The sequence below is a fragment of the Candidatus Methylomirabilota bacterium genome, assembly GCA_035764725.1.
Classification (GTDB): domain Bacteria; phylum Methylomirabilota; class Methylomirabilia; order Rokubacteriales; family CSP1-6; genus DASRWT01.
In genome coordinates, this window is record DASTYT010000057.1 from 1 (window position 1) to 56,698 (window position 56,698).

The 56,698-nt window shown below is 68.4% G+C and carries 55 protein-coding genes; 14 read left to right on the top strand and 41 right to left on the bottom strand.

Going from position 1 to position 56,698, the window contains the following annotated elements; genetic code table 11:
• The 4 genes from ppsA to VFX14_10410 all read right to left on the bottom strand — a co-directional run.
• On the bottom strand, nt 1–2,425 hold a 2,425-nt coding region (ppsA, locus tag VFX14_10395), incomplete at its 3' end, for a phosphoenolpyruvate synthase (protein HEU5190087.1).
• Nucleotides 2,422–2,625, bottom strand: a complete 204-nt coding sequence (locus VFX14_10400) for a hypothetical protein (GenBank protein HEU5190088.1) — start codon at nt 2,623–2,625, stop codon at nt 2,422–2,424. The genes ppsA and VFX14_10400, both read right to left, overlap by 4 nt.
• A 3-nt stretch (nt 2,626–2,628) precedes the next feature.
• Nucleotides 2,629–3,282: a protein-L-isoaspartate(D-aspartate) O-methyltransferase gene (locus tag VFX14_10405; protein HEU5190089.1), complete on the bottom strand. Its 654-nt coding sequence runs from the start codon at nt 3,280–3,282 to the stop codon at nt 2,629–2,631.
• A 30-nt stretch (nt 3,283–3,312) separates the two neighbouring features.
• A complete protein-coding gene (locus VFX14_10410) occupies nt 3,313–3,738 on the bottom strand; it encodes an Hsp20/alpha crystallin family protein (protein ID HEU5190090.1) in 426 nt (141 codons plus the stop codon).
• Between the two features lie 277 nt (nt 3,739–4,015).
• Between VFX14_10410 and VFX14_10415 the strand changes: the two genes are divergently transcribed.
• Nucleotides 4,016–4,438 carry a CBS domain-containing protein gene (locus VFX14_10415; protein HEU5190091.1) on the top strand — a complete coding sequence of 141 codons (423 nt, stop codon included), beginning with the start codon at nt 4,016–4,018 and terminating at the stop codon, nt 4,436–4,438.
• Nucleotides 4,439–4,518: 80 nt separating this feature from the next.
• Nucleotides 4,519–7,320 carry an AMP-binding protein gene (locus VFX14_10420; protein HEU5190092.1) on the top strand — a complete coding sequence of 934 codons (2,802 nt, stop codon included), beginning with the start codon at nt 4,519–4,521 and terminating at the stop codon, nt 7,318–7,320.
• Between the two features lie 110 nt (nt 7,321–7,430).
• Here VFX14_10420 and VFX14_10425 read toward each other — a convergent pair whose 3' ends face one another.
• From VFX14_10425 to VFX14_10450, 6 genes are all read right to left on the bottom strand, one after another.
• On the bottom strand, nt 7,431–7,772 hold the full coding sequence (locus VFX14_10425; protein ID HEU5190093.1) for a hypothetical protein: 342 nt from the start codon (nt 7,770–7,772) through the stop codon (nt 7,431–7,433).
• Nucleotides 7,769–8,857, bottom strand: a complete 1,089-nt coding sequence (locus VFX14_10430; GenBank protein HEU5190094.1) for an efflux RND transporter periplasmic adaptor subunit — start codon at nt 8,855–8,857, stop codon at nt 7,769–7,771. Before VFX14_10430 ends, VFX14_10425 begins: the two co-directional genes overlap by 4 nt.
• Entirely contained in the window at nt 8,850–10,082 is a 1,233-nt protein-coding gene (locus VFX14_10435; protein ID HEU5190095.1) for an ABC transporter permease, read from the bottom strand. The genes VFX14_10430 and VFX14_10435 overlap by 8 nt, the downstream gene beginning before the upstream one ends.
• Nucleotides 10,079–10,819 (bottom strand): ABC transporter ATP-binding protein, encoded by a 741-nt coding sequence (locus tag VFX14_10440; protein ID HEU5190096.1) that lies wholly within the window; start codon nt 10,817–10,819, stop codon nt 10,079–10,081. The genes VFX14_10435 and VFX14_10440 overlap by 4 nt, the downstream gene beginning before the upstream one ends.
• Before the next feature lie 176 nt (nt 10,820–10,995).
• The gene (locus tag VFX14_10445; protein HEU5190097.1) at nt 10,996–12,195 is read right to left on the bottom strand and encodes a phosphoglycerate kinase; all 1,200 of its coding nucleotides are present in this window, start codon (nt 12,193–12,195) and stop codon (nt 10,996–10,998) included.
• A gap of 327 nt (nt 12,196–12,522) precedes the next feature.
• On the bottom strand, nt 12,523–12,720 hold the full coding sequence (locus VFX14_10450) for a CBS domain-containing protein (GenBank protein HEU5190098.1): 198 nt from the start codon (nt 12,718–12,720) through the stop codon (nt 12,523–12,525).
• 395 nt (nt 12,721–13,115) lie between these two features.
• Here VFX14_10450 and VFX14_10455 point away from each other — a divergent pair, with 395 nt between their 5' ends.
• Nucleotides 13,116–13,418 carry a hypothetical protein gene (locus VFX14_10455; GenBank protein ID HEU5190099.1) on the top strand — a complete coding sequence of 101 codons (303 nt, stop codon included), beginning with the start codon at nt 13,116–13,118 and terminating at the stop codon, nt 13,416–13,418.
• Here VFX14_10455 and VFX14_10460 read toward each other — a convergent pair.
• The 3 genes from VFX14_10460 to VFX14_10470 form a co-directional block, all read right to left on the bottom strand.
• A complete protein-coding gene (locus tag VFX14_10460) occupies nt 13,405–14,736 on the bottom strand; it encodes a cyclic 2,3-diphosphoglycerate synthase (GenBank protein HEU5190100.1) in 1,332 nt (443 codons plus the stop codon). The two genes, VFX14_10455 and VFX14_10460, sit on opposite strands and share 14 nt — an antisense overlap.
• Nucleotides 14,737–14,741: 5 nt before the next feature.
• Entirely contained in the window at nt 14,742–15,182 is a 441-nt protein-coding gene (locus VFX14_10465) for a CBS domain-containing protein (GenBank protein HEU5190101.1), read from the bottom strand.
• A gap of 97 nt (nt 15,183–15,279) precedes the next feature.
• Nucleotides 15,280–16,296, bottom strand: coding sequence for an AIR synthase family protein (locus tag VFX14_10470; GenBank protein ID HEU5190102.1), 1,017 nt, complete (start codon nt 16,294–16,296; stop codon nt 15,280–15,282).
• 19 nt (nt 16,297–16,315) lie between these two features.
• Here VFX14_10470 and VFX14_10475 point away from each other — a divergent pair, with 19 nt between their 5' ends.
• The gene (locus tag VFX14_10475) at nt 16,316–17,422 is read left to right on the top strand and encodes a CapA family protein (protein HEU5190103.1); all 1,107 of its coding nucleotides are present in this window, start codon (nt 16,316–16,318) and stop codon (nt 17,420–17,422) included.
• A 5-nt stretch (nt 17,423–17,427) separates the two neighbouring features.
• On the opposite strand, the gene VFX14_10480 is transcribed toward VFX14_10475, so the two are convergent.
• From VFX14_10480 to VFX14_10490, 3 genes are all read right to left on the bottom strand, one after another.
• The gene (locus VFX14_10480) at nt 17,428–17,721 is read right to left on the bottom strand and encodes a GYD domain-containing protein (GenBank protein HEU5190104.1); all 294 of its coding nucleotides are present in this window, start codon (nt 17,719–17,721) and stop codon (nt 17,428–17,430) included.
• A gap of 19 nt (nt 17,722–17,740) precedes the next feature.
• Nucleotides 17,741–18,676 carry a sugar phosphate nucleotidyltransferase gene (locus VFX14_10485; GenBank protein ID HEU5190105.1) on the bottom strand — a complete coding sequence of 312 codons (936 nt, stop codon included), beginning with the start codon at nt 18,674–18,676 and terminating at the stop codon, nt 17,741–17,743.
• A 218-nt stretch (nt 18,677–18,894) separates the two neighbouring features.
• Entirely contained in the window at nt 18,895–20,010 is a 1,116-nt protein-coding gene (locus VFX14_10490; GenBank protein ID HEU5190106.1) for a site-2 protease family protein, read from the bottom strand.
• A 453-nt stretch (nt 20,011–20,463) separates the two neighbouring features.
• Between VFX14_10490 and VFX14_10495 the strand changes: the two genes are divergently transcribed.
• Complete coding sequence (locus VFX14_10495; GenBank protein ID HEU5190107.1) at nt 20,464–21,486, top strand: NAD-dependent epimerase/dehydratase family protein; 1,023 nt, start codon at nt 20,464–20,466, stop codon at nt 21,484–21,486.
• Nucleotides 21,487–21,521: 35 nt separating this feature from the next.
• Nucleotides 21,522–22,706, top strand: a complete 1,185-nt coding sequence (gene kbl, locus VFX14_10500) for a glycine C-acetyltransferase (GenBank protein HEU5190108.1) — start codon at nt 21,522–21,524, stop codon at nt 22,704–22,706.
• A 165-nt stretch (nt 22,707–22,871) separates the two neighbouring features.
• On the opposite strand, the gene VFX14_10505 is transcribed toward kbl, so the two are convergent.
• The gene (locus VFX14_10505) at nt 22,872–23,093 is read right to left on the bottom strand and encodes an SHOCT domain-containing protein (protein HEU5190109.1); all 222 of its coding nucleotides are present in this window, start codon (nt 23,091–23,093) and stop codon (nt 22,872–22,874) included.
• A gap of 184 nt (nt 23,094–23,277) precedes the next feature.
• Here VFX14_10505 and VFX14_10510 point away from each other — a divergent pair, with 184 nt between their 5' ends.
• Nucleotides 23,278–23,796 carry a CDP-archaeol synthase gene (locus VFX14_10510; protein HEU5190110.1) on the top strand — a complete coding sequence of 173 codons (519 nt, stop codon included), beginning with the start codon at nt 23,278–23,280 and terminating at the stop codon, nt 23,794–23,796.
• Nucleotides 23,797–23,837: 41 nt separating this feature from the next.
• Here VFX14_10510 and glgP read toward each other — a convergent pair whose 3' ends face one another.
• The 15 genes from glgP to VFX14_10585 all read right to left on the bottom strand — a co-directional run bounded on the left by glgP (nt 23,838) and on the right by VFX14_10585 (nt 37,822).
• The gene (gene glgP / locus VFX14_10515) at nt 23,838–25,508 is read right to left on the bottom strand and encodes an alpha-glucan family phosphorylase (protein HEU5190111.1); all 1,671 of its coding nucleotides are present in this window, start codon (nt 25,506–25,508) and stop codon (nt 23,838–23,840) included.
• A complete protein-coding gene (locus VFX14_10520; GenBank protein HEU5190112.1) occupies nt 25,505–25,843 on the bottom strand; it encodes a P-II family nitrogen regulator in 339 nt (112 codons plus the stop codon). Before VFX14_10520 ends, glgP begins: the two co-directional genes overlap by 4 nt.
• A gap of 53 nt (nt 25,844–25,896) precedes the next feature.
• The gene (locus VFX14_10525) at nt 25,897–26,805 is read right to left on the bottom strand and encodes a helix-hairpin-helix domain-containing protein (GenBank protein HEU5190113.1); all 909 of its coding nucleotides are present in this window, start codon (nt 26,803–26,805) and stop codon (nt 25,897–25,899) included.
• The gene (locus VFX14_10530; protein HEU5190114.1) at nt 26,802–27,458 is read right to left on the bottom strand and encodes a CBS and ACT domain-containing protein; all 657 of its coding nucleotides are present in this window, start codon (nt 27,456–27,458) and stop codon (nt 26,802–26,804) included. The genes VFX14_10525 and VFX14_10530 overlap by 4 nt, the downstream gene beginning before the upstream one ends.
• 3 nt (nt 27,459–27,461) lie before the next feature.
• Nucleotides 27,462–29,087 carry a chaperonin GroEL gene (gene groL / locus VFX14_10535; GenBank protein HEU5190115.1) on the bottom strand — a complete coding sequence of 542 codons (1,626 nt, stop codon included), beginning with the start codon at nt 29,085–29,087 and terminating at the stop codon, nt 27,462–27,464.
• A 189-nt stretch (nt 29,088–29,276) separates the two neighbouring features.
• On the bottom strand, nt 29,277–30,473 hold the full coding sequence (locus VFX14_10540; protein ID HEU5190116.1) for a methionine adenosyltransferase: 1,197 nt from the start codon (nt 30,471–30,473) through the stop codon (nt 29,277–29,279).
• Between the two features lie 155 nt (nt 30,474–30,628).
• Complete coding sequence (locus VFX14_10545) at nt 30,629–31,756, bottom strand: Vms1/Ankzf1 family peptidyl-tRNA hydrolase (GenBank protein HEU5190117.1); 1,128 nt, start codon at nt 31,754–31,756, stop codon at nt 30,629–30,631.
• A gap of 9 nt (nt 31,757–31,765) precedes the next feature.
• On the bottom strand, nt 31,766–32,167 hold the full coding sequence (locus VFX14_10550) for an HPF/RaiA family ribosome-associated protein (GenBank protein ID HEU5190118.1): 402 nt from the start codon (nt 32,165–32,167) through the stop codon (nt 31,766–31,768).
• A gap of 19 nt (nt 32,168–32,186) precedes the next feature.
• The gene (locus VFX14_10555; protein HEU5190119.1) at nt 32,187–32,390 is read right to left on the bottom strand and encodes a CBS domain-containing protein; all 204 of its coding nucleotides are present in this window, start codon (nt 32,388–32,390) and stop codon (nt 32,187–32,189) included.
• Between the two features lie 279 nt (nt 32,391–32,669).
• A complete protein-coding gene (locus VFX14_10560; GenBank protein HEU5190120.1) occupies nt 32,670–33,092 on the bottom strand; it encodes a response regulator in 423 nt (140 codons plus the stop codon).
• Nucleotides 33,089–34,219 (bottom strand): adenylyl-sulfate kinase, encoded by a 1,131-nt coding sequence (locus VFX14_10565; GenBank protein HEU5190121.1) that lies wholly within the window; start codon nt 34,217–34,219, stop codon nt 33,089–33,091. The genes VFX14_10560 and VFX14_10565 overlap by 4 nt, the downstream gene beginning before the upstream one ends.
• Complete coding sequence (locus VFX14_10570; protein ID HEU5190122.1) at nt 34,216–35,193, bottom strand: phosphotransferase; 978 nt, start codon at nt 35,191–35,193, stop codon at nt 34,216–34,218. Before VFX14_10570 ends, VFX14_10565 begins: the two co-directional genes overlap by 4 nt.
• 135 nt (nt 35,194–35,328) lie before the next feature.
• Nucleotides 35,329–35,781, bottom strand: coding sequence for a universal stress protein (locus tag VFX14_10575; GenBank protein HEU5190123.1), 453 nt, complete (start codon nt 35,779–35,781; stop codon nt 35,329–35,331).
• Nucleotides 35,778–36,257: a universal stress protein gene (locus tag VFX14_10580; protein HEU5190124.1), complete on the bottom strand. Its 480-nt coding sequence runs from the start codon at nt 36,255–36,257 to the stop codon at nt 35,778–35,780. The genes VFX14_10575 and VFX14_10580 overlap by 4 nt, the downstream gene beginning before the upstream one ends.
• Nucleotides 36,258–36,412: 155 nt before the next feature.
• Nucleotides 36,413–37,822: a sigma-54 dependent transcriptional regulator gene (locus VFX14_10585; GenBank protein HEU5190125.1), complete on the bottom strand. Its 1,410-nt coding sequence runs from the start codon at nt 37,820–37,822 to the stop codon at nt 36,413–36,415.
• A 113-nt stretch (nt 37,823–37,935) separates the two neighbouring features.
• On the opposite strand from VFX14_10585, the gene VFX14_10590 reads away from it, so the two are divergent.
• Nucleotides 37,936–40,065, top strand: a complete 2,130-nt coding sequence (locus VFX14_10590; protein ID HEU5190126.1) for a PAS domain S-box protein — start codon at nt 37,936–37,938, stop codon at nt 40,063–40,065.
• A 56-nt stretch (nt 40,066–40,121) separates the two neighbouring features.
• Here VFX14_10590 and VFX14_10595 read toward each other — a convergent pair whose 3' ends face one another.
• From VFX14_10595 to VFX14_10625, 7 genes are all read right to left on the bottom strand, one after another.
• Nucleotides 40,122–40,781, bottom strand: a complete 660-nt coding sequence (locus VFX14_10595; protein HEU5190127.1) for a peroxiredoxin — start codon at nt 40,779–40,781, stop codon at nt 40,122–40,124.
• A gap of 155 nt (nt 40,782–40,936) precedes the next feature.
• Entirely contained in the window at nt 40,937–42,022 is a 1,086-nt protein-coding gene (locus tag VFX14_10600) for an ABC transporter ATP-binding protein (protein ID HEU5190128.1), read from the bottom strand.
• 2 nt (nt 42,023–42,024) lie between these two features.
• Entirely contained in the window at nt 42,025–43,740 is a 1,716-nt protein-coding gene (locus VFX14_10605) for an iron ABC transporter permease (GenBank protein ID HEU5190129.1), read from the bottom strand.
• The gene (locus VFX14_10610) at nt 43,737–44,828 is read right to left on the bottom strand and encodes an extracellular solute-binding protein (protein ID HEU5190130.1); all 1,092 of its coding nucleotides are present in this window, start codon (nt 44,826–44,828) and stop codon (nt 43,737–43,739) included. Before VFX14_10610 ends, VFX14_10605 begins: the two co-directional genes overlap by 4 nt.
• 121 nt (nt 44,829–44,949) lie before the next feature.
• Nucleotides 44,950–45,843: an ABC transporter permease gene (locus tag VFX14_10615; protein HEU5190131.1), complete on the bottom strand. Its 894-nt coding sequence runs from the start codon at nt 45,841–45,843 to the stop codon at nt 44,950–44,952.
• Nucleotides 45,843–46,799: an ABC transporter permease gene (locus VFX14_10620; protein ID HEU5190132.1), complete on the bottom strand. Its 957-nt coding sequence runs from the start codon at nt 46,797–46,799 to the stop codon at nt 45,843–45,845. Before VFX14_10620 ends, VFX14_10615 begins: the two co-directional genes overlap by 1 nt.
• An 18-nt stretch (nt 46,800–46,817) precedes the next feature.
• Nucleotides 46,818–48,422 carry an ABC transporter substrate-binding protein gene (locus VFX14_10625; protein ID HEU5190133.1) on the bottom strand — a complete coding sequence of 535 codons (1,605 nt, stop codon included), beginning with the start codon at nt 48,420–48,422 and terminating at the stop codon, nt 46,818–46,820.
• Nucleotides 48,423–48,629: 207 nt separating this feature from the next.
• Here VFX14_10625 and VFX14_10630 point away from each other — a divergent pair, with 207 nt between their 5' ends.
• From VFX14_10630 to VFX14_10655, 6 genes are all read left to right on the top strand, one after another.
• The gene (locus VFX14_10630; GenBank protein HEU5190134.1) at nt 48,630–49,760 is read left to right on the top strand and encodes a TRAP transporter substrate-binding protein; all 1,131 of its coding nucleotides are present in this window, start codon (nt 48,630–48,632) and stop codon (nt 49,758–49,760) included.
• 147 nt (nt 49,761–49,907) lie between these two features.
• A complete protein-coding gene (locus VFX14_10635; GenBank protein HEU5190135.1) occupies nt 49,908–50,492 on the top strand; it encodes a TRAP transporter small permease subunit in 585 nt (194 codons plus the stop codon).
• The gene (locus tag VFX14_10640; GenBank protein ID HEU5190136.1) at nt 50,489–51,808 is read left to right on the top strand and encodes a TRAP transporter large permease subunit; all 1,320 of its coding nucleotides are present in this window, start codon (nt 50,489–50,491) and stop codon (nt 51,806–51,808) included. Before VFX14_10635 ends, VFX14_10640 begins: the two co-directional genes overlap by 4 nt.
• A gap of 37 nt (nt 51,809–51,845) precedes the next feature.
• Entirely contained in the window at nt 51,846–52,973 is a 1,128-nt protein-coding gene (locus VFX14_10645; protein ID HEU5190137.1) for a TRAP transporter substrate-binding protein, read from the top strand.
• Between the two features lie 137 nt (nt 52,974–53,110).
• Nucleotides 53,111–54,475, top strand: a complete 1,365-nt coding sequence (mgtE, locus tag VFX14_10650) for a magnesium transporter (GenBank protein HEU5190138.1) — start codon at nt 53,111–53,113, stop codon at nt 54,473–54,475.
• A 95-nt stretch (nt 54,476–54,570) separates the two neighbouring features.
• Nucleotides 54,571–55,551 carry a peptidyl-alpha-hydroxyglycine alpha-amidating lyase family protein gene (locus tag VFX14_10655; protein ID HEU5190139.1) on the top strand — a complete coding sequence of 327 codons (981 nt, stop codon included), beginning with the start codon at nt 54,571–54,573 and terminating at the stop codon, nt 55,549–55,551.
• 17 nt (nt 55,552–55,568) lie between these two features.
• On the opposite strand, the gene VFX14_10660 is transcribed toward VFX14_10655, so the two are convergent.
• Together VFX14_10660 and VFX14_10665 are read right to left on the bottom strand one after the other, a co-directional pair.
• A complete protein-coding gene (locus VFX14_10660; GenBank protein HEU5190140.1) occupies nt 55,569–55,808 on the bottom strand; it encodes a glutaredoxin domain-containing protein in 240 nt (79 codons plus the stop codon).
• Entirely contained in the window at nt 55,805–56,647 is an 843-nt protein-coding gene (locus tag VFX14_10665; protein HEU5190141.1) for a hypothetical protein, read from the bottom strand. The genes VFX14_10660 and VFX14_10665 overlap by 4 nt, the downstream gene beginning before the upstream one ends.
• Nucleotides 56,648–56,698: the final 51 nt, after the last annotated feature.

A 56,698-nucleotide genomic window follows, 5' to 3' on the forward strand; every position in this document is an offset into this window, starting at 1 on the left:
CGTGGGCCGCTCCGTCGGGCGTTGCCAGGCGCTTCTCGAGGTCGAGGACCACCTGTGTCGTGCGGACGACGCTGTCGGGGTTGAGGCTGATCGAGTCGATACCGATCTCGACGAGGAACTCCGCCATGTCGGGATAGTCCGAAGGCGCCTGGCCGCAGAGACCCGAGTGGACGCCGTTCCTGCGGCAGCCTTCCACGGCGAGCCGGATCATCTCCTTGACCCCCGGATCGCGCTCGTCGTAGTCGAACGCCACCAGCGCGCTGTCGCGGTCGACACCGAGCGTCAGCTGGGTGAGGTCGTTGGAACCGATCGAGAAGCCGTCGAAGATGGCGGCGAACTCGTCGGCGAGGATCGCGTTGGACGGGATCTCGGCCATCACGTAGACCTCGAGGCCGTTGACGCCTCGCGCGAGCCCATTGGCCGTGAGGAGATCGAGGACACGCCGACCCTCGGCCGGGGTCCGGCAGAAGGGGATCATGAGCTTCACGTTCGTGAGGCCCATCTCCTCGCGCACCCGCCGCAGGGCGCGGCATTCCAGGGCGAAGGCTTCCCGGTAGCGCGGGTGGGCGTACCGGAACGCCCCGCGGAACCCGAGCATCGGGTTGCCTTCCTCGGGCTCGAAGTCACGCCCGCCCACGAGCCCCGCGTACTCGCTGGACTTGAAGTCGGAGAGGCGCACGATCACGTCCTTGGGATAGAAGGCCGCCGCGATCGTCCCGACGCCCTCGGCCAGACGCCCGACGAAGTAGTCGCCGGGGTCCGGGTAGCCCTGGGTCAGCGCATGGATCTCGGCCCGGGTCGCCTGGTCCGCGATTCGTTCGGGGTGGAGCAAGGCGAGTGGGTGGACGCGAACGAAGCTCGCGATGATGAACTCGATGCGGGCCAGGCCGACGCCATCGTTGGGCAGCGCGGCCAGCCGGAAGGCCTCGCCGGGGTTGCCGACATTGAGCTGCACCTTCGTCGTCGTCTTCGGCAACGCCCCCAGCTCGACCTGCCGACGCTCGAAGGCGAGCGCGCCCCGGTACACCGATCCCGTCTCGCCTTCGGCGCACGAGACCGTGACCACCTGCTCGTCCGCCAGTATCTCGGTCGCGTTGCCGGTTCCGACCACGCAGGGGACGCCGAGCTCCCGGCTCACGATCGCGGCGTGGCAGGTCCGGCCGCCTCGGTCGGTCACGATCGCGGCGGCCCGCTTCATGATCGGCTCCCAGTCGGGATCGGTCATGGCGGCGACGAGCACGTCGCCGGGCTGGAACGTCGCAAGGTCCTGCACGTCGCGGAGACGCCGGGTCGGTCCGACGCCGATCCGCTGGCCGATCGCCGCACCACTGACCAGGCGCTGCCGCGGCGCATCCGCGGGCAGCGAGAAGACTTCGAGCCGGGACCGATGCTCCGCGCGGTGCACTGTCTCGGGCCGCGCCTGGAGAATGTAGAGGCGGCCGTCGGCGGAATCCTTCGCCCACTCGATGTCCATGGGAACCGGGCTACCGGCGCGACGCGAGTAGTGCTCCTCGATGGCGACGGCGAAGCGGCCGAGCTCCAGCGCCTCGCCTTCCGTGAGACTGGCCGCGGCCTGCGCTTCGCGCGGCACTGCGACCCGCTCGGGCTTCCCGTCGGCCCCCAGGGCGAGCTTCCATGTCTTCAAGGCGATCTTGCGCTTGAGGAGAGCCCGGTGACCGGTCCGCAGCGTCGGCTTGAAGATCCAGAATTCGTCCGGATCGAGCTGGCCCTGGACCACCGCCTCGCCCAGGCCGAACGCGCCGTTGACGAGGATGACCTCTCGGAAGCCGCTGTCGGGATCGAGCGTGAACACGACCCCGGAGCTGGCTCGATCGGACGCCACCATCTTCTGGACCACGACCGAGAGAAACACACCGAGATGATCGAATCCGTTCTGGATGCGGTAGACGATCGCGCGATCGGTGAAGATCGAAGCGAAGCAGCGACGGCACGCGCTCAGGAGCGGGGCTTCACCCTGGATCCCCAGGAAGCTCTCGTGCTGGCCGGCAAAGCTCGCCTGGGGCAGGTCCTCGGCGGTGGCGCTCGAGCGGACCGCCACCGTCGGCTCCCCGGGCCCGTATTCCCGCCCGAGGGCTCGGTAGGCGGAGGCGATCTCGTCCTCGAGTCCGGCAGGGAGCGGCGCCGACTCCACGAGTCGGCGCAACTCGGCGCCGGCCACAGCCAGCGCGGCCACGTCTTCGCCGGTCACGCCCTTCAGGATCACCGCGAGCCGATCACGGAGTCCATCATGGTCGAGCAGCGCGCGATACGCGGTCGCCGTGATCGCAAAGCCGTCCGGAACGCGTACGCCGGCCGCGCGGAGCTCGCCGTACAGCTCGCCCAGTGAGGCGGTCTTGCCACCGACGAGCGCGATGTCCGCGAGCCGGATGTCCCGGAGCCACCTGATGAAGGGCGAGGGGCTCAGTCGAGCTCCTCCTCGGGGCGGCCGCACCGGTCACATCGCGTCAGCGGCCAGTCCGTCCCGGCTTCGTCTTGCTCCCCGGCGGCGGCGTGGATCAGCCCACCGCATGGGCAGGGCTCTGGATACTCCTCCAGGCACTCCGGGCACTGGGCATCGCCCTTGATGTGCGTGGTCTCGTCACCGATCACGAAGGGCTCGTGCATCTCTCACTCCCCCGATTCATCGGGCCAGCCCTCGGCTCCGATCAAGGGCACGAAGGCGACGTTCTCGAGATCTTCGGACTCGTATTCGTGACCCTCGGTCCGCGTTACCCGGACGAGGCGCTGTGAGTCTGCCGCGCCCACCGGCATCACCAGCCGGCCACCCACCACTAGCTGTTGCAGAAGCGCGCCGGGCGTCTGCGGAGCCGCGGCGGTCACCAGGATCGCGTCGTAGGGCGCATACTCCGGCCACCCGAGGCTGCCGTCGCCCTCCCGCACGTGGACGGTAGCGTACCCGAGCTGCTCGAGGCGCGCCCGCGCCGCGCTGGCCAACGCGCCGATCCGCTCGACCGTGTACACATCCGCCGCGATCCTGGAAAGCACCGCCGCGCCGTAACCAGAGCCGGTGCCGATTTCGAGCACACGGGCTCCCGGTTTGAGGCGGGCGGCCGCGGTCATGGCGGCCACGATGTACGGCTGCGAGATGGTCTGGCCCTCCCCGATGGGGAGCGGGGAATCGTCGTAGGCCAGGTGTACCAGCGAGGCCGGGACGAACCGATCGCGCGGCACGTCTCGCATGGCCTGCAGCACGAGCGGATCGGTGATGCCCCGCGCCTCGATCTGAGTGGACACCATGCGGGTCCGCTCGGCGTTCGGCATCGGGGCACCACCGTTCTGCATCGGCGTCCTCTACTCGGCCTTGATCGGGATCGTGGTGCCCTTGGCTGCGGGTGTCTTGGGCAGGGTGATGGTCAGCACCCCCTTCTTGACGGCCGCCGTGACCTTGTCGGCATCCACCGCTATCGGTAGCCGGAGGCTCCGAGTGAAGACGCCGTAGGATCGCTCGATGCGGTGGCGGTGCTCGTCCTTCTCCTCCTTCTCCTGCTTCTTCTCGCCCTTGATCGTCAGCAGGTTCTCCTGGAGCTGGATCTGAATATCCTTCTGCTCCATCCCCGGAACCTCGACCGTGCAGACCAAGCTGTCCTTGGTCTCCGAGACGTCCATGCTCGGCGCCCAGTCACCGAGTGCGGGAAGCTCGCTCCACCTGAGCTCCGCCATACGGTCGAACAGCCGATCCATCTCGCTCTTCAGGCTCGTCATCCCCGTCCACGGCATCAACCCACGTATCATGGCGCTTCTCCTCCCTGTAGCAAAGGGGTGTCAGGTCGGACAATCCTCCGCGGGGCTGCATCGGAGGTGCCAGGATGGAAATTGCGGCGATTCGGCCACTTGCAATCGCCGGTCGGCGCCACTCCGAGGCGTTCTCGCCCCGGTTGGGGCCGCGGCACCCCAGGAAGCCTGTGCCCGCCCTTGGCGCCACGCGAGTTTGTCGGCGGCACTTGACTTGCAATCTGATACGGCGATCGAGTTTTCAACGCGAAGGAGGTTCGTCATGCTCGGGAAGATCTGCACCAAACCGGTAGTCACCGCGTCCGCCCAGATGACCGTGGAGCAGGCCGCGAGAGCCATGCGGTCGAAGAACGTCGGGGCCCTCATCGTGGTCAACGCCGGACGACCGGTCGGCATGCTGACGGACCGGGACATCGCGATCGAAGTCGTCGCCAAGGGACTGGACCCCGATACGGCCCGGGTCGGCGACGTTATGCACCGGAAGCCAGTCACAATCCTCCAGGAACAGGGCATCCTGGACGCGGTCAAGACATTCGCGCGGACCGGGATCCGACGACTTCCGGTCGTCACCAAGAACGGGGTCCTGGTCGGCGTCATCGCGGTGGATGACGTCATCGTGCTGCTCGGCAACGAGATGGGCCACTTGGCCGGCGCCCTTTCCGCCGGCCTTCGGCGCGCCTCGTAGATCCGGCGCGCCACGGTCGGGGCAGCCGCGTGCTGAGCACCCGAGCAGTCCGGCCCGACGGGCGAAGCATCGAGGCCGCCGTGCTGGACGTCATCGCGGCGCTCGTTGACGAGCTCGGCGGCCGGACTGGGGACCAGGCCGTCGGGCTCGATGAGGCGTTGGATCGGGAGCTCGGGATCGGCAGTCTCGAGCGCGTCGAGCTGCTCTTGCGCCTGGAGCAACGGTTCGGGGTGCGGCTCGCCGACGCGGTGATGGCCGAGGCGGTCAGCCCGCGCGACCTCGTGACGGCCATCCTGGCGGCCGCGCCTGGACCGGTCGAGGCGGCGCCGACGCCCGTGTCGCCGCTCGGCGAGGCGGCGCCCGCGCCGACGGGAGCCCGGTCTTTGATCGAGGCGCTCGCGTGGCACGCGGAGGCCAGTCCGGGGCGAGTACACATCTTCCTGCGCGAGGAGGACGGACGCGAGCGCCCGATCACGTATGGCGACCTCTGGCGCGGGGCTGGCGCGGTGGCCGCATCCCTGCGGGACCGCAAGCTCGGTCGGGGCGACACCGTGGCGATCATGCTCAGGACCGAGGAGACTTTCTTTCGGGCCTTCTTCGGTGTGCTGTTGGCGGGGGCGATCCCGGTACCCATCTATCCACCGCTGCGCCGCGACCTGATCGAGGACTATGCCCGTCGCCAGGTCGGGATCCTCCAGAATGCGGGCGTGCGGGCCATCCTGACCTTCGCCGAGGCCCAGCGCGTCGCCGCGCTCCTGAGGTCGCGCGTCCCCTCGGTTCGTCACGTCGTCTCCGCGGCGAGCCTCATGGAGCCGCCCCGCTCGGGGCCGGTTGCCGCGGCGGGCTCGGGCGATGCCGCATTGATCCAGTACACATCCGGCAGTACGGGCGAGCCCAAGGGTGTCCTTCTCTCGCATGCCAACCTGCTCGCCAACATCAGAGCCATCGGCGAGGCGATCCGGATTCGCCCCGACGATGTCGCGGTGAGCTGGCTGCCGCTCTACCACGACATGGGGCTGATCGGATCCTGGCTCGGTGCGCTCTATTTCGGGATCCCGATTGCCATCCTCTCCCCCCTGGCATTTCTCTCCCGCCCGGCACGATGGTTACGCGCCATCCATACGCACCAGGCGACCCTCTCCGCCGCGCCCAACTTCGCCTTCGACCTCTGCGCCCGCCGGATCGACGACGAGGAGCTGGCCGGGCTGGATCTGTCCTCGTGGCGCCTCGCCATGAACGGCTCGGAAACGGTGAGCCCCGCGACCATCGATCGATTCACCAGGCGCTTTGCCCCTTGCGGCTTCCGCGCCCATGTAATGTGTCCGGTCTACGGCCTCGCCGAGGCCTCCGTGGCCCTGACGATGCCGCCGCCCGCGACCGGCCCGCGCGTCGACACGGTTGCGCGGCGGGCCTTCCAGGAATCCGGCCGGGCGGATCCCGCCGCCCCAGACGAGCCGAACCCCCTTCTGTTCGTGTCGTGCGGTCGGCCCCTGAGTGGACACGCGGTGCGCATCGTCGATCGCGCTGGCCAGCCGGTTGCCGAGCGCGTCGAGGGAAGGATCGAGTTCCGCGGCCCTTCCGTCACACTCGGGTACTGGCGGAACCCTGCCGCCACCGCGGCGGTCCAACAAGATGGATGGATGGACTCCGGGGACCTCGGCTACTGGGCCGACGGGGAACTATTCATCACCGGTCGGCAAAAGGACCTCATCAAGAAGGCTGGACGGAACCTCTATCCCCAGGAGGTCGAGGAGATCGTGGGCGCGCTCCCTGGCATCCGCAAGGGCTGCGTGGCCGCCTTCGGCGTTCAAGACCCGAGTGTAGGCACCGAACGACTCGTGGTCGTCGCCGAGACGCGGACGGTTGACCACGCGGAGCGCGCACGGCTCCAGGCGGCGGTGATGGACCGGGTGGTCGCAGCGCTCGGGGTGCCGGCCGACGTGGTGGTGATCGCCGACCCCCATGCCGTCCTCAAGACTTCCAGCGGCAAGATCCGGCGAAGTGCCACGCGCGCGGCCTACCTGGCGGGCACGATGGGTCGACCGGCACGCTCCCCCGCCGCCCAGTGGACCCACCTCGTCCTGGGAGCCCTCGGTGCGCGAGTACGGCAGACGATCGGTCGCGTCCCCGCCCTCGGCCGGGCGATCTATCTGGGGGCCATTCTGCTGCCGGCTGTCGCGGCACTCTGGATCCTGGTGCTGCTGGCTCCGAGCGGATCGGCCACCGACCGCCTGGTGCGGCGCTGGTGTCGGCTCATCCTCACGCTCTCTGGCTGTGCCTTACGCCTGGAAGGGACTGAGCATCTCGCGAGGAGCGATGGCCCCATCGTCCTGGCTGCCAACCACGCCAGCTACCTGGACGTCGTGGTCCTCCTGGCCGTGCTGCCGCCGATCTTCCGGTTCGTCGCCAAGCGCGAACTCGGCCGCGCTCCGCTCGTAGGAGCGGTGATCCGCAAGGTCGGACACCTGACAGTGGAGCGTGGCCAGACCTCTCGCAGCGTAGCCGATGCGGAGCGGATCACCCGGGCTTTGCGCGATGGCCAGTCGGTGCTGGTCTTTCCCGAGGGGACGTTCTTTCGACCGCCCGGCATCCTGCCGTTCCGGCTCGGGGCCTTCAAGGCGGCGATTGAGACACGGGCTGCGATCGTCCCGATCACGATACGAGGCACCCGCGAGATCCTGCCGGCGGACAGCTGGCTACCCGTCCCCGGACCGATCACCGTCGCCGTCGGTGCGCCGATCCTGCCCGACGACGAGGGATGGCCCGCGATGATCCGCCTACGCGATCGTACGCGGGCGGAGATCGTCCGGCGGTCGGGAGAGCCACCAGTGGATCATCACGCGACGTTCGCGGCCGGAGCCGGAGGCTCTGATGGCCAGTGACGGGCCGAACTACTCGCGCTTTGGAACCAGCTCGAGCTGACGAAGCCAGACCGCGGCCTCACCATCGCTCGGGGCGTAGTGACCCGATCAAGGCCGGGCCCGAGCCTCGTCTAGAACCGAAGGCGCAGCCCCCCACCCGGCCCCGTGGGTTGCGGGACCGCCGTGGGCACGCCAACCACGACCTCCTGCAGCTCGCCGAGCTCGCCCTCCAGCACCTCGGTCATGCCGCCGTCGCTGAGGCCGAGTCGGAGCGGGACCGCACGGAGTTTCCCGCCGGGGCCGAGCACCCAGGCCTCGCCTGAGACGCCGCGAAGCGTATCGGACCGGGATTCCACAGCGGAGGGAGACGACACCTCGACCGCCGCCCCGGACGGTCGAAAGCGGAGCGCCGCATTGGGGACCTTGAGCACGCCGTCCTTCTGGTCGGTGATGATGCGCACGTTCGCGGTCATTCCCGGCAACAGCCTGAGCTCGGGGTTCGGGGCCGACACCACGACGTCGTAGGTGACGACGTTCTGGACGACCTGGGGCGCCTTCCGCACCTGCACGACCCCCCCCTGAAGGTCAATCCGGGGAACGAATCCACCGTGAACGTTACGAGCTGCCCCACGCGCACGCGACCTACGTCGGCCTCGTCGACGTTGGTGTCCACTTGCATCTTGGTTAGATCCTGGGCGATCTGGAACAATGTCGGAGCCTGCAGGCTGGCCGCCACCGTCTGGCCCACATCCACGTTGCGCGAGACCACGACGCCGTCCACGGGCGCCCTGATGATGGTGTGGTCCAGGTTGACCTGGGCTTGACGCAGGGCCGCCTCGTGCTGGCCGACCTGTGCCAGCGCGTTCTGGAGCTGGGCCTCGGCGACCTCCAGCTGGGCCTTGGCCGACTCCACCGCGGACGCCTGCGCCTGCTCCTGGGCAAGACTCGCCTCATGCTGTGCCACCGCCGAGTCGTAGGCAACCTGCGCGGCGTCGACGTCGGCCTGGGCGATCAGCCCGCTCCGCCCGAGCTCCTGCTGCCGGCCGAGATTCCGGAGACTGTCCGTCACGGCCACCAGGGCCTTGACGGTCTGGGCGTGGGCCGACGCGAGGGCTGCGCGACTGCTGTCCAGGTCCGCCCGGGTCTTCGCGAGCAGCGCTCGCTGGTTGAGCACCGTGGCCCGCGCGGCCGCCACCTCCGCTCGTGCCTGGTTCACCTGGGCATGGAAGATGTCGGGGTCAATCCGTGCGATCACCTGTCCCTTGGTGACCTGCGAATTGAAGTCGGCGTGGAGCTCTTTGATCTGACCCGAGATCTGCGAGCCCACCTGCACGGTGATCACCGCGTTCAACGTGCCGGTGGCCGAGATGCTGGCGAGCAGCGGCCCCCGTGTTACGCGCGCCGTCTGATACGGCGCCGGCCGGCCCGGAAGGCGAAGATAGAGATACGTGCCGGCTCCGGCGGCCAGGAGAAGCGCAATCAGCGCCAGGAGCCAACGGATCGGACGCTGGTTGAGCGCGACCGACGCAGCAATTGGCGCGGTTGCCGGCTTACTCATAGCGGAGTGCATCGATGGGCTTGAGCCGCGAGGCCTTGAGCGCCGGGTAGTAGCCGAAGAAGATCCCGACAGCGCACGCGGAGAGGAACGCGGGCAAGACGGCCGTGACCGAGACGAGCACGCGCCACTGGAACACCATGCCGATTACATAGGAGCCGGCGATCCCCAGGCCGATCCCGATCAGCCCGCCGGCCAGGGAGACCAAGACGGCTTCCACCAGGAACTGCCTCAAGATGTCCCGGCGGCGGGCTCCCACCGCACGGCGCAGGCCGATCTCGCGCGTCCGCTCGGTCACCGAGACCATCATGATGTTCATGATCCCGATGCCGCCCACGACGAGGGAGACGGCGGCCACCGCGGCCAGGAGCAGACTCATGACCCGAGAGGCGGCCTCCTGGCTCGCCAGGATCTCCGACAGATTGCGCACCGCGAAATCGTCGTCCTGATTGGGCTGCAGATGGTGCCGCTGCCGCAGCAGCGTGCGGATCTGCGGCTCGGCCGCCTTCATGCGGTCGGCTTCGCGGACCTTGACCAGGATCGCGCCTACCGCCCGGGCATTGGCCTGGCTGATCCCCAGGATCTTCTTCTTGGCCGTCGAGAGGGGGACGATCACGGTATCGTCCTGATCGTCTCCCTGGGTGCTCTGCCCCTTCCGGGCCAGGACCCCGACGACGGTGACCGGCACCTTCTTGATGCGGATGGTCTGTCCAATCGGGTCGGTGCTGCCGAAGAGGTTCTCCTTCACTGTCTCTCCGAGCAGGACGACCTTCGCGGCGGCATCCAGGTCTTCCTGCCTGAGAAGTCGTCCGGAGACCGCATCCCATCCGCGAGCCTGGAAGTAATCCGGGGTCACCCCCTGGAGCGCGGTCGACCAGTTGGTGTTTCCAAAGACCGTCTGGACGCCGCCGCGCATCACCGGCGCCGCCACCTGCACGCTCGTCACTTCGCGCTGGATCGCTCGCGCGTCGTCCTCAGTAATGGTGAGCTGGCTTCCGGCCCCGAGGCGGACGCCCCCCGCGGTGATGGACCCCGACAGCACGATGATGAGATTCGACCCGAGGCTTCGGATCTGCTCGGACACGCGGGCTTGCGCGCCGGCTCCGATCGCCATCATGGTGACCACGGCGCCCACGCCGATGATCACGCCGAGCGCGGTCAGCGCCGTCCTCAGCTTGTTGACTTGCAAGGCGCCGACCGCCATCTGCAGGCTCGGCCACGCTCTCATGCGGCCTTCCACGCCGGCATCGCCTGAAGGTCGGCCCGCGCCTCCCGCCGATTGTGGACCGGTTCATCACCTATCAGCCGGCCATCACGGAACGTGAGGATGCGCTCGGCATACTGCGAGATGTCCGGCTCGTGCGTCACGACCACCATGGTCAAGCCACTGCGGTGAAGCTCCTGGAGGATCGCCATGATCCCGACGCTCGTGCGGGTGTCGAGGTTCCCGGTGGGCTCATCGGCCAGCAGCAGGATCGGGTCGTTCACGAGCGCGCGCGCGATGGCCACCCACTGCTGCTCGCCTCCGGAAAGCTGGGCGGGGCGATGGTCTTCCCGCCCGGCGAGGCCGACCGCGCGGAGTCTGGCCTGGGCCTTCGCACGCCGCTCGGCGGCCGACACGTCGCTATAGAGCAGCGGGAGCTCGACGTTAGCCTCCGCGCTGATCCGCCCCAGCAGGTTGAACTGCTGGAAGACGAAGCCGATGCGCCGGTTGCGGATCTTCGACAGCTCGTCGTCGTCCAGGCCCGACACGTCGCGCCCTTCAAGGAGATATCGGCCAGCGGTGGGCGTGTCGAGGCAACCGAGGATCGTCATGAAGGTCGACTTGCCCGAGCCCGACGGGCCCATCACGGCCACCATCTCACCAGGCTGGATGGTCACCGACACCCCACGGAGCGCCTGGACCACGTGCGCGCCTAGCGAATAGTCCTTCACCAGATTCTCGGTTTCGATGAGCGGAGCCATGCTCTTCTCTGGAGGATTGCAAGCTGGTTGCCACACCGTAGAGGCGAGAAAAGTCCAGCTCGGACACGCGGTTCCACGATGGGCAGCGCGATCCGCAGCGCACGCTAGTGAGGTTCAATCGCCCCAGGTGTGGCCGACTGCCCCCCAGTAGCAACCGCATCACCACCGAGAACATCTCACACGGATGTCGTTGTCCGCCCCACGTCGCTCAAGGCTGCCACGCCGGGCAGCGGCTGGCCCTCGAGGGCCTTGAGGAACGCGGCCCCGGCCAGCGAAAGATGGCCGAGCTTGTCGGCGACTCCGGCGCGCCGGACCGCAGCGACCGTATCGCCGCCCGCGGCCACGGTCAGGCCTCGCGCGCTGGCCACCGCTTTGGCCAGCTCCTCGGTGCCTGAGGCGAACGGCGCCTGCTCCACCACACCCATCGGCCCGTTCCACACGACGGTGCCCGTATCCTGCAGGGCCCGCTGAAAGCGTGTCACCGTCGCGGGTCCGATATCGAAGCCGGACAGCGCCACGGGCATGTGTTCGGCGGGGACGGAATGCATCCAGTAGCGGTCTCCGGGGTGAACCGCCGCCACGAAATCCTCTGGAAGGAGGACCTGGATCCCGCGGGCAGCTGCATCATCGAGGATCTCCTTGGCAGTGGGGACGAGGTCCCACTCAACCGGCGAGCGGCCGACCTCGAGGCCGCGGGCCCTCAAGAACGTGAACGCCATCGCCCCGCCGATCAGCATTCGGTCCACCTGAGGCACCAGGTTCCGGACGATGCCGAGCTTGTCCGCCATCCTGGCTCCTCCCAGGATCAGAACGAGTGGTCGGCGGGGCTGTGCGAGGATGCGGTCGAGCACCACCAGCTCCCGCTGCATGAGGAGGCCGGCGGCCGCCGGGTGCAGGTACCGCGTGATCGCCACGACCGAGGCGTGCGTCCGGTGCGAGACCGAGAAGGCATCATTCACGTAGCAGTCGGCCAGCCGGGCCAGCGCCTGCGCGAATACGGAATCATTGGCTTCTTCCTCCACGTGGAATCGCAGGTTCTCGAGCAACAAGCACTGGCCCGGCTCGAGGGTCCGGGCCAGCTTCTCCGTGACGGGGCCGACGCAGTCCCGAGCCAGCGGCACCGGTTGCTCCAGCAGCTCCTGCAGGCGGAAGGCGACCGGCTTGAGCGAGTGCCGTGCCTCCCGGCCCTTGGGGCGCCCGAGATGCGATGCGAGCACGACGCTGGCACCGTTACGGAGGCAGCATTCGATGGTGGGCACGACGGCGCGGATGCGCGCGTCGTCGGTGATCTCATCTCCGGCGAGCGGGACGTTGAAATCCGCGCGGAGCAAGACACGTCGGCCTCGCAAGTCGACCTGGACGATCGTCAATTTCATCATCGCGCACCCTGGTCTTAGTTACTTCTCCTCGACGAGGAAGGCCACCTTCACCGTCGCGCGGTACTCGGCGATCTTGTTGTCCTTCACGCCCGGCGTCTATCCCTTCTTGATCTTGGGCTTGGTGGCTCCCCAAATGGCGCGCGGCCCTTCGGCAGCCTGGTGAATCGTCGTGTCCTTGCGAAAGGCAGCGTGGGCGGTCCTCTGTCGCCGACGTACGCGCGCCGGCAGCGCCCCCTGCTCTGACGGTCGGCCCGCCTTAGGGGACCGCGATGCCGGGATGGTCTTCTTGGTCGTGCGCTTTGCCTTCATGACATCCTCCGCTTCTCAGGCCTCGGCGCCCCACTTGCCGGGCCGTGAGATCACACCCTCGTCCAGCATCTGGACCACGGTCTTCAGGACGTCCCCGACCGCGAGGATTCCCGCGACTCGACCGTGCTCGACCACCGGCAACGCGCCGAGAGCGCGGCCTACGGTCATCGTCTGTCGGAAGGTGAGCACCGGCCGGGTCATGACGTCGCGCATGCGCACGACGCCTTCCGGCCAGGTGGGTTCCTCAAGCCCGCGGCGTGCTCGAGCCAGCCGCTTCGGGTTCCGCGTTCGTATGTCGCGAGTGAGAGCTCGCTTCGGATGCCTCATGAGCTCCTCCTTCTGCCGAGAACTTGCAACCGGCCTGCCAAGGCCCGCCCCCGCCTGACATTTGCGAAACACGGCAATGCGTGGCCACGCCGAGCGGAGGCTCCGAGGCGCTCGCGCCCCATCTGGGGCGCGAGTGCCTCCACCGGGCAGGGCTCGCCCCGATCCATGGGCGTCGTTCGCCGCAGGTTTGCCAGGATTCGAGCGCGAGGCATGCGGCTTGCTCCTCCATCCACAGGCCGGTGCACTCAGGCAGCTCGGACCGGCGAGGAGATGATCGAACAATGGGCTATCGATTCACCCGGAGGTGGGGGCAGGCTTCCGTTCTCGTCGGTGCCGGCGTATTCCTGATCGCCCTGCTCCTGGCTTCGTGGCTCGCCCTTTCGAACGGCAATGAGTTCGAGCAGTTCTCCTCGGCCCTTCGCATCATGGCCTTCCTGGTCGTCAGCCTCGTCGGGCTGCTCGTGGGCGGCACCATGGTCGTGGCGGGGCAGCTCATCTGCGTGATGCTCGACCAGCGTGAGCTGCTGGCAAGGATCCACGAAGCTCTCACGAAGGGCGGCCGCGCAGGGATCACCGACCGCTGACGTTGCGCGCCAGGAACCCTTCGACGACAGACGCCAGCGTAGGCACGCCGGCGTCCGCGAACTCGTAGCGAGCCCGCACGACCGGCGTCCGGAGGTGGATCAGCGCCGCCAGATCGAGCGGCGTGGCGGCCACCACCACGTCCGCGCCGGCCCGATCGATCGTCTCGCGCAGTGCCTCGAGCTGCTCGCGGTCGTAGCCGACCGCGGGCAACACCGGACCGATGTGCGGATATCGAGCGAAGAGCGCGCGGATGCTCGGTGGCGCGGACGCCCGTGGATCCACGATCGCGCCAGCGCCGGCGGTGGTGGCCGCGACGTAGCCGGCGCCGTACGGCATGCCCCCGTGCGTAAGAGTCGGTCCATCCTCGACCACCAGGACTCGACGGCCTCGTACGACCCCGGCGTCGTCGAGGCGCACCGGCGAGGCCGCCCGCACCACGATCGCCCGGTCGTTGATCGCGCGGACCTCCTCAACCACGGCCTGCGCGCCGGCCGCCGACGCGGCGTCGACCTTGTTGACGACGATCACGTCGGCCATGCGAAGCACCGCCTCGCCGGGGTGGTAACCGTCGGCCTGCCCTGGCCGGAGCGCGTCCGCCATCACGATGTGCAGGTCCGGCCGGAGGAAGGGGAAGTCGTTGTTGCCGCCATCCCACACGATCAGGTCGGCTTCCCGCTCGGCGCGCTCGACGATCGCCGCGTAGTCCACGCCGGCGAACACCACGTTCCCGGCGGCCAGGTGCGGCTCGTACTCCTCGCGCTCCTCGGCCGTGCATTGCGCCGCCTCGAGATCCTCCCGTCGCGCGAAGCGCTGCACGCGCTGGCGCTCCAGATCGCCGTAGGGCATCGGGTGGCGTAGCACCGCGACGCGGTGCCCTCGCGCGCGGAGCCATCCGCCCAGCCACCGAGCGACCTGCGACTTCCCGCAGCCGGTCCGGATGGCCGAGATCGCGATGACCGGCACCTGTGCGCGGAGCATCGTTCGCCGCGGGCCGAGCAGCGCGAAGTCCGCGCCGGCAGCCAGCGCCCGGGACGCCAGGTGCATGACGGTCGCATGGGAGACATCGCTATAGGCGAACACCACTCGGTCCACCTGCTCGCGGCGGCAGATCGTCTCGAGCTCCGCTTCGTGCTCGATCGGGATGCCGTCCGGATATCGCGGACCAGCGAGCGCGGCGGGATACCGGCGATCGCTCAGCCGGGGAATCTGGGCCTGGGTGAACGCGACGACGTGGACATGCGGATCATCGCGATAGACCAGATTGAAGTTGTGGAAGTCGCGGCCGGCGGCGCCCAGGATCACGATACGGGTAGGCACACCGCTCACCAGAGGAACGGGTTCGTCGCTTCGTCGACTTCGTGGCCTGCCCGGAGACCGGTGAACACATCCCGCTCGGTCAAGATGCCCACGAGCCGCCCATCCACCACGACCGGCAGGCTTCCGATCCGTCGCTGGAACATCGTGAGGGCTGCCTGCACCAGGGTGGTCTCCGGATGAGTCGTCACGACCGACCACGTCATCACGTCGCGGACTCGCGGCGCCTTCACGCGTTGCGGCTCCCATCCGACCTGCTCCGCCAGCGCGGGCATGAACGCGGCATGTCGCAGATCACGGTCTGTCACGATGCCGAGCACCTGCCCCGCGGGACCGACCACCGGAAGATGGCGCACGACCTTGCTGCGCATCAGCTCGGCAGCCTCTCGCACCGGCGTGTCAAGTCCCACCACCGCTGGCTGCTTCGTCATCACATCGCCGACCTTCATGGCTTCCTCAGGGAGGCTCCCGCTCTCATGGCCGCTCCTCCAGGCATTCCTGCACCTGCATTGTGAGACGGAAGATCCTCGTCTGCACACGATCTAATCACCGGAGGCGAGTCAGCTCGTCGCGCGGTGACCATTCGAACCGCGCGGACTTGCCCGCGCGATAGGCGGCCACCCCGCGGCCACGCTCCACCGCCCCGATCACCGCCGCGGGCACGTCGCGGCGCCTAAGGGCTCCGAGCGCCGCATCCGCCCGACGCTTCGGGATTGTGAGCAGCAGCGCGCCCGAGGCGATCAGCCCGAGCGGCCGAAGGCCGAAGTGAGCGCAAAGGCGGCTGGTGAGAGGGTGGACGGGAATGCGGTCCAGGTCGACAACCAGCCGCCGGCCCGAGGCGGTGGCGAGCTCGAAAAGGGCCGCGGCGACTCCTCCCTCGGTGGGATCGTGCATCGCCGTCGCCCCCGCCCGCGCCGCGAGCAAAGCCTCCCGGACCACCGAGATGCCGGGTCGGTGGTTGAAGCGAGCCGCCTCGTGCCGCTCGCGCCGGCCGAGCAGGCGCTGGGCCTCGCCGGCGAACCGGCGGGCGAGAATCGACGTGCCCTCGATGCCGGCGAACGCGGTCATGACGATGACGTCTCCGACGCGGGCTCCCGCCGCGGTCACCAGCCGTTCCTTTGGGACCACCCCCTGCATGTCCCCGGCCACGATCGGCTGCGTCACGGCGCTGGAGATCTCGGTGTGACCGCCGGTCACCGCGATGCCGAGCCCCCGCGCGCTCCGATCGATGTCGCGGAAGATCCGCCGCACGACCGCGGGCGCGGTGCGGGGCGGCACGATGATCGTGGACTGGAACCATGCCGGCCGGGCCCCCATGACCGCCACGTCGTTGGCGTTGACGTGCACGACGTACCAGCCGATTTCCTCGACGGTGAACGTCACCGGATCGCTCTTGAGGATCAGGTACTGCCGTCCGAGATCGATGACCGCAGCGTCGAGGCCGAAGGCCGGGCCCAGGACCACGCGACGATCGGATGCGCCGCGATAGCGGAGCAGGCCGCGCAGCATGGACGGCGGCAGCTTACCGGGAAGCAGGGCCATGGACTCGGCCGGGTACGTCACTTGTAACAATATAGAGAGTATGGGAACCGTGACCATCTTCCTGTGCGGCGACGTCATGACGGGACGCGGCGTCGACCAGGTCCTGCCGCACCCGAGTGATGCCCGCCTCCACGAGGAGTACGTCAAGGACGCCCGTCAGTACGTGCGGCTGGCCGAGGCCGCGAGCGGACCGATTCCCCGTCCGGTGGGTTTCTCGTACATCTGGGGTGACGCGCTCGAGGAGCTGGCGCGCATCTCGCCGGAGGCGCGCGTCGTCAACCTGGAGACCAGCATCACGCGGAGCGACGATCGCCGGCCGGGCAAAGGGATCCACTACCGGATGCACCCAGACAACGTCGGATGCCTCGCCGCCGCCCGGATCGACGTGTGCGCGCTGGCGAACAACCACGTGCTCGATTTCGGCGAGGCCGGCCTGCTCGAGACCATCGACACGCTGGCCGCGGTCAGCGTGCGAGGCGCAGGCGCGGGGCGTACGCTCGCACAAGCGCGCGAGCCGGCAAGCGTGGGGATTCCGGGGGAAGGCCGGCTGTTCGTCTTCGCGTTCGGTGACCCGTCTAGCGGCATTCCCTCGAGCTGGGCCGCCACCGACGACGCGCCCGGAATCGACGTGCTGCCCGATTTGTTGGAAGCGACGGCCGGCGAGATCCTGGAGCGGGTCCGGTCGGTGAAGCAAGCGCGGGACATCGTCGTCGCGTCCATCCACTGGGGCGGCAACTGGGGCTATCAGATCCCCGCGGCTCAGCAACAGTTCGCGCGGTGGCTCCTCGATGGAGGGGTCGATATCGTCCACGGCCATTCCTCCCACCACGCCCGGCCGATCGAGCTCTACCGGGGCAAGCTCATCCTCTACGGTTGCGGCGACTTCCTCGACGACTACGAGGGCATCGTCGGCCACGAGGAGTTCCGTGGCGACCTGGCGCTGATGTACTTTCCCACGGTCGAGCCGGAGACGGGCCAGCTTAAGAGCCTTCGCATCACGCCGATGCAGATCCGGAACCTCCAGCTCAACCGCGCCCGCGCCGCCGACGCCGAGTGGCTCGCCTGCACCCTCGACCGGATTAGCCGGCCATTCGGCGCGCAGATCAAGCTCACCGATGACGGGACTCTGGCGCTCCGACCCAGCTGAGGGCGTCAGCGCGGCAGCACGATCTCGAAACGCTCCCAGGGCATGGCGGTCCACGTCTCGGTCTGCCCGTGACCATACGAGCGGATGATCATCACCACTTTGGCGGCGATGATCTCGTCTGGGGCCTCGAAGATGTCCATGTAGTCATACGGGCCCAGGATCGCGTAGTTGGCCACCCACTTCGCCTGGGGACAGTCCCTCCGGACGTGATCGGCCACCACCTTCTCGAGGCGCTTCAGCTCCCCCGGAGTCTTGACGGCCTCGGGGGTGAGTCGGGTCAGCACGACGTATGTCGGCATGGGAATCCTCCTTTCTTCGTCACGACACCGCGAGGTCCGACGTGCGGACCCACGCCGGGCGCTCTCGGACACTGCGGAGAATCTCGAATACCCGCCGAGGGGTCCCGAGGTCAGACCACACGAGCCGCGGCATCTCTGTCACGGCCAGGAACGGCGGACATGGCTCCAGGATCGCGTGGGAGAAATTGGCCTTCGGCATCAGCGTGTAGGCCTGGTGCAGCGCCCAGGCCTCCTCGGCGGTTCCAAAGAAGGCACCCGCTCGCCCGAGTCGGTCGTTCACCTCCGGGACGGCCTCGTGACCGGCCCGGATAAAGGTCGCCACCTTGCCCACGAGGACGAAAGTGTTCCAGAGGCAACCGGCTTCGAAACAGATGCGAGCTCTCTCCTCTGATGGCTTCTCCCAGAAGCGACGAACCTCCCAGATCCGGCGATCGGGATCCGAGTCGAGCAGTCGTCCCTGCTCGATCCAGCCGTATTCCACCTCGGGTCGGGATGCGCGAGCGCCGACGAGCACGAGCCGCTCTGGGTGCTGCTCGATCCACGCGGCGAGCTCCTCGATGTGGACCATGAATGTCGCCGGCTCCGAGATGAAGTGATCGGAGGGAAACACAGCAGCGATCGCGCCGGGGTCCCGCCTGGCGATCCAGTGGACCGGCAAGAGAATCCCGGCCGCCGTGCTGCGGTCGGCCGGCTGGACCAGCACGTGGGGGCGTTCGGGTCCCCCACCGGGCTTCCCGAAGTACGGCGCGTGACTGCGCAGAGTGACCACCACGGTCCGGGCCGGAGCGATCCCGAGGGCAACCCGATCGAGAGTCTGCTGGAGCAGCGTTCGGTCCCCGAGAACCGGGAGGTACTGCTTCGGGCGGTGGTCACCACAGATGCGCTGGGACAAGGTCCGAAGCCTCACCCCCTCGCCGCCGGCCAGCACGACCCCCCAGAGTTGTCGATCGCTCATGTCGCGTTCGCTGATCTCAGTCCCGCAGCGAAGAGCATTGCCCGTGCCAGCCTCGCTCGCCTTGCGCGAGCGAGGCGACATCCTCGTGCCGTCGGTGACTTGCTGCTCGCAGCCGTGTCGCCGCCGCGTTCCTCTCGATGGGGCGCCTTCGCCACACTGGGGCGTGCGTGCCGACCTTCTGGGCCGCAGCGGCCAGGCCGGGCGAGCTTGCCGCCGGCTCACACCCCCAGCTCTGCGCGAACCCGGAGGTAGTGGAGAATCTGCTCGCGGCCGATCATGCCGACCAGCTCGCCAGCCTGGACCACCGGCATCTGGGCGACGTCGGCGTTGTCCATCTGCTCAAGGGCAGCCAGCAAGTTCGTCGCCGGTTCCACCATGGTCACCTTGCCGGCCGGAGTCATGACCTCGCCGACCATGACTCTCGGCCACCGGTCCTTCGGGACCGTCTTGATCTCGTGCACCGTCAGCAGCCCCGCGAGGCGTCCGTCCTCGGTCACCATGAAGCAGCGTCGGCCCGCCCCCAGCACTTCCTCTCGAACCACGCGGTCGAGGCTCCAGGCCCGTTCGACCCGCCGGCAGTCACGTGTCATGACCTGGCCCACCGTCACATCGGACAGCGTCTCGCGCAGGTTGCCCTCGGCGTGGCTGACCGCGGCCGCATTCTGGAGAAACCAGCCGATGAAGGTAATCCACATGCCGCCGATGACATCGCCGCGCATCACGTTCAAGATGCCCCACCCGATGAATCCGAAGGCCACGAGCTGGCCAATGGCCGCTGCGGCCTCGCTGGCGCGTCGAAGGCTCCCGGTCCAGCGCCAGACCAGCGCGCGAAGCAGCCGCCCGCCGTCCAGCGGGAAGCCGGGGACCATGTTGAAGATCGCCACCCCGAAGTTGATGCGGGCCAGCCAGATCGCGGGCGCGGCCAGGATCGGGACGTCGCGGACGACCTGCCAGGCACCGGCGAATAGTACCGCCAGGAGCATGCTCGTGATGGGGCCGGCGATCGCGATCCGGAGCTCTGCGCCCGGTCCATGGGGCTCTCGGGCAATCTGAGCGACCCCACCGAAGATGAAGAGCGTGATGCTGCGGATCGGAATTTGATTGCGCAGCGCCACCCAGGAGTGCCCGAGCTCGTGGATCAGAACCGAGGCAAAGAGCGCCAGCGCGGCGACCGCGCCGACCGCCCAGTAGGTCCCGGTCGACCATCCGGGATACTCGTGCGGAAAGTACCCGGAGGCCAGGGACCAGGTCACGAGGCCGAAGATCAGGAGCCAGCTGACGTGAACCCGGATGGGGATACCCCAGACCTGGAGGACCTGGAATCTATTCTTCATGCGGTCACCACCTCCTCGATCGAGGGCACGTTCACATCGAGCGCTCCGCGCGCGACGCCAGTGCCGGCAGCAAGCGCGATGCCAGTGGGGCGGCAGCTCCCTTGCTGAGGCAGCCGTGCCCCGTGGCCCGCGCGCGCGGCGACCTATAACCTCCTGAGCAGAAGCCGGTTCCTCAGTGGCACCGACCTTGCTCCCGCTCGAATGAGCATGACTGGTCCTACGAGTCTGCCGCCCGGCGGGCGGCGAGAAAGGCCGCTCGAATGATCAGGAAGATCGGTGGCAGATACGTCGTGGTATCGGAGACGACCGGACGGAGGTTCGGCACCTACGACACGAGGGCCGAGGCGGAGCGGCGACTGCGCCAGATCGAGTTCTTCAAGCACCTGAGAAGTCGGTCCCCCCGCCGGGGCGCCGTCTGGTCCTATCGGTAGCCGGAGCGCCGGCAGGTCACGCATGGCGCGCAAGCCGGTGGTCCTGGTGACCGGCGCGGGAGGCGAGGTCGGGCACGGCCTGATCCATCACCTTGCGGCCCTCGGCAACTACGACGTCCTGGCGCTCGACGTGCGGGCGATGGACGAGGAGGTGGCGCAACACTGCGTGGCAACCCGGGTCGGCGACGTGCTCGACCGCCACCTGCTCGACCGGCTGCGGAGCGAGTTCGAGATCTCGGCCGTCTTCCATCTGGCGGCACTCCTGTCCACGCGTGCGGAGTTCGTCCCAGAGACGGCCCACGAGGTGAACGTCGAGGGCACGCTCAATCTGCTTCGGCTCGCGGTGGACGAGGCCCGCTCCCTCGGCCGCCCGGTCAAGTTCCTGTTCCCGAGCTCGATCGCGGTGTACGGGCTGCCGGATCTCGACACGAAGCGGGTGGCCGGCCGGGTGACCGAGGCGGCGTGGCTTCAGCCGATCACGATGTACGGCTCCAACAAGCTATATTGCGAGCACCTGGGCCGCTACTTCGGGCGTCACTACCGCCAGCTGGCCTCTGGCGAGGTGAGCGGCGTCGACTTCCGGGCTGTTCGCTTTCCCGGACTGATCTCGGCCTTCACCGTACCGAGCGGCGGCACGAGCGATTACGCATCGGAGATGATCCATGCGGCCGCGCAGGGACGCCCCTATGCTTGCTTCGTCCGCGAAGACACGCGTATCCCGTTCATGGCCATGCCCGACGCGGTCCGTGCCCTGATGGACCTGCTCGAAGCGCCGGCCGATGCCTTGACGAGCACCGTGTACAATGTCGCGGCCTTCAGCCCGAGCGCGGGCGAGCTCGCCGAGCTGGTGCGGCGGGCATTCCCGGAAGAGCGGATCACGTTCACGCCGGACGGACGCCGGCAGGCCATCGTCGACTCGTGGCCGGAGGACATCGATGACGCACGGGCCCGGAAGGACTGGGGGTTTCGACCGACCTACGACCTCCGGCGCACGTTTGAGGAATACCTGACCCCCAACATCGCGCGGCGCTACGCTGCGCGCTGAGCGACTGGCGGCCAAGCGGCCCGCGGAGACGGACAATGTACGGTCAAGTCAGGCAGCGGCTTCAGGCCGAGCTCGAGGCCATCCGCGAGGCGGGCCTCTGGAAGGGCGAGCGGCTCATCGAAGGGCCGCAAGGAGCCCGAGTGGCGGTGGCCGGGCGTGAAGTGCTCAACTTCTGCGCCAACAACTACCTCGGGCTGGCCAACGAGGCGACGCTCGTCCGCGCGGCGCAAGAGGGGCTCGCCCGCTGGGGGTTCGGGCTCGCGAGCGTGCGGTTCATCTGCGGCACCCAAACGATCCACACGCAGCTGGAGGCCGCCATCGCACACTTCCTGTGGACGGAGGACGCCGTGCTCTACACGTCGTGCTTCGACGCCAACGGCGGCCTCTTCGAGACCCTCCTCGACGAGCCCGACGTGGTCATCTCAGACGCGTTGAACCACGCCTCGATCATCGACGGCATCCGCCTGTGTCGCGCCCAGCGCCGCCGCTATGCCCACGGCGACATGGCCGAGCTCGCGCGCCTCCTCGGCACCACGCGTGAGGCGAGGACGCGGCTGATCGTGACCGATGGAGTGTTCTCCATGGACGGCGACGTGGCGCCCCTGGCCGCGATCTGTGATCTGGCCGACCGGTACGACGCGCTCGTGATGGTAGACGACAGCCACGCGACGGGCTTCTTCGGGGCAACGGGCCGCGGGACCCCCGAGCACTGCGGGGTGGCCGGGCGTGTAGACATCATCACCTCGACGTTTGGCAAGGCGCTCGGCGGAGCCAGCGGAGGCTTCACGGCGACCCGGGCCGAGATCACGGCGCTCCTGCGCCAGCGCTCCCGGCCCTATCTTTTCTCGAACACGCTGCCGCCGGCCCTGGTCTCGGCGTCCCTCGCCGGCCTGGTGCTCCTCTCCACGTCCGCCGAGCGCCGCGAGCGGCTCGCGGCCAACACGCGCTGGTTCCGCCGGGCCATGACCGAGGCGGGCTTTGGGATCCGGCCCGGCGATCATCCGATCGTGGTCATCATGCTGGGCGATGCCCGGCTTGCGCACCGGATGGCGGCGGATCTATTCGCCGAGGGGATCTACGTGGTCGGCTTCTCTTACCCGGTGGTGCCGAAGGACCAGGCGCGAATCCGGGTCCAGATCAGCGCCGCCCACGGCCCGGCCGATCTCGAGCGTGCGGTGGCCGCCTTCGTCAAGGTCGGCCGCGCTCACGGGGTGATCTGACCCCTGGGCCAGCCGCCCACCTTTCCCGCGATGGGACCTGGCAGACCGCCGAGCCTTCCGCTTGCGTCCGATGAGAGGCGGCTTCTGGCCCCGAGAGAGCGCGCGGAGGGTCGGCCGACCGACGGTGACGGCGTCCGGCCGATGGCGAGGGGAGTTCTGGGCTCCTCACGCGAGATCGCGCTTCTTCGCCTCGAACTCCTCCTTGTTGATCTCGCCGCGTGCGTACCGCTGTCGAAGGATGTCGAGCGCGGTATCGGCCGGGCGCGTCTCCCTGCCCTGGCTCATCAGCCATCGGATCCCCAGCACGAAACCCACGATCACCACGGTCCAGAACACGAGCATCATCGCCATCATCACGACGCCCCACGCCCCCCAGACGCTCCACATCGAAGGGTGCATACCCCATCCCCATTCGTACGCGCGCTCTTGCGCCGCAGCCGGAGGCGGCGTGAGCCACGGCGCGATTTCCGTCGGCAGGACCCTTGTAAATTCCATACACCCTACCTCCTCGGAGCGCATTCCTCGACATTCGCGTTCGTGCCCGGCCATGGCAAGCTGCCACTACGCCCGCATGCTCATCCTCGCCAACGCGGCCTTACACGTGGTGCGGCTTCTCTATTTCATGGCGCCCGCGTACGCGGCCAACATGGCGCCCCCGTTCGTCCGGTACTGGAAGGGATGGAACCGGCCGCTCAGCCGACGGTGGCTCGGCCAGCACAAGACGGTCATCGGCGTCGGCCTCGGCGTGCTCGCGGCGGTCGCGGTCACCTTCGTCCAGTCCCGCATTCCCTGGTCGGGAGGTCTCGTCTCCTACCATGATTGGGCGGGGCTGGGCTTGCGCTTCGGCGTGGGCGCCATGGCCGGCGATGCGCTCAAGAGCTTTGCGAAGCGCCGGCGCGGGATCGCGCCGGGGGCGCCGTGGATCCCCTGGGATCAGCTCGACTTCGCGCTCGGCGCGCTGATGCTGGTCTGGGGCCGGGCCCCGCTGGCGTGGGTCGATGTGGCGACGATCCTCGTCGCGACGGTGGCTGGGCACATTCTCGTCAACCACATCGGTTACTGGCTCGGGATCCGAGACGTGAAGTGGTAGATACGTGGGGCGCATCGCGCCAGGCCCGCGGCGCACGGGCGTCAGTCTCCGTACGCCATCACGACGTATTGCTGGAGCATGCGCTGGGTATTGAAGAAGGACGCGTTGAAGGCGATGGTCGAGCGCATCAGCCTCGGCCACTGGTCCCCCGCGTCGTGGTAGAGCGGCATCACCTGCTTCTCCAGCGTCCAGTAGAGATCGGCGGCATCGTCGGCGTCGCTGCGCTCCGCCGTCGACCCCCTCCGGGGCCCGATCGCCCATCCGGTGATGCCCTCGACGTAACCCTCCACCCACCAACCGTCCAGGATGCTGAGGCTCGGCACGCCGTTGTGGGCCGCCTTCATCCCGCTGGTCCCCGAGGCCTCGTGCGGGGGACGCGGCGTGTTCAGCCACACGTCGACGCCGGCGGTCAGTAGCACGCCCAAAGCCAGGTCATAGTTGCCGAGATAGGCGATCCTCACTTCGGGGACGAGATCCCTTCCCCACTGGACGATGCGGCGGATGAGGGCCTTCCCGCTGTCGTCACGCGGGTGGGCCTTCCCGGCGAACACGATTTGCAGCCTGCCATGCTCCCCGGCGAGCCGACGCAGCCGGTCACGGTCGTGGAAGAGTAGGTCGGGCCGCTTGTAGGCGGTGGCCCGCCGGGCAAAGCCAAGGGTGAACAGGTCGCGGTCGAAGCCGGCGTTGGTTCGCTCGTTGACGTCGGCGACCAGCCGCTGCTTCGCCTCCCGGTGGGCGAGGCGAATCGCCTCGAAGGGAATGCCGATGGCGTAGCGCAAGGAGAAGCTGTCCTTTCGCCAGTCCGGCATGTAGCGGTCGTAGAGGGCGGCGAACGACGGCGCGGTCCACGTCGCGGAGTGCACACCGTTGGTGATGGACCCGATCGGGTAGTTCGTGAACATCGAGTGGGAGACTTCGCCGTGCCGCTTGCTGACGCCGTTCACGTAGTGGCTCAGGGTGAGCGCAACCCGCGTCATGTTGAGCTCGTTGTCGCAGCAGCCCAGCACCGTGAGCGCGTTCACCCGGGCCGCCCCGAGCACGCTCCGCGCCAGCTCGATCGAGAAGCGGTCGTGGCCGGCGGGGACAGGCGTATGCGTGGTGAAGACGCACTGGCGCTTCGTGCGCTCGATGGCGGCCGCCCGGTCGCCCGGCGTGCGCGCGAGCTCCTCGGCGAACAGCTCCAGCGCGAGGAGAGACGAGTGGCCCTCGTTCAGGTGGAATCGGTCGACGCGGTCGTAGCCCAGCGTCCGCAACATCCGGACGCCCCCGACGCCCAGGATCAGCTCCTGACAGAGGCGGTACCGGTCGTCGCCGCCGTAGAGGTGATCGGTCAGGCGCCGGTCAGCGGGGTCGTTGTCGGGCACGTCCGCGTCGAGCAGGAGCACCGGGACCGACGAGCCCCCGGCGCCGGCAACCGTGTATCGCCAGGCTCGCAGGTTGACCGCCCGGCCCTCCACCTCCGCGATGCACGCGCCGGCCACGGGCTCCAGGAGATCGTCGACCGGCCACTCGACCGGCTCCTCGTGCTGCTCGCCCTGGGCGTCGAGACGCTGGTAGAAGTAGCCCTTCCGGTGCAGCAACGTCACTCCGATCATCGCGAGGCCGAGGTCAGCGGCACTCCTTAGCGTGTCGCCCGCCAGGATGCCAAGCCCGCCACTGTAGGTGGGAATCCGGCTCTCCAGGGCCACCTCCATCGAGAAGTAGGCGATCACTGAGCGGCCTCCCCCGCCTCGCCGGTACGGATCCGAGTCGGCCCCACGAGCGAGAGCACGAACACCTTGCGGTCGCCCGGGGACCCGGTCCGGGCGACCTCGCAGATCGTGGAGACCATCGAGTCGACGAGCTGGTCGGACATCACGATCTCGAGTTTCGCGTTCGGGATGAGATCGATCGTGTAGCTGGCGCCATCTTGGTACGCGGTCCGCTCAGGCTCGTGACCCAGTCCACGCACGTCGCTGACCGTCATCCCGCCAACGCCGAGGGCGCTCACCGCCTCCTTCACCTCGTCGAGCCGCCAGGGCCTGATCACCGCCTCCACCTTCCTCATCCGCGTGCTCCATCATCGCCCGATCGGCAGAGGGACTCCAGCACCCCGAAGCGCTACGCCGTCGGCGACGCGGCCGGCGAAGCCACCGGCTGCATGGTCGGGTCCGCGCTCCACGGGAGCGCATCGTAGTGGGTCCGGCTCTCCTCCTCGCGGCCGCGCACGACACGGCGCCCGGTGAGCACGCCGCGCGTCTCGGTCACCACGGTGCGCTGGCCTTCGCCGCGGGCGTCGGTATGGAAGTACACGACGACCCAGTCGTGCGTCTTGCCGAGCTCGTGGGCTCGGGCGGTGTTGGAGAACAGCGCCGTGAGCTGCCAGGGCCCTCGCTCGGTGTGGAGAATCGGCAGCCACGCCTCGCCCGAGGGGTTGAAGCGGCGCGGCGCGATCCGGGATAGTCGGCCGGCGGTGGCAGCCTCCCGGTACTCGCGGTCCACATCGAGCAGAACCGCCACCGGAGGCTCGGGCGTGGTGGCGTCCCGGACCCGCAGGCCCGATCGCCCCAGCATGCTCGCCAGCGCGGCCCGCAGCGCGGCGGCGCGGCGAGGGCCGATGCCAGGAACCGCCGCCAGGCGGCCGTCGTGCGCGGCCACCTCGACCCCTTCTAAGGTGTCGACGTGCAGCGTGTCGTGGAGGCGCCGCGCCAGCGTCGGGCCCACGCCGGGGATCGCTCGGAAGAGCCTCTCGGGGTCGAGGGTGCCCCGGAGGCGCTCGAGCTGGCTCCAGCGCCCGGTCCGCAACATCTCCGCGACGGAGGCCGCGATGCGCGGGCCGATGCCGGGCAGAGCGTCGAGGCCCTCGATGCCGTCGCGCTCGTAGATCTCGCGCAGATCCTCCGGGTGACCGGCCACCGCCTGGGCGGCCTCGCGGTAGGCGCGGACCCGGAACGGATTGGCCCGCTGCCGTTCGAGCAGCTCGGCGGCCTCGCGGAGCCGGTCGCCGATGAGCTGATTGGTCGCGCTCACGACCGCGCGGACGCGCCTCGCCCCGCCTCCCGGACGACGTAGCCCCGCTCCTCGAGCGCCTTCACGGCCGGCCCCGGGTTGATGGTGGCCAGGCGCAGCACGACCTCGCGCTGGCCGTCCGGACCGCGCAGCGTCACGAGGCTCGAGATCCGGGCGCCGGTCCCCTCGACGGCGTGCGTCAGGTCACCCAGCCCAGCCTGCGGATCGCGCAGGATGATGTCCAGGCGGCTCGACGGCTCGAGGACGCCCATCGCCCGCACGAACAGATCGAGCACGTCGGTCTCGGTCACGATGCCCACGAGGCGTCCGCCCTCGGTGACGGGCAGCGCGCTGATCTTCTGCGTCGTCATCAGACGGGCCGCGTCCTCGACCGTGAATATCGGCGCGACCGTGGTCACGGTGCGCTGCATGATCTCGGCGGCGGTCAATCGCTCGCGGGCCTGCTCGAGCGCGGCGCCGGCCGTGCCGGACGCGGCCAGCGACACCATCGCTTGCTTGACGTCGCGGTCGGAGATGATGCCGACCAGCGCTCCGTCGTCGACCACCGGCACGTGCCGGAAGCCGCGCGGCTGGAGCAGGCGGAGCACCTGCGTCAGCCGCGTCTCGGGAGTGACCGTGACCACGTCACCCCGCATGATGTCCTTGACGAGCACGGCTTACATGTCCTCCATCCCGTGCGGGGCCGCGGACGCTTCCTTTTTCTCCGGCACCTCGGTCAGGGTGGCCTCGGTCAGCAGGAGCAGGCTCGCCACCGAGACCGCGTTCTCGAGCGCGATCCGGACCACCTTGGTGGGGTCGATGATGCCAGCCTCGACCAGATCGACGTACTCCTTGCGGGCGGCGTCGAAGCCCATGCTTCCCTTGCCCGCGCGCATCTGGTTGACCACGACGCCGCCGTCGACGCTCGAGTTCTCGGCGATCTGGCGCGTGGGCGCCTCGAGCGCGCGCCGGAGGATCTGGAGACCCGTGCGCTCGTCGCCCTCGGCCTTGCCTTCCTCGCGCTCGACGGCCTCGATCGCCCGCAGCAGCGCGAGCCCGCCGCCCGGCACGATGCCCTCCGCCACCGCGGCCTTGGTCGCGCTGATCGCGTCGTCGAGGGCCTCCTTCTTACTCTTCATCTCCGATTCCGACGGCGCCCCCACTCGGATCACCGCTACCCCGCCCGAGAGCTTGGCGAGCCGCTCCTGGAGCTTCTCCTTGTCGTAGTCGCTGGTGGTCTTCTCGATCTGGGCCCGGATCTGCTGCTTGCGTCCCTCGATGCGGGCCTTGTCGCCGGCGCCCCCGATGATGGTGGTGTTGTCCTTGTCCACGACCACGCGCGTGGCCCGGCCGAGATGTTCGATCGTGAGGTTCTCGAGCTTGACGCCGATCTCCTCGGCGACCACACGGCCGCCGGTCAGGATCGCCATGTCCTCGAGCATCTCCTTGCGCCGATCGCCGAAGCCCGGGGCCTTCACCCCGACGCACTTGAGCGTGCCGCGGATCTTGTTGACGACCAGGGTGGCCAGCGCCTCCCCCTCGACGTCCTCGGCGATGACCAGGATCGAGCGCCCGGCCCGCGCCACCTGCTCGAGAATCGGCACAAGGTCCTTCATGACCCCGATCTTCCGGTCGGTGAGCAGCAGCAGGACATCCTCCAGAACCGCCTCCATCTTCTCGGCGTCGGTGACGAAGTACGGCGAGAGGTAGCCGCGATCGAACTGAAGGCCCTCGACGACTTCCAGCTGGGTTTCGGTGGTCTTGGATTCCTCCACCGTGATCACGCCCTCGTTGCCGACCTTCTCCATGGCGTCGGCGACCAGCTCGCCAATGCCCGGATCGTTGTGGGCGGAGATGGTGGCGATCTGCGCCTTCTCGAGCCGGCTCTTGACCGGGCGGGACAGCATCTTGAGTGCTTCGATGGCCGCGCGAGTGCCGCGATCGAGTCCCCGCTTGAGATCCACCGCGCTGGCCCCCGCCACCACGTTGCGCACGCCGTCGGCGAAGATGGCCTGGGCCAGGATCGTCGAGGTGCTCGTGCCGTCGCCCACCGCGTCCCCGGTGCGCTCCGCGGCCTGCCGGATCATCTGCACGCCCAGATTCTCCACATTGTCCTTGAGCTCCATCTCCTTGGCGATCGTGACGCCGTCATTGCAGACCACCGGCGCTCCGAAGCGCTTTTCCAGCAGGACGCACTTGGACTTGGGGCCGAGGGTGACCCGGACCGCATCGGTAAGGGCGGTAACGCCGCGCAGGATGCGCTCGCGGGCCTCGGAACGGAAGAAGACTTGCTTGGCGGCCATGTTCGGTGTTCCTCCTCCTGCTAGGGTCTCTTCTCCACACCCTGCAGCCATGGGTTCATGCCGCCTCCTACGTGCAAGGGACGTTCCCTCGCGTAGAACAGCGAAAACAAAGAGAAGTCGACAAGGCGCCGTCGTCCAGAGTGAGGTCGGAGCCGCCTCACGTGGGGCGGCGGCACCCCGCCGGCGTCGTCAGCAGACGGGGTGCTCGCCGCGGATCAGCTCGGCCCGGAACGCAGGCAGGCGGGCCAGCTCGGCCTCCACAACATGCCGAATCTCGCCTTCCACGTCCCCGAGCGCGACGCCGGCCGGCAGGCGCAGCTGAACCCCCGTCCACGGATGATCGACGGGCTCCCCGATGCGCACCGCCAGGTGCACGTAGACGTCGCGGAGGGCCGGGCAGCGCGCGTGGATGAGGCCCGCCAGCCGGTGGCTCAGCACGCTATACACCTTGCCGGCGTGGGCCGCGGGATTCTTGCCGGCGGTCGCTTCACCGCCCGTCGGCCGCGAGAAGGCGATGAGCCCGTTGGCGCGGTTGCCTCGCCCCACCTGGCCAGAGTCGGCATCCTCTGCCGAGGTCCCGGTCAAGGTCAGATACACGCCCTCGGTGCCCTGCCCGCGCCGGTCGAGGCAGTTGAGCCGCCAGTCGATCGCGAAGGGGGCCCCGGAGAACCGGGTCTCCAAGGCGTGCAGGATCTCGTCCTTCCGCGCGAAGTAGGCCGCCTCCGACCGAGTGAGCACACAGGCCAGCGGCATGGCCACCGTCAGAGCCAGGCGGTCGTCCTCGCGAACGCCCATCACCTTGACGTCCTCGCCGGTGTCCCGGAACGCGGACTTGAACTGCGTCGAGTTGAGGTAATGCTCGACCGCAAGGACGAGCTCCTCGGTAGGGGTCAACGGGGCGTAGCCCGAGGCGCCGGACGTGTCGTTCGAGGCGATCTCCCGCTCGCCCTCCGTGTAGACGCGCTGGAGCTCCTCGGAGCCGGGCGCGAGCGCGACCCGCGTCACGAGGTCCTTCCCGGCCCGAATGCCCGGCAGGTGCATGCCGACCCAGGCATCGACCGCGTGGCGGACCGTCTCCTCGACCGGCAGCGGGCGCGCGTTCAGGACGTCTGTCGCGCGGTCGCCGATTATGAGCTCGATGGGGCGCGTCACTTCGCCGCCGCCGAAGTGCTTGACGCACCGGCCCGCGACGAGCAGCGCCTTGTCGACGTTGTAGTGGGCGATGGTCCCGGCGTGCTCGAGATACAGGCGGGTCAGCGCGACGGAGGCCGCCTCCGCGACCGAGTCGCAGATGGTGTCCGGATGACCCAGCCCCTTGCGCTCCACCACCTCGATCCGCCGTTCGGCGACCGCCGTCCCCCCGATGGCCTCGATCATGATCGTCATCGACATCTCGGCCCTTTCCCCCGGCGGCATCGCGCCGGGTCGAGCTGCCGCTCGGCCGGCCATCGCGAGAGATCCGGCTTCGTGGGCGAGCGCAATGGCGAGCGACAGGCGTGGATCCTCCGTCTCTCCGGCGGGGATCCGATCGTGCGGGACCGTCACAGCGGAAAGCGCAGCTCGGCGGCGATGCCTCCAGCCGCGACCAGGGGCTGATGGGTCTCGATCGTCTCCGCCGAGCCGCCGGAGGCGATCACGCGCGCGATCATCGCCTCCGCCAGGTCCACCGTCGTGGCCTCTTTCCCGCAGGTCGGGCACACCCACGTGAACCCGCCCTGGAGGCCGCCACATCCCATGCACCGACGGCCGGGCGCGCTCCATCCCTTGAGCAGATAGAGGCGATGAACCGCCCCGCGGTTGACGGCCTCGAGGGTGGCGTCGAGACCTGCCGTCGCCTTTCCGTGCTTGGCCGCGGCGGTCAGCACCGCGTCGACCGCTGCCGCCACCCGCGCCGCCTCCGTGTGGGAGAGATATTCGGCGGCCCGTCCGACGATCAGGGCAGTCGGCTCGTAGCGAGCCCCTGCCACCGCCCCGACAATGAGGTCCGCAATCCTTGGCGGAAGCTCCTTGCGGAACACGGCGACATTGCGCGGGTCGCCCGCCAACACGATGCGGCGAACCTCTTGGGCGTCCACGAGCCCGATCACAGCCTCCACGACGGCCTCGAAATGTCGGGCCCGGTGGTCCTGGATGTGACGCTGATACCGCGACTGGGCCAGCTGCGCCCAGCCGCCACGGCTGTGGTGACCGGGCACATCGCCGTGCAGCGCGACCTCCTCGCCCGCGCCGGCAGGCAGGACGAGCATGAGCCGCGCCGATTCCGCGTCGACGAACACGACGACGGCCGCCGGCGCCAGCTCCGCGAGCTCGGCCAGCGGCCGCAGCATGGGCGTCTCGGCCACGCCGAACATGTTCTCGAACGGAGCCCGACTCGGCAGGATCTCCCGCAGGCCCACCGCCTCGCATGCAAAGAGGGCCACGCCCCGTGCCTCGGGGCTGGATGTCTGGCTCAAGAGCGCGTCGCCCTCAGCTTCGATCCAGCGCAGGTCCGCCTCGGCGGGACGGCCGGGTCGAGCTTCTCTGGCCCGTGTGAGCTCATTCTTGAGAAAGATCCGCACCCGGTCGCGCTGGTGCTCGTCGGCCCAGTGGGTGTTCAGGTAAACCGACAGTACGGGGGTCGACACGGACTGGATCCGAGCCAGCTCTGCCATGCGCGTCTTCAGGTCCATGGGGCCTCGCTAGGCGCGTCGAGCGCGCCGGGCCGGTCGCGACTGCTCGGTGGCCACCGCGCGCGCCGACGCGAAGTATTTCTTCGGATGCCGCTTGCCTTCCCGGTCTCGTTCCCGATACCGCTCGAGCTGGCGCTCCAGGGTGGCGAACGCCGCGTCGAAAGCCAGCCGGCACGTCTCGGCGCTGCGCTCCACGCGGACGTTCGGGCGGTGTGGCACGCGAACCGTGAGGGCGCAGCGCATCGCGCGGCCCCCCTTCGGTCCGTTGTCGTCCACGAACGCGGCCTCGCTCCGGAGTGGCCGGACCGCGAGCTTCGCCAGCGCTGCAGACATCAGCTTGGCGATTCGGGCGCGAAGCGCCGGCTCCTTGTCGACGCCGCTGATCCGGGTCGTCTGAATCTCCAGTGTCATGTCGGCTCCTTCGTCGAGTTCATGGGAATGACACGATGGTTTCCGCGCACTCAAACACCGGAGGCGAGAACAGGTGACGACGGAGGTCCCGATCGGTCACGATGCCGACCAGCCGCTCATCCCGGTCGATGACCGGCAGATGGCGGGCTCGCACGCGCTGCATCCGCGCCACGGCGTCGAGACAGGACTCGGAGGTCCCGATCGTCACCACCTGCCGGCTCATGACGTCCCTGACTTGCATGACGATCGAGCGGTGCAACTGGGGTGCCACCCCCGAGATTCGTGAATCTAGCGGGTTGAGCCCAGAGCGCCGCGGGCGCTGAGGCATGGGCGCCTCGGCTGGGGCGCCGGCGTCCGAGACGAGCGCTTCTTCAGCGCGGGTCAGCGACGGCGATGCGTCCCACCTCAGCGGGAGCGCCACCAGACGATCACGGCGGCAAAGAGTATGACAATCCCCAGCGCGATCAGCCAGTGATCCCGGATCGGCTCGATCATGGCCTTCTCACCGCCTCTGGTCCGCGTTCCGGGGAAGCGAAGTCAGACTCGCCCGAACCGCCTCGAGCAGGGCCGCCGCGGCGAACGGCTTGGCGAAGAAGGCGCTGGCCCCGGCCGCGGTGGCGGCCCGCCGGGTCTCCTCGGACGGGTAGCCGGTGACCACGATGACGGCGGGCGGATCCGTCGTCCCGCGCGCGGCGCGGACCACGTCGAGCCCGTCGCCGTCGGGCAAGCGTAGATCCGAGATCACCAGATCGAGCCGGTGAGCCCCCGTTGCTGTGCGCACCGCCGCGAGCCCGGCCGCCCGGGACGTGGCGGTGATGACCTCATAGCCCTGGCGCCCGAAGAGCCGCTCGTAGGTCGCCAGGAAGTCGGCTTCGTCGTCGACGACCAGCACCCGCGTAGGGCCCCGCGTGTCCCGGTCGCTCATCCCGCCTCCGCCGCACGCCGTGGCCGCCCGGCCAGCTGCGCGACGATGGTGAGCACCCGCTCGGCCGCAGACTGCACGTCGCAGATGTCGGTCCAGACCGCGAGATCGGGCCTAAGCGACTCCTCGTAGGCCATCTCGATATCGGGCAGTCCCGTCGCACCGACGACGCGCCCCGTCTCGAACGTCAACCCCCAACGCGCCGCCCGCTCCCGCTCGAGGCAGATCTCGGCGGGACACAGCAACTGTATTTCGGCGAAGCATGGGATGAGATCGCGGGCGGCCTGTCGCCACGCGCGCCGGCCCGCGGTCGCGTCGACGATCACCGACACGCCCGCCTCGGTCAGGAGCTTCGCGGTGTAGGCCAGAGCCCGATGGATCAGATCCTGCTGTTCCCTGCTCGCGGCCCGGCCATCGAGCAGGAACTGCTGCAGCGAAGCGAGGTCGAGCAACCGTACCCGGGCGCCGCCCTCTCGGAGCACACCCACCACCCTCTGGGCGAGCGTGCTCTTTCCGCTTCCCGGGCGGCCGGTGATCCAGATCGCCCATCCCGGCTCGTCACTCGCTTCGACACGGACTCCCGCCGCGCTCGCCTGGGTGGCGAGCTGCTCGGCCAGCCGTATGACCTGCTCCACCGAGGTGGCCAGACTGTCGGCGGCCGTATCGATCAGGAGCTCCGGAGCCAGGGCGAGCTCGTACGGGACGTCCACCCCCGGCACGGTCGCCCCCGGTCGTCCCGACCTGGCGTAGATGTTTCGCGGCGCGTGGCCGGTCGTTCGCGTCCGCTCGCGCTCGCGGCAGATCTCGATCGGGCACGCCAGCTGTACCTCCGCGAACCAGGGGACCGACGCGCGCACCAGATCCCGCCAGACCCGCCGATGCGCGGTCGCGTCGATGAGCACGGGCTGGCCCACCTCGACCAGGAGGGCCGCCATGTAACCAAGGGCGCGGTAGACGAGGTCGCGCTCGGCGTCGGTGTAGCGGGGGGCAGGCGTGATGCTCGCGCGTACCTCGTCCAGCTCGAGCCACTTCACCCGGTGTCCTCGCGCCTGAAGCTCCGCGGTGACGGCGCGCGCGATGGCCGATTTGCCGCTCGCCGGCGGGCCGGTGATCCAGATGGCCCAGCTCACGCGCGACCTCCGAGCAGCGCGGGTATATCGGCCGCTGCCACCGGCCCTCCTGCCATCAGGGTGCGGGCGAAGCCCAACAGTGCCTCGCGGACGCCCGGGGGAAGCGTCGGATACCAGCGCGGGTGCCCGATGACCAGCGCGCGAAAGGCGAGAAATGGTGGCATGACCTCGAGAAGCTCCTCGTCGCGGCTGTCATGCAGATAGGCGTCGAGAAAGAGCTTGAACAAGGTCAGGAACGGCTCGGCGGCCCCCTGCCCGCCCTCCCGAGCGGCCTTCCGGAGCCCGAAGAAGAGATAGTTGATGCCGAGCGCGCTCACGTCGTCCGCCGGCTCGCCCCACTCCCCGCGACTGCGATCGAGAGCGGAGAACTCGACGCCCGCGCGGAACAGGAGGTTCCATGGATGGAAGTCGCCGTGGACGCAGGAGAGGCGATGAGCGCGCCCACGCAGCCGCCACCGCCAGGAGATCGCGCCGTGCTCGAGGGCCTCGCACGCCTGCGGCGGCAGCGGCGGGTATGGATGCGGATAGCTATCGAGAATGCCCATCAAGCACTCGCCGTGTGCGACCAGCTCACGGATCCGGCGCTCGTAGAGCGTGGGCTCGTCGCGCTTGGTCGCGTGGGCTCGCGCGAGGAAGCAGCCCAGCTCCCGGGCGCGAGCCCGGTCGAGCTCGTGCAGGGGCTCGGCCAGGAGTCGCTCGAGATCCAGCCAGTAGAGCCGGCCCTCCGCCTTCTCCACGAGCTGGAAGAACTCGGTGGCATCGCCGGCGGAGACGAGCGCACCCGATTTCCGGATGAAGCCGACGTCCAGGCTTCGCACGTGCGACGGGAAGCTGTTGTAGGCGGTGTGGGCGTAGAGGGCCTGCCAGGCGCGATCGGCCGGATAGTCGTGGCCGAAGCCTTGCGCAACGCGCGTGCGCGCCGCCACCAGGCGACGCCGCGCGCCGCCCACGGCGCATTCGACCTCGAAGGGCACTCCGTAGCCGAAGCTCTTCGGATCCGTACCGACGCCCTCCCCTCCTCCGAGCGGTCGGAGTGCTAGCACCTCCACGGGAGCGCCGAAGAGGCCGCCTAGGTACGCTGCGAGTGCCGCGTGCACGAGCCTCTCCGCCTACTTCTTCCCTCGCACCGTGAGAACCGGACAGGGAGCAATGGCGAGGACTCTGCTCGCCACGCTACCCAGGAAGAACCGGGCGAAGCCGGTCCGCCCGTGCGTGCCGATCACGACCACATCGGCCTTCCGGGAGCGCGCGGCCTGCACGATGCGCTCGTGAGCGGCGCCGTCGAGCAGAAGCGTCCTGACCCGGACTCCGGAGCGCTTGGCCTGATCTACGAGCTTCCGCAGGTGCTTCTGCGCGGTGGCACGGGCCGCGGCTTCCATATCCTCGTACAGCTTTGGCGGTATGTAGCCGTCGGGCATCATCGTGGCTACGACAGGAGCGAGGACGTGCACGAGAAGGAGCTGGGCGCGGTTGTCCTTCGCCATTTCCACCGCGCGCTTGAACGCAGCGGTCGAGGCTCGCGAGAAGTCGGTGGGATGCACGATGGTGCGGATCCGCCTCATCGCAGCACCTCCTTGGGCGGCATGGTGGCCGTGGGCAGCTCGACGCGCGCTTCGGACGGACGCCGCAGGAAGATGGGGGTCGCACTGCCGCGCAAGACGGACTCGGCCACGCTGCCGAAGATGAGGCGGCCGATGCCACTGCGGCCGTGCGTGCTCATGACGATCAGGTCCGCCTTGTAGTAGCCGACCGCTTCGATAATGGAGGCCGCGGGCGACCCGTACCAGACGTGGGTCTCGACGTTGCGGAACCCGCGCCCGTCGAGCTTCGCCTTGAGGCCCGCCAGGTACTTCTCGGCGTCGGCGACGGCCTCGACCTCAGCCAGGATCGGATCGCTTCCGGGCAGCATGCGGGCCTCGGCGGCGCGCATCAGCATGACGACGGCTCCATCGCGGGCGGCGAGGTCGAAGGCGTCGGCCAGCGCCGCCTCCGCCAGCTCCGAGCCGTCCAGCGGAACCAGGATCCTGTTGGTTTTCATGGCGTCCTCCCTGGAGAGCCCATGCTGCAACAGCGGTGCCACGGTGGAATTTCCGGTAAAACAGCCACTTCGGGAAACCGCGGGCGGAACGGCGCGGGGAGGTCGCTCCTCGGTGGGTCACCGCCGCCACGGTGGTGGCGATGATGAGAGCGAGCTCAGGCGCGGAGGTCGTACTTGTTGATCAGTCGATGAAAGGTCTTGCGGTCGATGCCCGCGGCCTTCGCCGCGGAGGACACGTTGCCGTCGTGGCGGGCGAGCAGATCGCGAAGGTATGAGACCTCGAGCACCTGCAGCCATTGATCCTTCGCCTCTTTGAGCGTCAGATCGGTCCCGGGAGCGACGTCTGCGGGCACGCCACCGCCGACTTCCTTCGCTTCGGCGCCGGCTCGACCCGTGGCCGGGTGGAGGACGTGGTCCGGCAGGTCCTTCACCGTGATCCGCGGTCCATCGACCAGCGCGCAGGCGCGCTCGATGACGTTCTGGAGCTCCCGTACGTTACCGGGCCAGCGGTAGCCTTCGAGGGCTTCGGCCGCCGCCTCGTCGAGCCCGCTGACTCGGCCTTGTCCGTAGCGCTTGAGAAAGGCATGCGCGAGGAGTCGGATGTCACCCGCCCGCTCACGGAGCGCCGGGAGTCGGATCGCGATGACGTTGATACGATAATAGAGCTCCTCCCGGAACTGCCCCTTGGCGATCGCCTCGGTCAGGTTGCGGTTCGTCGCCGATACGACACGGACGTCCACGTCCACCAGCCCGGTTCCCCCGACCCGCCGGATCTGCCGCTCCTGGAGCACGCGGAGCAGCTTGACCTGCAGCGGGGCCGGCAAATCGCCGATCTCGTCGAGGAAGAGGGTGCCCCGATGCGCGGCCTCCACCAGTCCGGTCTTGGTGCGCACCGCGCCGGTGAAGGCGCCCTTCTCGTGGCCGAATAGCTCGGACTCCAGCAGCTGTTCGGGCAGGGAGGCACAGTCCACCGGCACGAATGGTCCCGTGGCCCGCGGGCTGTTCGCGTGGATGGCCCGCGCGATCAGCTCTTTGCCGGTTCCCGACTCGCCGAGCACCAGGATGTTGGCTTCGGAGCGAGCCGCCTTCTTGACCAGCTCGAACACCTGGGCCATCGCCGGGCTTCTTCCCACCACGTTCTCGAATCCCAGCGCCTGTTGCAGCTGCTGCCGCAGGTTCCGGTTCTCCACCTGAAGACCACGATGGCGGAGGGCGCGTTCGACCGCGACCCGCAGCTGGTCGACCGAGAAGCTCTTCGGCAGGTAGTCGAACGCGCCCTCCCGGACCGCCGCCACCGCGGACTCGATAGAGGCAAATCCGGTGATCATGACGACCGGCAGGGCGGGATCGGCCTCGTGGAGACGAGCCATGAGCGCCATGCCGTCCATCTCCGGCATCTTCAGATCGGTGAGCACGAGGTCGGGCCGCTGGCTCTCGAAGAGGCCAAGCGCGGCCTGACCATTCTCGGCGCGCTGGCACTCGTAGCCGAGTCGGGTCAGGATGCGCGTGCAGTTCTCGAGCATGTCCGGCTCGTCGTCGACGATCAAGATGCGGGCCGATGTCATGGGCGCGGCACGATAATGGCGGACATTGGCCTCTAGATCAACGGGGACCGGAACGGCGGGCGGCCCTCCGGGGCTTGAAGGCCACGCCATCTTGATCGACAATCCCACTCGCCATGCCATCTTGGGTCTCCCGCAACCGGATGGGCCTCGCGTTCTCCCTTGCCGCCGGGCTCCTCCTGGGGATTGGCGTCATCGCCTTCAGCGCCGGGCGACTGCTGGTCGAGTACGAAGGCGTTCAACACACCACCCAGATCCTCACCGAGCTGGACGCCGTCCTGTCCGGAGTCACCGACGCGGAGACCGGCCAGCGAGGATTCATCATCACGGGGAACGAGCAATACCTCGCGCCGTACCTCGCTGCGACCGGAGCCACCGAGGCGCACCTCGAGGCCTTGAACGCATTGACCAGTGATAACTTCCGGCGCCGGCAGCTCCTCGACTCTCTGACGCCCCTGATCGCCGACAAGTTTCAGGAGCTTCGCGAAACAATACAGCTCCGGCGAGAGGGCAGCGCGGATGCCGCGATCCAGCGAATCCAGACGGGGCGGGGACTCCGCCTCATGCGGGAGATTCGCTCGACGGTGACTGTCATGAAAAGCCAGGATCGCGAGCTCCTCATCGCGCAGTCGCGACGCCACGCGGAACAGGCGCGGCAGATCTTTCTCGCGCTGGCGACGCTGACCCTGATCACGCTTCTGGTCCTCGGGGCCCTGATCGTCGAGACTCGGCGCCGAGCCCGCGAGATGCGATCGACACGGGATGCCCTGCAAACCCAGGTCGTCGAGCACGAGCAGACGAGGTCCCTTCTCGCCTCCCTGGTCCGCTCCTCCGAGGACGCAGTCATAGGAATCGGGCTCGACGGGCGCGTCATCAGCTGGAATCCGGCTGCCGAGCGGATGTTCGGCCCCGCCGAGCGGGACATGGCGGGCCGGCCGATCGACGCCTTTCTCGACGGGATCGGCGCGGACGTCGTCTCGGCGTTGGCCCGAGTACAGTCCGAGCGCAGGCCAGAGCAGCTCCAGGTCGATCATCGCGGTCCCGCCGGGCGGCGAGCCCGCCTCCTCCTCACCGTCTCCCCGATCCGTGAAATGGATCAGGCTGTCGTCGGCACCTCCATTGTCGGACACGACATCACCGCCCGCACCCAGATGGAGGCGGCACTCCGGCGAACCGAGGGCACCTCTCGCGCATTTTTCGAAGCCGCCTCCGAGAGCATCGTGGTCGCCGACGCGGGCGGCCACATCGTCCTGGTGAACGCCAAGACCGAGGAGATGTTCGGCTATGTGCGCCAGGAGCTCATCGGTCAGCCCATCGAGCTGCTGGTCCCCCATCGACACCGGGCAAGCCATGTCGCTCACCGGGAGGCCTACATGCGAGCCCCCCGCGCGCGCGCGATGGGGCGGGGTCTCGACCTCTCCGGCGTCAAGAAGAACGGCGTCGAGTTTCCGGTGGAGGTCAGCCTCAGCTACGTGACGATCGACGAGGGGACCCTTGCCATCGCCTTCGTGACCGATATCAGCGAGCGCCAGGCGTACCAGCGCGCCGCCCGACAGTCCGACAAGCTGGCCGCCCTCGGCACGCTCTCCGCCGGCGTCGCCCACGAGATCAACAACCCGATCGGCATCATCATCTCGCGGGTCGAGGTCATGATGCTGGAGGCGGCCGACGACGCCCTCGCGCCCGAGATGCGCAAGGACCTCGAGGTCATCCTCCGCCAAGCGCGGCGAGTCGCGACGATCACGCAAGGCTTGCTCTCGTTCGCGCGTCAGTCCACGGGCAGCCACGGGCCGGTCGCGCTGAATCAGGTCGTGGAAGACATCGTGCAGCTCGCTCAGAAGGACATGAGTCGATCGCGCGTGACGGTATCGACGGCGCTCAACGCGGATCTTCCCGCGATCATCGCTGATGCCAACGCGATCGGACAGGTACTTCTGAATCTACTCACCAACGCCCGCAACGCGATGCCGGACGGCGGCTCGATCACCATCGAGACGGCTCTCGTCCAAGAGGGGCGGTCCATCCGCGTGGCCGTACGAGATACCGGTTCCGGGATCCCCCCGGAGGTCCAGCCGAGGATCTTCGACCCATTCTTCACGACGAGAGCGGACGGTACCGGTCTCGGTCTGGCGATCAGTCACGGGATCATGGCGGACCATCGGGGCACCATCGAAGTGAGCTCCGAGCCGGGCAAGGGCACGCTGTTCACCCTGACGTTCCCGGTCGATGCGCCGGTCGGAAGCTAACCACCTCACCGGCGGCGTGGGCAACCCGCCGCCGGTGAGATTTCGCGTCCCCGGCCCTACTTCGGCTGGGGCACGATGCGGATGTACGGCTTGGGGGACTTCCACCCACTGGGGTACGTCTTCTTGGCCTCCTCGTCCGACACCGCGGGGACGATGATGACATCCCCACCCTGCTTCCAGTTCACCGGCGTGGCCACCTTGTGCTTGGCGGTGAGCTGGCAGGAGTCGAGAAGGCGCAGCACCTCATCGAAGTTCCGCCCCGTGCTCATGGGATACGTGAGCATGGCCTTGACCTTCTTGTCGGGGCCGATCACGAACACCGAGCGCACGGTGGCGTTGTCGGCCGGCGTGCGCCCCTGGGCGGTGTTGCCGGCATTCTCCGGCAGCATGTCGTAGGCCTTGGCAACCTTCAGCTCCGGGTCGCCGATCAGCGGATAGGTGACGGCGTGACCCTGGACTTCCTGGATGTCCTTGGACCACTTCTCGTGATCGGTCACGGGATCCACGCTGACCCCGATGATCTTGGTGCCGCGCTTGTCAAACTCGGGCTTGAGCCCCGCCATGTAGCCGAGCTCGGTGGTGCAGACCGGCGTGAAGTCCTTGGGATGCGAGAAGAGAATGGCCCAGCCATTGCCGATCCACTCGTGGAAGTCGATCTTGCCCTGGGTGGTGTCGGCAGTGAAATTGGGGGCTTCGCTGTTGATGCGCAACGTCATGAGAGCACCTCCGCCTATGGGGATCCAGCCTGGGATCAGATCCGGAGACTGACGTCCGTTCCAGTAACGGCGTCCACCGAAGTGAGGATTCACCCAAAGGGGCGCGTCGTCAAGGGGGGTCGGCGCGGTCAAGCCGCGCCCGCCGCGCGGGCCCGTCACTCCTCCAGCAGCACGCAGTATCGCGGGTCGACGCTCACGTACACTTCGTCGCCTTCGGCCAGGGGCTCCGCGGCGGCCAAGCGCACGATGAGCGTCCGGCCCTCCCAGTCCACGTGGTACTGCGTGAAGTCGCCCTGAAACACGCGTTGCCGGATCCGCGCCGACCACGCGTTGACGGACGCCGCCGGACGCGCGAGATCGAGACGACAACGCACCGTGCGAACGGCCATGAGCCCCTCGGCCTCAGCCGGTCGGCCGGCCGAGATGCCGTGCACGAGCGCTCCGCCGGCGGTTTCCAGCACCACGAGCCCATCGCGCTCGAGGTCAGGCCGGCGGCGGCCGCGGATCAGATTGGCCGAGCCCACGAAGTCGGCCACGAACGTGTTGCGCGGTCGGTCGTAGATCTCGCCAGGCGTGCCGACCTGCTCGATCACGCCGTCGCGCATCACGATGATGCGATCGGAGATGGCCAGCGCTTCTTCGAGATCGTGGGTCACGTAGACCGACGTGATGTCCAGCCGGCGCTGCAGCTCCTTCAACTCCACGCGCATCTCGGCGCGCAGCTTGGCGTCGAGGTTGGACAGCGGCTCGTCGAACAGCAGCACCGACGGCGAGAACACGAAGGCCCGCGCCAGCGCCACGCGCTGCTGCTGCCCGCCGGAGAGCTTCGAGGCGCTGCGCGCGCCGAGATCGCCGAGCTGGACGAGGTCCAGCGCCTCCCGCACCCGGGCGGTCACTTCCGCCTCGGGCCGCTTCCGCACGCGCAGGCCATACGCCACGTTGTCGAACACACTCATGTGGGGCCAGATGGCATAGGATTGGAAGACCATCGACAACCCGCGGCGCTCCGCCGGAATGTTCACATTCTTCGCGAAGACGGCGGTCCCGCCGATGCGAATCTCGCCCGACGTCGGCCGCTCGAGCCCCGCGATGGCCCGCAGCGTGGTCGTCTTGCCGCATCCCGAGGGGCCGAGCAGGGTGAGGTGCTCGCCGGCGCCCACGGTGAAGGTCACGCCCCGGACCGCGTGGACGGCGCCGTAACGCACAACCAGGTCGCGCACTTCGATGGAGGCCTGGCTCACGCTCACTCGCCTCCGGCCTGGACGGCGCGGCGGGCCACCGCGAACATGATCGCCAGGGCGAAGGCCACCGCGAGCGTCTGCAGAAGCGCCATGGCCGCCGCGAGCTCCGTGCTCGTCGAGAACCACGACTCGACGATCGCGGGCGTGATGACCTTGGACTTGGGCCCCATGAGCAAGATCGACGCCCCCAGCTCACGGACACTGGCGATGAACAGCAGGAGCCATGCCGCCACCAGCCCGGGCTTGAGCAGCGGTATGGTGACCGTGCGCAGGCGATAGCCCCAGGTCGCGCCGCACATCTGGGCGCATTCCTCCAGCGAGCGGTCGATCTGGAGGATGACGCCCGAGATCGTTCGCAGCCCCAGGGGCAGGAACACGGTCAGGTAGGCAATCAGGAGGAGCCACAGCGTGCCGTAGATGGGAAGCGGGAACACCAGCCACGCCCACATCATCCCGAAGGCGAAGACGAGACGCGGCACCGCCTGGGGAAACATGAGCAGGTATTCGATGACCCCAGCGCCGGGCAGCCGTGAGCGGTAGATCAGCCACGAGAGAAAGCCCATCAGGGGAATGCCGATGCTCGCGGTCGCGAAGCCCAGCAGCAGGCTGTTCCACAGCGCCGAGCGCACCGCGTCCAGCGAGAGCGCGGTGGCGTAGTTGGTCAGCGTGAGGTTGCGGAGCCCGGGCGCCGCCGCGGTCAGGTGCTGGAACGAGGCGTACAGGATAGTGAGCACGGGCAGGATCACCGCCACCGCCAGATAGGCGACGCAGATGGCGAGGAACGGCCAGCGCAGCGAGCCCACGTCCATGACGCGCGGCCGGAACGCCTTGCCGGTGATCGTCACGTAGCTGCCCGCGCTGATGATGCGACGGTAGATCCACACCATCCCGAACATCACGACGAACAGCGACACACCCATGGCCGCGGCGGTGGGGAAACGCGGCGGGTACTGCGACACCATCTGATACATGGCGGTGGTCACGACGTAGAAGCGGGCAGGGAGCCCCAGCACCAGCGCGGCCGAGAACGACCCCAGCATCTCGGCGAAGACGTACACCGCGGCCCCGAGCACGCCGGGCAGGACGAGCGGCAGCGTGATGCGCAGCATCGTGCGCGTGCGGCCGGCGCCGAGGACCTGAGAAGCTTCCTCCATCGAAGGGTCCATCGACTTCATCACGGCGCCAATCATGACGAAGGCCACTGAGCCCTCGAACAGAGCCATCACCCAGGCGATGCCCCACCACGTGTTGATGTCGATCAGGTGACCCTCGCCGCCCAGCCCGCGCCAGAGCTGATTGACGAAGCCGCTGTTGGGCGAGGCGATGATTGCCCACGCCAGGGCGCCCATCAGCGGGGTCACGTAGTACGGCATCGCCATGAGCTGCTCCAGGGCGGCGCGACCCGGGACGTTCGTGCGCGAGAGAATCCAACCCATCACGAATCCGACCACCACGGCGAGCACGGTGGCCACCGCGGCGACCTGCAGGGTGTTGCCGAGGATGTGAGCGTAGCGGCCGAGCCCGGTGAAGTTGTCGAGGCCGTACGCCTCGGGCGGCCGGGCCTGAGGGTCGCCGACGCTCAGCGAGGCCTGGATGAGGTACGCGATCGGGTAGAGGACGAGGATCGCCGCGCCGCCCCCGACCAGCAGGCTGACGAACCGCGGGCCCGGCCACCAGGACCGGGCCCGCGCAATTCCTTCCGAGGGCGTGGTCCTCACAACCCCATGATCGAGTTCCACTCCTTCACGAACAGAGGGTGGCTCGCCACGTAGTCGCTCCAGTCGGTCGGGAAGAGCAGCTTGAAGTCCGCCAGCCGCTTGCCGGTGGGCATCGGTCCGGCGTCGTTGCGGACCGAGCCGTAGAGCAGAATCTTCTGATTCTGATAGATCGCCTGGCCGCGCTTGGACAGAGCCCAGTCGACGAAGAGCTTGGCCGCTTCGGGATGGGGCGCCTTGTTGACGACGCCGATGTAGATCGCAATGGCCGGCATCCCCTCGGGCGGCGCAACGAACTCGATCTCTGCGCCTTTCTCCTGGTAGAGCGTGTAGCCCGCGTACTCGGCCAGCGCGCACATCCGGTCGTCGCCCTTGGCCAGCCGATCGAAGAGCTGCGCGCGTGCGTCGAAGCCCTTGGGGCGCTGCTTGGCGAACTCCTGCCAGAAGTCGTTGCCGTACATCTTGCGCAGGATGTACCACTGCGAGTGCTGCATGCCCGAGGTGGCGAGCTTGACGCTGACGCCGTCCCGGTACGCGGGGTTGTTGATGTCCTTCCACGTCTTCGGCGCCCCCTCGGGCTTGAGCTTGGTCTTGTTGTAGGCGATGCCGGCGAAGCCCACGCCGGGCACGCCGAAGTAGCCGGGCGGAGTCGACAGGTACTCCGGCTTGTACGCCGCGTACTCCGGCGACTGGTACTGCTCCCAGCCGCCTTTCTTCTGGAAGTCGATTGCCGGCGAGATGTCGGAGAGCTGGAGCACGTCGACGCCGAAGCGCCCGGCCGACCGTTCGGCGGTGACCTTCGCGTAGAGCGCGCCGGTCTGGAGCCGTACGTAGCTGGTCTTGATCTTGGGGAAGTCCTTCTTGAACGCGTCGAGGAGGACGGCGATCCCCGGCTCGCTGTCGTGGCCGTAGTAGACGACCTCACCCTCCGCTTCGGCCTTGGCGATGTCGGCGTTGGTCGAAAAGTCGAGCACCTTGGTGGCGGCGTCGGCGCGCGTCGCGCGGGCGACGAGGGGCGTGGCCACGACGGCCAGCGCTCCTGTCTTCAAGAAGCGGCGTCGGGTGACGGCGGTGTGGGCGCGCTCAGTCATGCGGAGCTCTCCTGTTCGTCGGGAATGGCGGACGGGGTGGCTCGCCCGCGTAGCATACGCAACAGTAACACGCGCCGGCGGCGTCGCCCCGCGATCGGTTCTCCCGAAGCTTCGAGACTCTTCAGTTGCCGCGCAGGCGCGGGTCGAGCGTGTCGCGGAGGGCGTCGCCGAGGAGGTTGGTGCCGAAAACGGCGAGGCTGATGGCGAGCCCGGGGTAGATCACGAGCCACGGCGCCTTGCGCGCGTACTCCGCCGCCGCGATCGACAGCATGCGCCCCCAGGAGGGATACGGCTCGGGGATACCGAGGCCGAGGAAGGACAGCGCCGCCTCGGCGAGGATGGCGCCCCCGAGCTGGGCGGTGACCAGCACCACGAACGGCCCGAACGTGTTGGGCAGCACGTGGCGCAGGGCGATGCGCGCGTGCCGCGCGCCGAGCGCGCGGGCGGACTCGATGTAGACGAACTCACGGATCGCGAGCACGCTCGCCCGCACCACCCGGGCCGCGCGCGGGGCGATCACCACCGAGATCGCGATGATCGTGTTGGTAAGGGAGGGCCCCAGCGCCGCCGCCATCACGAGGGCGAGCACCAGGATGGGCAGCGCCTGCATGATGTCCATGAGCCGCTGCGCGACGAGGTCAGTCTTCCCGCCCACGTAGCCGGAGACGAGCCCCACCAGGCCGCCCGTCACCGCGCCCAGCAGCGTGGAGGCGATGCCCACGAGGAGCGAGATGCGCGAGCCGTAGATCAGCCGGCTCCAGAGGTCGCGGCCGAGATTATCGGTGCCGAGCCAGAACTCGCTACCCGGCGCCACCAGCACCCGCGAGGACGTCCGGATGGGGTTGTGGGTGGCGAGCGCGTCCGCGAAGATCGCGGCGAGGATGAGGAGAATTGCGAGCACGGCGCCCGCCGCCCCCAGCGGGTTCTTCCGGATGAAGAGCCCGAGGGCGCGCCCCCATCCCCGCGCCTCGGGGAGCGTGTCGTGCAGGGGGACGTCGAGGGTGCGGATCGCCATCACGCGTTCCCGTACTTGATGCGGGGATCGAGCCAGGTGTAGAGGAGATCCACGGTGAGGTTGGCGAACACCACCACCACCGCGATCAGCATGACGAGGTTCTGCACGATCGGGTAGTCCCGGAACTGGATGGCGTCGACGAGATACCGCGCGACCCCGGGCAGGTTGAACACCGTCTCGGTGACGATGAGGCCGCCGATGAGGAACGCGAACTCGATGCCGATCAGGGTGATGACGGGCAGCGAGGCGTTCTTGAGCGCGTGGCGCCACACCACGAACGTCTGCCGCTGTCCCTTGGCCCACGCGGTGCGGATGTAGTCCTCGCGCAGCACTTCCAGCATGGTCGAGCGCGTGATCCGCATGATGAGGGCCGAGCTGCGGTACCCCACCGCGAGGCCGGGCAGGAGGAACTGGAAAAGGTTGGCGCCGAGGTTCTCGAAGGGCGAAACGTACGTCATGGACGGGATCCAGCCGAGGGAACGCACGAGCAGGAGGATTACGATCATGCCCAGCCAGAAGGAGGGCATGGAGAGCCCGGCGAGGGAGAGCACTCGGAGGACGTAGTCGATGGGCCGCCCGCGGCTCACCGCACTGACCACGCCCGCGGGCACACCGAGGACGATCGAGAACACGAGAGCGATGAACGCCAGCTCCAGCGACACCGGCAGGCGCGGCTTGATGACCTCCCACGCGGGGAGATCGTAGCGGTACGACTTGCCGAGATCGCCGCGCACGAACTCGCCGAGCCAGCGCGTGTACTGGATGGCCACCGGCTTGTCGATGCCGAGCTCCGCCTCGAGCTTCTTCCGGTCCGCCTCGTCCACGTACCCGGCGGACTCGTAGATGATGTCGGTGATGTTGCCGGGGGCCAGGCGCATGAGGACGAAGATGAGGATCGACATCCCCAGCAGCGTGACGCCGGCGATGACGATCCGCTTCAGCACGTAGACCCGCATGAGCTGTTCCGCCCCGCCCTACTTGTCGAGCCAGACGTCCTGGCGACGGCTCACGTTGTAGATCGAGTTCTCGTGGGTCACCCAGCCCTTGACGTGCGGCCACAGCACCCAGTGCTGTTTGCCCCAGCCCAGGATGGGCCGGGCGCCGTCGGCCTGGAGCCGACGGTCGATCTCGTTCACGAGAACCAGGCGCTTCTTCGGGTCCGTGGTCTGGGACTGCTCCACCATGAGCCGGTCGATCTCCTCCGAGCAGTATCCGGAGAAGTTGCGCTGCGAGCCGCAGCGGTAGTTCTCGAAGAGCTGGGCGTCGGGATCGTCGATACCGATCCCGGTGAGGTTCAGGGCCACGGAGTACTCGAGCCGCGTCATCTTGGGATGCCACACGCCGGTCTCGATCTGCTCGAGGGTGGCCTCGATGCCGACCTGCGCGAGCTGGTCCACCATCCAGCTCGCGGTATCCACGTAGATGGCGAGGGCGCGGGTGGCCAGGGTGAACTTGAGGGGATTGGACGGACCGTACCCGGCTTCGGCGAGGAGCTTCTTGGCCTCCGCCTTCTGCTTCGCGGCATCACCCATGCCGGGGAGCTTCGCGATCTCGGCAGCGGGAAGGCCCCATACGCCGGCCGGCCGCGGCAGCAGCGCGCCCCCGAACGTCGCCGCGCCCTGGCGCGGCCCCACCAGGTACGCCTTCCGGTCCAGGGCAAGGTCGATGGCCCGGCGGATGCGCCGATCGTTGAAGGGCGGCTTCTTGTAGTTGATGAGGATGTTGTCGTTGACGTTGCTGTCGGTCTCCACCACCGTGAGCTTGGGCGCGCCCTTCTTGGCGTCCTCGGCGTTGGTGCGGTTCCAGCCGGTGCCCGCCACGTCGAGCTGCCCGGACTGGACGGCGGCGATCTGGGTGGAGCGGTCGCGGATCACGATGAACTTGATGCCGTCGAGATACGGCCGGCCCTTCACGAAGTAGTCCGGGTTCTTCACGTACTCGACCAGCTCGCCCGGCTTGTTCTCCTTGAGCTTGAAGGGCCCGGTGCCGATGCACTTGTTCTTGAACTCGGCGAGGGGCACGTGGGCCGGGTAGACCGGCGAGTAGCCGGACGCGAGCATGGGCAAGAGCGACGGTTGAGGCTTCTTGAGGCGGAACACCACGGTGTACGGATCGGGCGCCTCGATGTGCTCGATGTTCTCGTACCAGAGCTTGCGCGGGTTCACCTTCAGCTTGACTTTGGCGTCGGGCGCGCCGCGGACCGCGTCGAAGGTGTACTTCACGTCCGCCGAGGTGAAGGGCTTCCCGTCGTGAAATTTCACATCCCGTCTCAGGAAGAAGATGAGGTTCCGGTAACCGTCCTGCCAGGACCATCGCTCGGCGAGCTCGGGGATGATGGTGTCGACGCTCTCCACCTTCTTCGCCGGGTCGTAGTAGACGAGGTTGTTGAAGCAGGGGCCCGCCTGCTGGGTGACGGCGACGGTGGATTCCTCGTGGGGCGACAAGCTGGGAGCCGCCGACAGCGGGTGGGTCACCAGGACGCCGCCGTACTTCGGAGTCTGCGCCCACCCCGGCGCGACGAGCAGCAGAACGAGCACCGCGCCGAACGGGAGCGATCTGAGCGAGCGAGGACGGGTCATGGCGACCTCCGCGCGGACGCTGAGAGTGGGAACGCTCGACCGTGTGTGCGCGGGAGTATAGCCCACGGTGTCAAGGGGGGCAATCGCAAGGGCCCGCACTTGGGCATTGACAGCGACCCGAGGTCTCCCTAGAATCGCGCCACTTTTCGGAATCGCGTCGCTTTTCGCTCGTCCGCTCCCAAACCGGCCCACAACGGAGGGATCGACATGCGAACCATTTCCACCCGCCTCGCCCTCACCCTGCTGGTCCTCGTCGGCGTCCTTGCGTTCGTCGCCGGCTGGTACAGCACACCGGCGCCGGCCACCGCGCAGGCCCCGATCCGGTGGAAGATGCAGACCGCCTGGCCGCTGGGCGTCTTCCCCGACGACGCCGCCAAGCTACTGGTGGCCACGATCGAGAAGACCTCCGGCGGACGCCTCAAGATCGAGGTCTCGCCCGCGGGCGCGGTGGTGCCGCCCTTCGAGATCCAGGACGCGGTGAGCCGTGGCGTGCTGGACGCCGGGCACACCACGCCGGGCTACATCATCGGCAAGCTGGCCGCCTTCATTCCGCTCACCCACGGTCCTCTGTTTGGGATGGACTTCATCGACTACTACGGCTGGTACTGGGAGGGCGGCGGGCACGAGCTCCTCCAGGAGGCATACCAGCAGCGCCTCAAGATGAACGTGGTGAGCTTCCAGGTCCATCCCGAAGGGCCCCAGGCGATGGGCTGGTTCAAGAAGGAGATCCGTACCTTCAACGACATCAAGGGGCAGCGCTACCGCATCTTCGGCATCGGCGCGGAGACCTACAGCAAGCTCGGCATCGCCACCGTGACGCTGCCCGGCGGTGAGATCGTGCCCGCGCTCGAGCGGGGCGCGATCGACGGCGCGGAGTGGGTGAACTGCTCCGACGACAAGATCCTCGGCATCGACAAGATCGCCAAGTACCACTACGCCCCGGGCATGCACGAGCCCGTGACGGTGGGCGAGTTCATCATCAACAAGGCGAAGTGGGACGCGCTCCCGGCCGACCTGAAGGAGATCGTCAAGGTGTCGGTGCAGGCCTCCTACTGGAACCACTTCGTCCGCTTCCAGGAAAAGACCGCGAAAGCGTGCGTGGACATGCTCGCGGCCGGGGTCAAGATCATCAAGACGTCGGACGAGCTGAACCGGAGCTTCCTCAAGGCGTACGACGAGATCCAGAACAGTAACGCGAACAAGGACGACTTCTATAAGAAGGTCACCGACTCGCAGAAGAAGTACTCCAGCCTCGTCGTCCCCTATCGCCTGTCGTACTGGCCCAACTACAACTTCATCGCGGAGCACTACTACAAGGACAAGATCTGGCTGAAGTAGCCCGACCGTAAGGCGGATTCCCCCGGATGGCGGGACGGGGTCACCGTCCCGCCGTCCAGGGATCCGTCGGGCCACTCTGCCGATCCCCGGGACCCCCACTTCCTTGAGTTCGGCACTCAGACTCCACGAACAGAACGGAGGGTCCTCGTGGCGATTGCCGAAGCGCAAGCACACGACCACCGTGAAGTCTCGGCGGGCTTTCGGAACGCCGTGGCCGTCATCGACCGCTTCGCCGACTACGTCGGCCGCGCCGTCGCCTGGCTCATCATCCCCATGACGGTGGCCGTCACCTGGGAGGTGGTGTCGCGCCATTTCTTCCGGGCGCCCACCATCTGGGCCTTCGACACCGTGTACATGCTCTACGGCACGCACTTCATGCTCGGGACCGGGTACACCCTCATGCGGATCGGGCACGTGCGCACCGACATGCTCTACTCGCGCTGGTCGATCCGGAAGCAGAGCCGGATCGACGCCATCGGGTACTTCTTCTTCTTCTTTCCGGCGATGCTCGCCCTCTTCTACTTCGGCTGGCAGGAAGCCTACCACGCCTTCCAGATCGGAGAGACGTCGGACGCGAGCCCCTGGCGCCCTATCGTGTGGCCCTTCAAGTTCGTCATCCCGGCCACCGCGCTGTTGCTCCTGATCCAGGGCGTCGCCGAGCTCCTCAAGGACATCTACGCCATCCGGACCGGCCGCGAGTGGGTGCATCGCGAGCAGATCGAAATCGGATGAGCCCCGAGCTCCTCGGCGGCATCATGCTCCTGGTCATGCTGGGGGCCATCTTCATCGGCTTCCCCATCGCGTTCACGCTGCTGCTGCTCGCGCTGATCTTCGGCTGGATCGGGCTCGGCGATCGCGCCTTCTACATCATGGTGTTCCAGACCATCGGCATCATGAAGGAGGAGGTGCTCGCCGCCGTCCCGTTATTCATCTTCATGGGCTATCTGATGGAGCAGGGCGGGCTCATGGACCGTCTGTTCAAGGGCTTCCAGCTCATGATGGGCCCGGTGCCCGGCTCTCTCTACGTGGGCGTGCTGATCACCGCGACCATCTTCGGCATCGCCGCCGGCACCGTGGGCGCCACCGTCGTGCTCATGGGCATCATGGCGGTGCCCATCATGACGAAGTCCGGCTACGACATTCGGATGTCCGCCGGGGCCATCACTGCGGGCGGCACCCTCGGCATCCTCGTCCCGCCCAGCGTCATGCTCGTGGTCATGGGCCCGGTCATGGGGGTCTCCGTCGCGGAGCTCTACGCCTCGTGCTTCGGGCCCGGCTTCCTCCTCGCCGGCATCTTCATCGTCTATTGCGTCATCCGCAGCCTCATCAACCCGAGGCTCGGGCCTCCCCTGCCCCGGGAGGAGCGGACGGGGAGCCTCAAGGAGATCGTCATCGAGCTGACGATGGGGATGCTGCCGCACGCCATCCTCATCATCGCCACCCTGGGCACCATCATCTGGGGCTGGGCGACGCCCACCGAGGCGGCGGCCATGGGCGTGGTGGGCGCGGCCTTCCTCGCCGTCGTGTATCGCGAATTCACGTGGCGGCGGCTCAAGGACGCCGTCTACAACACGATCCTCCAATCCAGCACCGTCATCTTCCTCGCCGTCTGCGGCAACGTGTTCGGTGCGGTGTTCTCGCGGCTCGGGACGGCGAAGGTCGCCACCGATGCCCTCCTCTCCTGGGACATCCCGCCGGTGGCCATGCTCACGCTCATCATGGTGGTCATCTTCCTGCTGGGCTGGCCGTTCGAGTGGCCGGCCATCGTCCTGGTCTTCGTCCCCCTCATGCAGCCGGTCATCGCCTCGATGAAGATCGACATGCTGTGGTTCGCCACCCTCATCGCGGTGAATCTCCAGACCGCGTTCCTCTCGCCGCCGGTGGCGATGTCCGCGTACTACCTCAAGGGCGTGGCGCCGCAGTGGTCGCTGGGCGACATCTACCACGGCATGGGCCAGTTCATGATCCTGCAGCTCATCGGTCTCGGGCTGTGCATCGTCTTCCCCGAGATCTCGCTCTGGTTCCCGCGCTTCCTGTTCGGCAAGTGACATCGGCTCGGTACGTGACACCGAAGGAGGACACGCCATGAGGCATCGGACCATCGTCATCGCCTGGATCGCGTTCGCCCTCCCCGCCCTCATCCTCGCCGCAGCGGTCTGGCGAGGCCCCGGCGACGCCGCCGCGCAGCAGAAGATCGTCTGGAAGGTGCAGAGCGCGTGGCCGGCCAACAACCTCCTGCACATCTCCGCCGTCGAGCTGGCGAAAATGGTGGAGGACATGTCGGGCGGCCGGCTCAAGTGGGAGATGACCGCCGCCGGCACCATCGTCCCCGCCTTCGAGATCCTGGACGCGGTGAACCGCGGCATCATCGATGCCAGCCACGCCTGGCCCGGCTACTGGGCGGGCAAGAATTCCGCGGCCGGCCTCTTCGCGCCCGGGCCCGGCGGGCCCTTCGGCATGGACCGCGAGGAGTACCTCGGCTGGCTCTTCGCGGGCGGCGGGCTCGAGCTCTACAACGAGCTCCTGCAGAAGGAGCTGAAGATGAACGTGGTGGTGCCCGTCTTCACCACCAGTCTGCCGTACTGGGAGCCGCTCGGCTGGTTCAAGCGGCCGTTCGCGAGCCTCGACGATCTCCGCAAGATGCGGTTCCGCACCTCCGGCCTCGGGATGGAGATGATGAAGACGATGGGCGTGTCGGTGGTGACCCTCGCCGGCGGCGAGGTCATCCCCGCGCTGGAGCGGGGCGCCATCGAGGGCGCGGAGTGGGCCGTGCCCAGTCACGACATCCTCATGGGCTTCCACAACGTGTCGAAGAACTACTACATGCCCGACCTGCGCCAGCCCGCCTCTTATCAGGAAGTGCTCATCAACAAGGCCAAGTGGGACGCGCTCCCCAAGGATCTCCAGGCCATCGTGAAGTGGGCGGGCATGGCCGAGATCACCCGCATGACCGCGTACAGCGTGGATCAGGACAGCAAGGCCATCGAGGAGCTCGAGAAGAAGCACGGCGTGAAAGTGCTCAAGACACCCGACGACGTGCTCAAGGCCCAGCTCCCCGCCATCGACAGGGTGTACGAGGCCGAGGCGCAGAAGAACCCGTTCTTCGCCAAGGTCCTCAAGTCGCAGAAGGACTTCGCCGCCCGCGCGGTGCCGCACGCGCAGAAGATCCGCCCCCCGATCGAGATGGTCGTGGCCCACTACTGGAAGAAGTAGCGTGTTCCCTCTTGACCGCCCGTCGTCCGAGGGTGCACGCTGCGCCCTGGGCCCGAGCGGCCCGACATCTCCTCGCGCGACCCCCGGACTCCGCGAGGCGCTGCCCAGGGCACCGCCGACAGGAAGGGGGATCCGTCATGGACGAGCGCCGTCTGAGGAAGCAGGACACCGCGGGCGTCGTGGTCGCGCTCGAGGGCGCGCACGACGTGGACGTGGCCGCGGCCCTGAACGCGATCCCCCCCGAGGCCGCGGCCCGCGTGCTGGGCGCGCTGCCCTTCGACCTGGCGGTGCGCGCGCTCAACCAGCCCGTGCTGGACCGCCGGGCGCGCCTGTTCGAGCATCTCCCCATCGACCGCGCGGCCGCCCTGGTCGCCGCGATGTCCGACGATCAACGCGCCGATCTCTTCCGCGAGCTGCCCGGGCCGGTGCGCGCGCGCCTTCTCCCCGCCATCGACCCCGCCACCAAGGAGTCGCTTCGGGCCATCCTCGGGTATCCGGCGACCACCGCGGGCGGCATCATGACCACCGAGCACGTGGAGGCGCCCGGCGACTGGACGGCCGGGCGCGCCCTGGCGCAGATCCGCGCGGTCGGGCATCCCCACCGGCCCGTCTATGCCGTCTACGTGCTGGATCCCCTCGACCGACGGCTCGTGCACGTGGTCACGCTGCGCGAGCTCGTCCTGGCGAATCCCGACCAGGCCCTGCTGGAGATCGGCGACCGGCGGACGCCGGTGACGGTGGGTCCGTGGACGGACCGCGAGGAGGCCGCGCGCCTCATCGCGCGCTACGACCTCCTCGCCGTCCCGGTGGTGGACGAGGGCGGGCACATCCTCGGCATCGTCACCGTCGACGACATGATCGACACGATGATCAAGGAGCAGACCGAGGATCTGCACAAGCTGGGCGGCGTCGAGAACCTGGACGAGCCCTACACGCGCATCAGCTTCGGCGCCATGATCAAGAAGCGGGCGGGCTGGCTCTGCGCGCTGTTCCTCAGCGAGATGCTCACCGCCACCGCCATGCAGCACTTCGAGGGCGAGCTGAGCCGCGCCATCGTGCTCACCCTCTTCATTCCGCTCGTCATGAGCTCGGGGGGCAACTCGGGCTCGCAGGCCACCTCGCTCATCATCCGCGCCCTCGCCCTCAACGAGATCGGCCTGCGCGACTGGTGGCGCATCGTGCTCCGCGAGCTGCCCGCCGGCTTCACCCTCGGCTCCATCCTCGGCGTGATCGGCATCGCCCGCATCGCCGTCTGGCAGCTGCTGGGCGTGTACGACTACGGGGCGCACTGGCCGCTCGTCGCCGCCACGGTGGGCCTGGCCCTGGTCGGCGTGGTGATGTTCGGCTCGCTCGCCGGCTCCATGCTGCCGTTCCTGCTCCGTCGCAGCGGCTTCGATCCCGCGAGCGCGTCGGCGCCGTTCGTGGCCACCCTGGTGGACGTCACCGGGCTCATCATCTACTTCACCGTGGCGTATCTCGTGCTGCGCGGCACCCTGCTCTAGGGCGTCCTCGAGCCCCTTGACGGGGCGGTGGCCGTCCTCGATAGTCGGACCCGCGCCGCATGCCCATCGAAGGGGCCGGCGCGGGGAGGTCAGCGATGGCGCAGACGGCGCGGCGATACGATGTGGTCCCGGGCTGGGAGCAGCTTCCCGCCGGCTACGTGCACCGGGACGTGGCGGGCGTGGCGGTGGACGGCGAGGACCGCGTCTACCTGATCTGCCGGGGCGATCACCCCATCATCGCCTATGACCAGAAGGGCAACTTCATCCGGTCGTGGGGCGAGGGCCAGTTCACCTATCGGACCCACGGCATCACCGTGGCGCCCAACGGCACCTTGTTCTGCACCGATGACGGCAACCACACCATCCGGCAGTTCACGCCGGAGGGCAAGCTGCTGCTGACGCTCGGGATCATGAACACCCCCTCCGACACCGGCTACGACGGCAAGGACTACATGACGATCACGCGGCCGGCGGGGCCATTCAACCGCCCCACCAACATCGCCGTCGGTCCGCGGGGGCACCTGTACGTCTCCGACGGCTACGGGAACTGCCGCGTGCACCGCTTCTCGCCCACCGGCACGCTCGAGCGCTCCTGGGGCGAGCCGGGCACGGGCCCCGGCCAGTTCTACTTGCCCCACGGCATCGCCGTCCACGCGGACGGGCGGGTGTTCGTGTGCGATCGTGAGAGCGACCGCATCCAGATCTTCAACCCCGACGGCGAGTACCTCGCGGAGTGGACGGACACGCAGCGGCCTACCCACATCGTGTTCGACGCCGAGGGGCGCGCCTACGTCTCCGAGCTTTGGTGGCACCCCGGCGACATCTCGCGACGCCACGGGCCAACCACGGCGGCCAAGCCCGCGCGGCTCAGCGTCTTCGATCCCGAGGGCCGGGTGCTCGCGCGCTGGGGCACCGCGGATGCCACCGCGGCGGGGAGCTTCGCGGCGCCGCACGGGCTCGCAGTGGATTCCCGCGGGGACATCTACGTGAGCGAGGTGACGTGGACCTTCGCGGTGAGTCGCGGCCGCGCCCCCGCCGACACGCACACGTTCCAGAAGTTCGCGCTTCAGCGCTAGCCGCGCGCCAGGTCCGGTTAGTCGCGGACGAGGGCCTCGATCTCGTCCTTGTGGGCGCCGAAGCCCAGGAAGACGCGCTCGCCGATGACGACGGCGGGCACCGCGAGCCGGCCGATGCGCTTGAAGAGGTCAAGGCTCGCGTCCGGGTCCTTGCCCACGTCGCGCACGTCGACCGCGACACCGCGCGCCTGCAGATAGGCGAGGGCCGCCTCGCCGTCGGCGTTGCCCTGCATCGTAAAGAGCAGGGCGCGCTTCACTCGGGACGGTTGACCAGCCCGGGGTCGACGAAGCGGAAGTCGCCGGTCGCCGCCCATCCCGGTGCGACCGAGGCGAGGAGGAGATCGCGGAAGGCGGCGACGCGATCCGCGGGCAGATCGGCGCGGCTCTCGAGCAGCGCGGCCAGGCCCTCGGGGTCGTCATAGGCGCGCCGGCTCACCGCCGCCACGTGGTTGAAGAAGCGGCGCACGCGCCGGTCCATCTGGTCCTCGGAGAACGCCTGCATCACCCGCGCGAGGGCGTCCGCCACCGCCGAGTCGAGCTTGAGGAAGCCGGAGAAGTTCATCGCGCAGTAGGTGATGCCGTCGGGGCCGTCCAGGTGCTCGGTGTTGAGCATGATCACCACGCGACCTGACAGCGGGGGCAGCAGCGGGGGGTCGTAGCGGCCTTCCAGGTAGAACACGCGGCGCCCGTCTTCCGAGAGGATCGGCTTCATGAGGCCCCGGACCCCGCGCCCGTCGTCGGCCTCGTAGACGTCCCCCACCCGCCGCACACGGTACTTGCCCTCGCGCAGGATACGGGCCACGTCGGAGGCGAAGTCGGGATGGTCGAGCAGGTAGTCGAAGACGGGTTTGTGGCTGCGGAACGTGATGTCCCGCACCTCGCGCGCGACCGCGGCCCCCTTCACCACCTCGCGTACCCGCTCGTAGTCCTGCAGCTCGAGCCGGTCCCAGGGAATGTCGCGCTCGCGGCTCATCTCGTGCAGCGTGACCCTCATCTCCTGCGCGCGCGCCGGAAGCGCGCCGAGGAGCACCCCCAGCGCGACGCCGGCCGCCGCGATCGTCCGCGCGCGCACCCGCATGATGTCCCACGATACCATCGCTGCCTTGACCCTCCAACCGCGACTCTGCTATTCTCCGAACCCCGCGAG

Bases quoted from the DNA above. Each gene is read 5' to 3' on its own strand.
- VFX14_10400 (HEU5190088.1), bottom strand. From the start codon at position 2,625: ATGCACGAGCCCTTCGTGATCGGTGACGAGACCACGCACATCAAGGGC.
- VFX14_10405 (HEU5190089.1), bottom strand. From the start codon at position 3,282: ATGCCGAACGCCGAGCGGACCCGCATGGTGTCCACTCAGATCGAGGCG.
- VFX14_10410 (HEU5190090.1), bottom strand. From the start codon at position 3,738: ATGCCGTGGACGGGGATGACGAGCCTGAAGAGCGAGATGGATCGGCTG.
- VFX14_10415 (HEU5190091.1), top strand. From the start codon at position 4,016: ATGCTCGGGAAGATCTGCACCAAACCGGTAGTCACCGCGTCCGCCCAG.
- VFX14_10425 (HEU5190093.1), bottom strand. From the start codon at position 7,772: ATGACCGCGAACGTGCGCATCATCACCGACCAGAAGGACGGCGTGCTC.
- VFX14_10430 (HEU5190094.1), bottom strand. From the start codon at position 8,857: ATGAGTAAGCCGGCAACCGCGCCAATTGCTGCGTCGGTCGCGCTCAAC.
- VFX14_10435 (HEU5190095.1), bottom strand. From the start codon at position 10,082: ATGAGAGCGTGGCCGAGCCTGCAGATGGCGGTCGGCGCCTTGCAAGTC.
- VFX14_10440 (HEU5190096.1), bottom strand. From the start codon at position 10,819: ATGGCTCCGCTCATCGAAACCGAGAATCTGGTGAAGGACTATTCGCTA.
- VFX14_10445 (HEU5190097.1), bottom strand. From the start codon at position 12,195: ATGAAATTGACGATCGTCCAGGTCGACTTGCGAGGCCGACGTGTCTTG.
- VFX14_10450 (HEU5190098.1), bottom strand. From the start codon at position 12,720: ATGCGCGACGTCATGACCCGGCCGGTGCTCACCTTCCGACAGACGATG.
- VFX14_10455 (HEU5190099.1), top strand. From the start codon at position 13,116: ATGGGCTATCGATTCACCCGGAGGTGGGGGCAGGCTTCCGTTCTCGTC.
- VFX14_10465 (HEU5190101.1), bottom strand. From the start codon at position 15,182: ATGAAGGTCGGCGATGTGATGACGAAGCAGCCAGCGGTGGTGGGACTT.
- VFX14_10475 (HEU5190103.1), top strand. From the start codon at position 16,316: ATGGGAACCGTGACCATCTTCCTGTGCGGCGACGTCATGACGGGACGC.
- VFX14_10480 (HEU5190104.1), bottom strand. From the start codon at position 17,721: ATGCCGACATACGTCGTGCTGACCCGACTCACCCCCGAGGCCGTCAAG.
- VFX14_10485 (HEU5190105.1), bottom strand. From the start codon at position 18,676: ATGAGCGATCGACAACTCTGGGGGGTCGTGCTGGCCGGCGGCGAGGGG.
- VFX14_10490 (HEU5190106.1), bottom strand. From the start codon at position 20,010: ATGAAGAATAGATTCCAGGTCCTCCAGGTCTGGGGTATCCCCATCCGG.
- VFX14_10495 (HEU5190107.1), top strand. From the start codon at position 20,464: ATGGCGCGCAAGCCGGTGGTCCTGGTGACCGGCGCGGGAGGCGAGGTC.
- kbl (HEU5190108.1), top strand. From the start codon at position 21,522: ATGTACGGTCAAGTCAGGCAGCGGCTTCAGGCCGAGCTCGAGGCCATC.
- VFX14_10505 (HEU5190109.1), bottom strand. From the start codon at position 23,093: ATGTGGAGCGTCTGGGGGGCGTGGGGCGTCGTGATGATGGCGATGATG.
- VFX14_10510 (HEU5190110.1), top strand. From the start codon at position 23,278: ATGCTCATCCTCGCCAACGCGGCCTTACACGTGGTGCGGCTTCTCTAT.
- VFX14_10520 (HEU5190112.1), bottom strand. From the start codon at position 25,843: ATGAGGAAGGTGGAGGCGGTGATCAGGCCCTGGCGGCTCGACGAGGTG.
- groL (HEU5190115.1), bottom strand. From the start codon at position 29,087: ATGGCCGCCAAGCAAGTCTTCTTCCGTTCCGAGGCCCGCGAGCGCATC.
- VFX14_10540 (HEU5190116.1), bottom strand. From the start codon at position 30,473: ATGACGATCATGATCGAGGCCATCGGGGGGACGGCGGTCGCCGAACGG.
- VFX14_10545 (HEU5190117.1), bottom strand. From the start codon at position 31,756: ATGGACCTGAAGACGCGCATGGCAGAGCTGGCTCGGATCCAGTCCGTG.
- VFX14_10550 (HEU5190118.1), bottom strand. From the start codon at position 32,167: ATGACACTGGAGATTCAGACGACCCGGATCAGCGGCGTCGACAAGGAG.
- VFX14_10555 (HEU5190119.1), bottom strand. From the start codon at position 32,390: ATGAGCCGGCAGGTGGTGACGATCGGGACCTCCGAGTCCTGTCTCGAC.
- VFX14_10560 (HEU5190120.1), bottom strand. From the start codon at position 33,092: ATGAGCGACCGGGACACGCGGGGCCCTACGCGGGTGCTGGTCGTCGAC.
- VFX14_10575 (HEU5190123.1), bottom strand. From the start codon at position 35,781: ATGAGGCGGATCCGCACCATCGTGCATCCCACCGACTTCTCGCGAGCC.
- VFX14_10580 (HEU5190124.1), bottom strand. From the start codon at position 36,257: ATGAAAACCAACAGGATCCTGGTTCCGCTGGACGGCTCGGAGCTGGCG.
- VFX14_10585 (HEU5190125.1), bottom strand. From the start codon at position 37,822: ATGACATCGGCCCGCATCTTGATCGTCGACGACGAGCCGGACATGCTC.
- VFX14_10590 (HEU5190126.1), top strand. From the start codon at position 37,936: ATGCCATCTTGGGTCTCCCGCAACCGGATGGGCCTCGCGTTCTCCCTT.
- VFX14_10595 (HEU5190127.1), bottom strand. From the start codon at position 40,781: ATGACGTTGCGCATCAACAGCGAAGCCCCCAATTTCACTGCCGACACC.
- VFX14_10610 (HEU5190130.1), bottom strand. From the start codon at position 44,828: ATGACTGAGCGCGCCCACACCGCCGTCACCCGACGCCGCTTCTTGAAG.
- VFX14_10615 (HEU5190131.1), bottom strand. From the start codon at position 45,843: ATGGCGATCCGCACCCTCGACGTCCCCCTGCACGACACGCTCCCCGAG.
- VFX14_10620 (HEU5190132.1), bottom strand. From the start codon at position 46,799: ATGCGGGTCTACGTGCTGAAGCGGATCGTCATCGCCGGCGTCACGCTG.
- VFX14_10625 (HEU5190133.1), bottom strand. From the start codon at position 48,422: ATGACCCGTCCTCGCTCGCTCAGATCGCTCCCGTTCGGCGCGGTGCTC.
- VFX14_10630 (HEU5190134.1), top strand. From the start codon at position 48,630: ATGCGAACCATTTCCACCCGCCTCGCCCTCACCCTGCTGGTCCTCGTC.
- VFX14_10640 (HEU5190136.1), top strand. From the start codon at position 50,489: ATGAGCCCCGAGCTCCTCGGCGGCATCATGCTCCTGGTCATGCTGGGG.
- VFX14_10645 (HEU5190137.1), top strand. From the start codon at position 51,846: ATGAGGCATCGGACCATCGTCATCGCCTGGATCGCGTTCGCCCTCCCC.
- mgtE (HEU5190138.1), top strand. From the start codon at position 53,111: ATGGACGAGCGCCGTCTGAGGAAGCAGGACACCGCGGGCGTCGTGGTC.
- VFX14_10655 (HEU5190139.1), top strand. From the start codon at position 54,571: ATGGCGCAGACGGCGCGGCGATACGATGTGGTCCCGGGCTGGGAGCAG.
- VFX14_10665 (HEU5190141.1), bottom strand. From the start codon at position 56,647: ATGGTATCGTGGGACATCATGCGGGTGCGCGCGCGGACGATCGCGGCG.